Annotated in this window: 50 protein-coding genes and 1 pseudogene (1 of these 51 only partly in view); 18 read left to right on the top strand and 33 right to left on the bottom strand. The window is 57.5% G+C overall.

Annotation, left to right across the window (positions count from 1 at the left end):
- Positions 1 to 205, top strand: the end of a protein-coding gene (locus C1T17_RS20835; RefSeq protein WP_104955396.1) for an O-acetylhomoserine aminocarboxypropyltransferase/cysteine synthase family protein. Its footprint begins 1,106 nt before the window's first position; the window shows 205 of its 1,311 coding nt (coding positions 1,107–1,311); its start codon lies off the left edge, out of view; its stop codon occupies positions 203 to 205.
- A 264-nt stretch (positions 206 to 469) separates the two neighbouring features.
- Positions 470 to 907, top strand: coding sequence for a hypothetical protein (locus C1T17_RS20830; protein WP_145959046.1), 438 nt, complete (start codon positions 470 to 472; stop codon positions 905 to 907).
- Positions 908 to 984: 77 nt separating this feature from the next.
- Here the strand turns inward: C1T17_RS20830 and C1T17_RS20825 are convergent, their stop codons facing one another.
- Genes C1T17_RS20825 through C1T17_RS20780 form a run of 10 tightly spaced genes read right to left on the bottom strand, consistent with a single transcriptional unit; the run spans position 985 to position 9,450 of the window.
- Positions 985 to 1,545 carry a cytochrome b gene (locus C1T17_RS20825; protein ID WP_104955394.1) on the bottom strand — a complete coding sequence of 187 codons (561 nt, stop codon included), beginning with the start codon at positions 1,543 to 1,545 and terminating at the stop codon, positions 985 to 987.
- 27 nt (positions 1,546 to 1,572) lie between these two features.
- Positions 1,573 to 2,226, bottom strand: coding sequence for an adenylate kinase (locus C1T17_RS20820; RefSeq protein WP_104955550.1), 654 nt, complete (start codon positions 2,224 to 2,226; stop codon positions 1,573 to 1,575).
- A 50-nt stretch (positions 2,227 to 2,276) separates the two neighbouring features.
- Entirely contained in the window at positions 2,277 to 3,929 is a 1,653-nt protein-coding gene (locus tag C1T17_RS20815) for a TCP-1/cpn60 chaperonin family protein (RefSeq protein ID WP_104955393.1), read from the bottom strand.
- Between the two features lie 6 nt (positions 3,930 to 3,935).
- Complete coding sequence (locus C1T17_RS20810; RefSeq protein WP_104955392.1) at positions 3,936 to 4,244, bottom strand: hypothetical protein; 309 nt, start codon at positions 4,242 to 4,244, stop codon at positions 3,936 to 3,938.
- Positions 4,245 to 4,262: 18 nt separating this feature from the next.
- Positions 4,263 to 5,306 (bottom strand): FAD-binding oxidoreductase, encoded by a 1,044-nt coding sequence (locus tag C1T17_RS20805; RefSeq protein ID WP_104955391.1) that lies wholly within the window; start codon positions 5,304 to 5,306, stop codon positions 4,263 to 4,265.
- A gap of 22 nt (positions 5,307 to 5,328) precedes the next feature.
- The gene (locus C1T17_RS20800) at positions 5,329 to 5,565 is read right to left on the bottom strand and encodes a hypothetical protein (protein WP_104955390.1); all 237 of its coding nucleotides are present in this window, start codon (positions 5,563 to 5,565) and stop codon (positions 5,329 to 5,331) included.
- 56 nt (positions 5,566 to 5,621) lie between these two features.
- Positions 5,622 to 6,191: a hypothetical protein gene (locus tag C1T17_RS20795; protein ID WP_104955389.1), complete on the bottom strand. Its 570-nt coding sequence runs from the start codon at positions 6,189 to 6,191 to the stop codon at positions 5,622 to 5,624.
- 20 nt (positions 6,192 to 6,211) lie between these two features.
- Positions 6,212 to 6,613, bottom strand: a complete 402-nt coding sequence (locus C1T17_RS20790) for an MmoB/DmpM family protein (RefSeq protein ID WP_104955388.1) — start codon at positions 6,611 to 6,613, stop codon at positions 6,212 to 6,214.
- Positions 6,614 to 6,631: 18 nt separating this feature from the next.
- Positions 6,632 to 7,807: a methane monooxygenase gene (locus tag C1T17_RS20785; protein ID WP_104955387.1), complete on the bottom strand. Its 1,176-nt coding sequence runs from the start codon at positions 7,805 to 7,807 to the stop codon at positions 6,632 to 6,634.
- Positions 7,808 to 7,863: 56 nt separating this feature from the next.
- Positions 7,864 to 9,450, bottom strand: coding sequence for a methane monooxygenase (locus C1T17_RS20780; RefSeq protein ID WP_104955546.1), 1,587 nt, complete (start codon positions 9,448 to 9,450; stop codon positions 7,864 to 7,866).
- A gap of 449 nt (positions 9,451 to 9,899) precedes the next feature.
- Here C1T17_RS20780 and C1T17_RS20775 point away from each other — a divergent pair, with 449 nt between their 5' ends.
- From C1T17_RS20775 to C1T17_RS21105, 5 genes and pseudogenes are all read left to right on the top strand, one after another.
- A complete protein-coding gene (locus C1T17_RS20775; RefSeq protein WP_189338627.1) occupies positions 9,900 to 11,351 on the top strand; it encodes a sensor histidine kinase in 1,452 nt (483 codons plus the stop codon).
- A 56-nt stretch (positions 11,352 to 11,407) separates the two neighbouring features.
- A complete protein-coding gene (locus C1T17_RS20770; RefSeq protein ID WP_262982759.1) occupies positions 11,408 to 12,040 on the top strand; it encodes a response regulator transcription factor in 633 nt (210 codons plus the stop codon).
- Between the two features lie 108 nt (positions 12,041 to 12,148).
- Positions 12,149 to 14,632 (top strand): TonB-dependent receptor, encoded by a 2,484-nt coding sequence (locus C1T17_RS20765; protein ID WP_223262977.1) that lies wholly within the window; start codon positions 12,149 to 12,151, stop codon positions 14,630 to 14,632.
- A 505-nt stretch (positions 14,633 to 15,137) separates the two neighbouring features.
- Positions 15,138 to 17,108 (top strand): annotated as a pseudogene (gene shc, locus C1T17_RS20760) (squalene--hopene cyclase).
- 178 nt (positions 17,109 to 17,286) lie between these two features.
- The gene (locus C1T17_RS21105) at positions 17,287 to 17,577 is read left to right on the top strand and encodes a hypothetical protein (RefSeq protein ID WP_145959059.1); all 291 of its coding nucleotides are present in this window, start codon (positions 17,287 to 17,289) and stop codon (positions 17,575 to 17,577) included.
- Between the two features lie 127 nt (positions 17,578 to 17,704).
- Here C1T17_RS21105 and C1T17_RS21970 read toward each other — a convergent pair whose 3' ends face one another.
- The 4 genes from C1T17_RS21970 to C1T17_RS20740 all read right to left on the bottom strand — a co-directional run bounded on the left by C1T17_RS21970 (position 17,705) and on the right by C1T17_RS20740 (position 23,034).
- Complete coding sequence (locus tag C1T17_RS21970; RefSeq protein ID WP_262982758.1) at positions 17,705 to 17,827, bottom strand: hypothetical protein; 123 nt, start codon at positions 17,825 to 17,827, stop codon at positions 17,705 to 17,707.
- Positions 17,824 to 19,758 carry an acetate--CoA ligase gene (gene acs / locus C1T17_RS20750; protein WP_104955541.1) on the bottom strand — a complete coding sequence of 645 codons (1,935 nt, stop codon included), beginning with the start codon at positions 19,756 to 19,758 and terminating at the stop codon, positions 17,824 to 17,826. The genes C1T17_RS21970 and acs overlap by 4 nt, the downstream gene beginning before the upstream one ends.
- A 16-nt stretch (positions 19,759 to 19,774) precedes the next feature.
- Positions 19,775 to 21,700, bottom strand: coding sequence for a TonB-dependent receptor (locus C1T17_RS20745; protein WP_223262976.1), 1,926 nt, complete (start codon positions 21,698 to 21,700; stop codon positions 19,775 to 19,777).
- A gap of 377 nt (positions 21,701 to 22,077) precedes the next feature.
- Positions 22,078 to 23,034 carry a PQQ-dependent catabolism-associated beta-propeller protein gene (locus tag C1T17_RS20740; protein ID WP_104955539.1) on the bottom strand — a complete coding sequence of 319 codons (957 nt, stop codon included), beginning with the start codon at positions 23,032 to 23,034 and terminating at the stop codon, positions 22,078 to 22,080.
- Between the two features lie 133 nt (positions 23,035 to 23,167).
- Between C1T17_RS20740 and pedF the strand changes: the two genes are divergently transcribed.
- The 4 genes from pedF (at position 23,168) to C1T17_RS20720 (ending at position 27,027) form a co-directional block, all read left to right on the top strand.
- Complete coding sequence (pedF, locus tag C1T17_RS20735; protein ID WP_104955538.1) at positions 23,168 to 23,596, top strand: cytochrome c-550 PedF; 429 nt, start codon at positions 23,168 to 23,170, stop codon at positions 23,594 to 23,596.
- A 10-nt stretch (positions 23,597 to 23,606) separates the two neighbouring features.
- Positions 23,607 to 24,446 (top strand): substrate-binding periplasmic protein, encoded by an 840-nt coding sequence (locus C1T17_RS20730; protein ID WP_411269256.1) that lies wholly within the window; start codon positions 23,607 to 23,609, stop codon positions 24,444 to 24,446.
- An 89-nt stretch (positions 24,447 to 24,535) separates the two neighbouring features.
- Positions 24,536 to 26,278, top strand: a complete 1,743-nt coding sequence (locus C1T17_RS20725; protein ID WP_104955537.1) for a methanol/ethanol family PQQ-dependent dehydrogenase — start codon at positions 24,536 to 24,538, stop codon at positions 26,276 to 26,278.
- A gap of 74 nt (positions 26,279 to 26,352) precedes the next feature.
- Complete coding sequence (locus C1T17_RS20720; RefSeq protein WP_189338626.1) at positions 26,353 to 27,027, top strand: response regulator transcription factor; 675 nt, start codon at positions 26,353 to 26,355, stop codon at positions 27,025 to 27,027.
- Positions 27,028 to 27,165: 138 nt separating this feature from the next.
- On the opposite strand, the gene tnpC (C1T17_RS20715) is transcribed toward C1T17_RS20720, so the two are convergent.
- The 7 genes from tnpC (C1T17_RS20715) to adh form a co-directional block, all read right to left on the bottom strand.
- Entirely contained in the window at positions 27,166 to 28,677 is a 1,512-nt protein-coding gene (tnpC, locus tag C1T17_RS20715) for an IS66 family transposase (protein WP_411269255.1), read from the bottom strand.
- Between the two features lie 102 nt (positions 28,678 to 28,779).
- A complete protein-coding gene (gene tnpB, locus C1T17_RS20710) occupies positions 28,780 to 29,127 on the bottom strand; it encodes an IS66 family insertion sequence element accessory protein TnpB (RefSeq protein ID WP_093021011.1) in 348 nt (115 codons plus the stop codon).
- Positions 29,124 to 29,507: a transposase gene (locus tag C1T17_RS20705; protein WP_104955535.1), complete on the bottom strand. Its 384-nt coding sequence runs from the start codon at positions 29,505 to 29,507 to the stop codon at positions 29,124 to 29,126. Before C1T17_RS20705 ends, tnpB begins: the two co-directional genes overlap by 4 nt.
- A 263-nt stretch (positions 29,508 to 29,770) precedes the next feature.
- On the bottom strand, positions 29,771 to 32,041 hold the full coding sequence (locus C1T17_RS20700) for a NahK/ErcS family hybrid sensor histidine kinase/response regulator (RefSeq protein WP_104955534.1): 2,271 nt from the start codon (positions 32,039 to 32,041) through the stop codon (positions 29,771 to 29,773).
- The gene (locus C1T17_RS20695) at positions 32,038 to 33,243 is read right to left on the bottom strand and encodes an FIST N-terminal domain-containing protein (protein ID WP_223262974.1); all 1,206 of its coding nucleotides are present in this window, start codon (positions 33,241 to 33,243) and stop codon (positions 32,038 to 32,040) included. Before C1T17_RS20695 ends, C1T17_RS20700 begins: the two co-directional genes overlap by 4 nt.
- Positions 33,244 to 33,263: 20 nt before the next feature.
- A complete protein-coding gene (locus C1T17_RS20690) occupies positions 33,264 to 33,674 on the bottom strand; it encodes a DUF779 domain-containing protein (protein WP_104955533.1) in 411 nt (136 codons plus the stop codon).
- 99 nt (positions 33,675 to 33,773) lie between these two features.
- Positions 33,774 to 35,294, bottom strand: coding sequence for an aldehyde dehydrogenase (gene adh / locus C1T17_RS20685; protein WP_104955532.1), 1,521 nt, complete (start codon positions 35,292 to 35,294; stop codon positions 33,774 to 33,776).
- Between the two features lie 188 nt (positions 35,295 to 35,482).
- On the opposite strand from adh, the gene C1T17_RS20680 reads away from it, so the two are divergent.
- On the top strand, positions 35,483 to 35,935 hold the full coding sequence (locus tag C1T17_RS20680; protein ID WP_104955531.1) for a pseudoazurin: 453 nt from the start codon (positions 35,483 to 35,485) through the stop codon (positions 35,933 to 35,935).
- Between the two features lie 137 nt (positions 35,936 to 36,072).
- On the opposite strand, the gene C1T17_RS20675 is transcribed toward C1T17_RS20680, so the two are convergent.
- Positions 36,073 to 37,422 (bottom strand): PepSY-associated TM helix domain-containing protein, encoded by a 1,350-nt coding sequence (locus C1T17_RS20675; RefSeq protein WP_223262973.1) that lies wholly within the window; start codon positions 37,420 to 37,422, stop codon positions 36,073 to 36,075.
- 201 nt (positions 37,423 to 37,623) lie between these two features.
- Entirely contained in the window at positions 37,624 to 39,633 is a 2,010-nt protein-coding gene (locus tag C1T17_RS20670) for a TonB-dependent receptor family protein (RefSeq protein ID WP_104955529.1), read from the bottom strand.
- Between the two features lie 928 nt (positions 39,634 to 40,561).
- Between C1T17_RS20670 and C1T17_RS20665 the strand changes: the two genes are divergently transcribed.
- The 6 genes from C1T17_RS20665 to tnpC (C1T17_RS20645) all read left to right on the top strand — a co-directional run bounded on the left by C1T17_RS20665 (position 40,562) and on the right by tnpC (C1T17_RS20645) (position 46,037).
- Complete coding sequence (locus tag C1T17_RS20665) at positions 40,562 to 41,383, top strand: OmpW/AlkL family protein (RefSeq protein ID WP_104955528.1); 822 nt, start codon at positions 40,562 to 40,564, stop codon at positions 41,381 to 41,383.
- Between the two features lie 39 nt (positions 41,384 to 41,422).
- The gene (locus C1T17_RS20660) at positions 41,423 to 41,746 is read left to right on the top strand and encodes an EthD family reductase (protein WP_104955527.1); all 324 of its coding nucleotides are present in this window, start codon (positions 41,423 to 41,425) and stop codon (positions 41,744 to 41,746) included.
- A 683-nt stretch (positions 41,747 to 42,429) separates the two neighbouring features.
- Complete coding sequence (locus C1T17_RS20655; RefSeq protein ID WP_104955526.1) at positions 42,430 to 43,218, top strand: DUF2189 domain-containing protein; 789 nt, start codon at positions 42,430 to 42,432, stop codon at positions 43,216 to 43,218.
- Positions 43,219 to 43,386: 168 nt separating this feature from the next.
- A complete protein-coding gene (locus C1T17_RS22185; RefSeq protein WP_145959058.1) occupies positions 43,387 to 43,908 on the top strand; it encodes a helix-turn-helix domain-containing protein in 522 nt (173 codons plus the stop codon).
- A 156-nt stretch (positions 43,909 to 44,064) separates the two neighbouring features.
- Entirely contained in the window at positions 44,065 to 44,517 is a 453-nt protein-coding gene (locus C1T17_RS20650) for a YqaA family protein (protein WP_223262972.1), read from the top strand.
- Between the two features lie 164 nt (positions 44,518 to 44,681).
- Positions 44,682 to 46,037 carry an IS66 family transposase gene (gene tnpC, locus C1T17_RS20645; protein WP_104955525.1) on the top strand — a complete coding sequence of 452 codons (1,356 nt, stop codon included), beginning with the start codon at positions 44,682 to 44,684 and terminating at the stop codon, positions 46,035 to 46,037.
- A gap of 371 nt (positions 46,038 to 46,408) precedes the next feature.
- On the opposite strand, the gene C1T17_RS20640 is transcribed toward tnpC (C1T17_RS20645), so the two are convergent.
- The 10 genes from C1T17_RS20640 to C1T17_RS20595 form a co-directional block, all read right to left on the bottom strand.
- The gene (locus C1T17_RS20640) at positions 46,409 to 47,767 is read right to left on the bottom strand and encodes an acetyl-CoA hydrolase/transferase family protein (protein ID WP_104955571.1); all 1,359 of its coding nucleotides are present in this window, start codon (positions 47,765 to 47,767) and stop codon (positions 46,409 to 46,411) included.
- Positions 47,768 to 48,043: 276 nt separating this feature from the next.
- Positions 48,044 to 49,834, bottom strand: coding sequence for an acyl-CoA dehydrogenase (locus C1T17_RS20635; RefSeq protein WP_104955524.1), 1,791 nt, complete (start codon positions 49,832 to 49,834; stop codon positions 48,044 to 48,046).
- 74 nt (positions 49,835 to 49,908) lie between these two features.
- Positions 49,909 to 50,448, bottom strand: coding sequence for a hypothetical protein (locus tag C1T17_RS20630; RefSeq protein ID WP_145959057.1), 540 nt, complete (start codon positions 50,446 to 50,448; stop codon positions 49,909 to 49,911).
- Positions 50,445 to 52,448 carry a CopD family protein gene (locus tag C1T17_RS20625; RefSeq protein ID WP_104955522.1) on the bottom strand — a complete coding sequence of 668 codons (2,004 nt, stop codon included), beginning with the start codon at positions 52,446 to 52,448 and terminating at the stop codon, positions 50,445 to 50,447. The genes C1T17_RS20630 and C1T17_RS20625 overlap by 4 nt, the downstream gene beginning before the upstream one ends.
- Positions 52,449 to 52,450: 2 nt before the next feature.
- A complete protein-coding gene (locus C1T17_RS20620; RefSeq protein ID WP_104955521.1) occupies positions 52,451 to 52,825 on the bottom strand; it encodes a copper resistance protein CopC in 375 nt (124 codons plus the stop codon).
- A 47-nt stretch (positions 52,826 to 52,872) separates the two neighbouring features.
- Positions 52,873 to 53,454, bottom strand: a complete 582-nt coding sequence (locus tag C1T17_RS20615) for a hypothetical protein (protein WP_145959055.1) — start codon at positions 53,452 to 53,454, stop codon at positions 52,873 to 52,875.
- A gap of 99 nt (positions 53,455 to 53,553) precedes the next feature.
- A complete protein-coding gene (gene amoB / locus C1T17_RS20610; protein ID WP_189338625.1) occupies positions 53,554 to 54,798 on the bottom strand; it encodes a bacterial ammonia monooxygenase, subunit AmoB in 1,245 nt (414 codons plus the stop codon).
- A gap of 46 nt (positions 54,799 to 54,844) precedes the next feature.
- Entirely contained in the window at positions 54,845 to 55,699 is an 855-nt protein-coding gene (gene amoA, locus C1T17_RS20605) for a bacterial ammonia monooxygenase, subunit AmoA (protein ID WP_104955518.1), read from the bottom strand.
- Between the two features lie 115 nt (positions 55,700 to 55,814).
- A complete protein-coding gene (gene amoC, locus C1T17_RS20600; RefSeq protein WP_104955517.1) occupies positions 55,815 to 56,606 on the bottom strand; it encodes a bacterial ammonia monooxygenase, subunit AmoC in 792 nt (263 codons plus the stop codon).
- A gap of 473 nt (positions 56,607 to 57,079) precedes the next feature.
- Positions 57,080 to 57,616 (bottom strand): rhodanese-like domain-containing protein, encoded by a 537-nt coding sequence (locus tag C1T17_RS20595; RefSeq protein ID WP_104955516.1) that lies wholly within the window; start codon positions 57,614 to 57,616, stop codon positions 57,080 to 57,082.
- Positions 57,617 to 57,671: the final 55 nt, after the last annotated feature.

Below are 57,671 nucleotides of genomic sequence, written 5' to 3'. Positions count from 1 at the left end.
TCATGTGGCGAATATCGGCGACGCGCGGAGCCTGGCCATTCATCCGGCATCTACTACCCATTCACAATTATCTCTGGAAGATCGCCTCCTGACCGGCGTGTCAGATGGTTATATTCGTCTTTCAGTTGGCCTTGAGCATATCGACGATATCGTCGCCGATCTGACCCAAGCGCTCGACGCGGCAGGTCCCGCACATGCCGATTAGCGAGCAACCGTTGGCCAATTCCTGGCGCGGTTCATCGCAAGACCCCTGCTTCTCCGGTGGCCGGAATGGTGGTTCGAGATCAGCACGACCGATCCCGTTTTATGGCGCGGCAGCCTTTGACTGGAGGGGGGCGTGAATGTTCGGCGTGGGATGGCTGGGCTCATGTGTGCGCTATCTTTGCTGATATCGGGTGCGGCAGATCCGGTCGCCGGTGCGCTTGACGGCGAACAACCGGTTGGGCTGCGATTGAACGATGGGCGGGTAATGCGCATCGGCACTGTAAACTTCCGGACTGCTGACCATCAGACGATGTTCAAAGTGCGGCTCGATCCGACGCTTTTCGACTCCTATTTTCTATCAATGCGGGAATTCAAATGCTTGAACGGACGGGATTTGCAATGTCACGTCCCATATCCCTATCCGATGCCGTCAAGGGTAACGGACGGTGATTTGCGATGGCTCGAGCACAGTCTTTTGTTCTTTGTTAAATCCCCCAAACAATATGGCGCCCGTCTGACTGAAGGTGTCTATTATCAATTGCGCTGGAATGGGCGGGGCTTCGTCGGCAGACCATATTGGGTGGACCTCGACAAGCTCGCGGTGCCGCCCGCTGATAATCTGCCGCCGATATCCGTTGAGCAGGATGGTGTCGAAGCGCGCGACGACCGCTGGATCAGCCAGCTCCTGATTGGTGGCTTTTGAAATGGCGTCGCAAGTCTGCGCGCCAGGTGGCGCCGACCGTGATCTCACATCAAGGCCAACTCACAGCATAGTTCGTTTTACGTCTGCGACCGCGTCCGATTGCTCTTAGAGCGCAGCATGTCGCTTAGGACTTGATCTCTCAATATGAAGTGGTGTCGCAGCGCAGCCGCGATGTGAATGCCGGCGAGGACGGCAAAAACAATTCCGAGGAGCTCGTGCGAGCTTCGAGCCAACAGGACCAGGCCATCGCCCTTTTGAATATGAAGCTTCGGCACAGACACAAGCCAAAACCAACTGAGCGGATATTTCCCCGCCGAAGTAAAAACCCATCCTGTCAGCGGAAGCAGGAACAATAGTCCATAAAACAGCCAATGGGCCGTGCCGCTCGCGACTTTCTCCCACTGTGCGACGATCCCACGCGCCACCCGCGGATGCGCAATCCTCCACCCAATGCGCACAACGGAAAGTGCAAATATCGTTAAACCAGTCGATTTGTGGACCGCGACGATATCCCGAATAATCGGCTTCAGCGCGTCGCTTGCAAAACCAGACACGAGATTGCCAATCACAAGTAGCGCGATGATCCAATGTAACGCTTGCGCCACGCGGTCATATCGAGTTTCAGCCGAAAAGCTCACGGACCATTCTCTCCTCCCAACAGTGGCTCACGGATCATGGTCAAGAATGGCCGCAATTCTGTTACTAACAGCATCTATGTCGATCATGCCATCTACATGCTCGACAATTCTTTCGGGGGCATAGTAAGCTAGAATCGGCGCCGTCTTGCTCCGGTATTCGGACAATCGATTCCGCACCGTCTCTTCATTGTCATCAGAACGCCGAGAAAACGTGGGACCCTTGCATTGGTCACAGACTCCTGGGGTCGTCGTAGGTTTGAAATTATCGTGATATCCCGCCTTACATTGAGTGCATGTGAAACGTCCGGCAACCCGGTCCACAAGAATGTCTTCATCGACATCGAGGACAATCACATGATCGACCTTGCGATCTCTGGAGTGCAGGAGGACATCCAATGCGCAGGCTTGTGCCTGCGTTCGCGGAAATCCGTCAAATACGAATCCACCCGACAGTTGGTCGTTGTCGAGTCTTTCGCCGATTAGCGCAGCCACAATGTCGTCCGAGACGAGTTCTCCACGCTCCATTACCGTTTGAGCCTGAACTCCAACACGGCTGCCGCATTTCACCGCGGCTCTGAGCATGTCACCAGTCGACAGCTGTACCATACCGCGATTGTCGACCAGACGCTGCGCCTGCGTTCCTTTGCCAGCGCCAGGAGGGCCGACGAGGATAATGTTCACTTGTCGCACGCTCTAGCCCCCCGGTTTCAATTCAAGGTTTTTCTGCGAATTTAATTTATCTCACGTGTCGCTGCGGCGATCTCTGGACTGAAATCGCCCATCACCGGGCTGCTTTGAATGATCATGCCCTCGACACTGCAGATGCTCGCGCACAGGCTCACGGCCGTCTGCACAACAAGTTGACACAACTCTGTCGGATCAATGATACCCGCTGCGCGCAAGTCGTCGCAATCGGCACGGGCGACGCTGTCGAAGCCGCTCCAAAGCGATCCATTATGACGGCCACGCTGTTGAATGCCGGCGTTGATCTGAATCGCAGTGACCGGCGCGGTGAGCGCTTGGATAACGGCGCGCTTCCCCGCTCGAACACCGAGCGTTTCGTTCGAGTTGATCTCGGCGCGCACTGCTTCGGTGGCCCGCAACAGAGCATAGCCTCCACCGGGAACGATGCCTGATCGTTGCGCTGACTTAGTAGAACCTATTGCCTTTTCGGCCGCGCGAAGTCGGTATTTGATCTCAAAATCACTGCGACCGCCAATCTGTACGACAGCTCCACACTCCCTTAGCATGGCGAGGCGTTCGTCCAGCTTCTCCTCCAGATCGACCCGGCCGGTGATCGATTTGGTCTCATCCTTCAAGTTTCGCCGCTGCCGGACCAGCACGTCGATCCGTGCCCGTTTGGCGTCTCCAATCCCCGAGCCTTCAATTATGGTCGTTACGCCGCCCTCGACCTTCAAGCGTTTGCAACTTCCCAGATCCTCCAGCCTCAATGTCGCCAAATCCCCGCCCAGTCGCTGGAGAAAGGGCTTTGCGCCGGTGATAATCGCGAGATCTTCAATTGCGTCTGAGCGACTGTCACCCAAGAGTGGCGCATCTATTGCGGCGCAGCGCAACTTGCCACGCACATGGTTCATGACCATTGCAGCGACAACTCCACCATCCACTTGCTCAGCGATGACGACGAGCGGCCGACCGACCATCTGGGCCGCTTCCAGCGCAGGGAGCAGTGTTTCAAACGATTCGATTATTTGATCAGTGAGAAGAAACAGCGGCGCATCCAGGGTGAGAGATCCGAGATCCTTGTTAGTAGCGAAGGCCTGCGAGAGAAGCCCTCTCTCGAAACGGGCCCCATCCACAATCTCCAAACTATCCTCGGTTCCGTCTCCGAATTCGGCCCTGACGTTCCCGCCATCGCCCACACGCCTGAACGCCTCACTCACCATGTCGCCGATCGACGCATCGTAGTTGCTGGCACTCAACGCTATATGACGCAGGTCGTCGGCATTGGCCGGCAATGTCAGATCGATCAGGGCCGCCACGACCGTCTCGGCAGCCTCTCGGAGGCCCTGGCAAATGCCGGTCGCTTCAAGGCCCGCGCCAAGTGCCCGTTCGACCTCCTCGGCCATGGCTTGCGTGACTATAATGGCCGTGCTGCTTCCATCGGCGAGCCTATCATCGACTGCCCGTGATGCCTGAACCAGCAGCTTTAGGCCTACATTGAGTGCTTTGTGCCGATCGCTCAACGCTCGCGCGAGTGTCCTGCCATCCTTCGCCAGCATTGGCGTGAGCTTACCGACATGCTCAAGCAACGCTGGCCGCCCACATGGACCGATCATCGTCCGAGCAACGCGTCCTAGTGTTGCCATCCCCGCAACCAACGCCGGATAGGCTCGCTCTTTGCCAATTACATCACTGTGCATCATAAATCATCACGTATCGTTTGTCCTTTGGGCGTCCGCTGACACAGTGTTGAGCTTCATGAACTCCCGGCCAACCTTTGATCGAAATTCGTGTAACCGCGCGAGGCGGTTCCAGGTCGTGAGCAGTAGGCGTTCGCGATACGTCGAAGATTCCAGGAATGCTGCGGCGATATTGGCATCGAAATCGGCCTCCCAATACTCGATGAGTTCTTCGACCCTTTGCTCCCCAATGCTGGTCTTGAGTCCTTCCTCCACCACGTGCTGCTCGCCCAGTGCCAGGTCGAGCGCTTCAGCGGTATCAAAGAGAAATTCGTCCATTGCGCAGCTCCCCGAACGTCAGCCAGAGGCTAGAAACTTCTCCGTATAAATCTGTCCAGACGGTATACCACGGCCATGGCAAATCTCCTCAATCCGCTGAACCATGGCGGCGGGCCCGCAGATATACACGTCCGGTGACTGCGTGTTGCTTTCTAAGATATTTTCCAACGCGTCCGCGACATTACCGACCCGGCCGGTCCATCCGTCATGCCCTTCTTCTAATGCAAGCTCGAGCTCCACGTGCCAGTTGCGCGCGCTAAGGGCTGCCAATTCCGAAGCATAGAAGAAATATTCCTTATTGCGCATGCCGAAAACCAGCTTGGACGGAACCATGCCAGCATCTCCCTGCATGCCTCGCAGCATTGACACCATCGGAGCAAGCCCGGTGCTTCCCGCGACGAAAAGGCGCGGGCGCGAGCTTGACTCCTGGAGCCCGAAGGTACCGAAGGGTCCCTTCATTTCCAGCATCATACCCACCCGGGCGTGATTTCTAAGATAATTCGAGAAAAGCCCGTCATCCAGCAGTCGGACCATCAATTCAACATGACCTGATCCATCTGGACTGTTCGCCATGGAGAAGCTGCGCCATTCATCGGTCCCTGGCACTCGAATATTGACATACTGTCCGGGGCGAAACTCAAAAGGGATAGGCCGTCCGACAGCGTCGCGCGCCTCCAGCAGCAAACCTGCCACATTTGGGGTCCAATGGTCGAGCTTGATCAACGCAACGTCGTGGATCGTTTCTACCTTCGACGAACCGAAGGTGACCATATCCAGGCCGTAGGGCAGTTCCAATTCGAGGTCGGAGGTAGGATAGGTCTGGCACAATAAAGTGTAACCCTCTTCCTGGTCTTCTGGCGGAAGCGAGTAGACGTTTACGCCGGGACCAAGCTCGAAATCACCCTCGTTGCAAAGCGCTTTGCATGTCGTACAGATACCTTTGTGACACTCTGACATCAGAATAATATTGCCGCGCAATGCTGCGGTCAAAACATCTTCGCCTTCTCGACAGTCGAACGCGAGGTCTTCACCGTCCTCAAGCGTGGCGCGTATAGTATACATCGTCCATTCCTTGGATTAATCATCACGTGTGGGGTTCAGCGTCGCGCTTCTGCTCCTCCATAATCCCGAATACCCGGATCATCGATTCGATCGCTCGCTTGGCGGCGGGCTCACTAAGCGCAGCGCCGTGATGAACGACGTCGCCGTCGCGACGGATCTCCCATCGCCATGCATATTCGAAGTCTTCGCAATAGCCCTGGAAGCCGCCAGCCTCGACGATCGGCGCGCTCTGGCAAAAAGGGGCAACATCTTCATCCATGGTTCGATTCCTCATCGGGTAGTCGCCCACTGAACGATGATGCGGCCCCAGAAAGCTTAACGAAGCACCGCGTCCATTGCGTTGCCATGGCCTGCTACCAGGGCCGTGAACCCGCGCTTCTCCCGCCACTCTTCGATGTCGATTGCGGCGATGTCGACGATTTTTGCTCGGGCGATCATCAAGCGCTCGCTCAAATGGCTCTCGATCTCCAGCCAGTAATTGACGGGAATGATTGGCGGCTTGAACTTGCGCCGCATCTCCGCGCCGATAGCTTCGAGGGCGAACTGATCGGTCCCGGCAGCTTCGATCCGCTCCCGAAGCGCAGACACAACCTGCGACGCCGGCGTCCCACAGGCGCAGGTTTCGAGCAACGCAACGCCGACATATTTTCCGGAACGCAGGGTCGCGACGCGGGACTCTAGTTCCGCCTCGATCCAAAGTGCGTCCCATTCCAGATCGAACGTCTCTCGCTCGGCACCGATGTGCTTTGCGCGGAAGTCGAGCAGTTCCGCTGCCGCGGCGTCGAGGGTGTCGAGGGTCGATATACGGTCACGCCATTCGTCCCGTGTCGCGTTGTCGTAAAGACTGCGATCACCCTCGCCGAGGAATTTGTTCTTGAAGCTCATTGATTGTCTCCTTGCGAGAATCACGCCAACGCGCGGTCGAGGCCAACTAGCTCCGTGGTGACCGTGAACGTGTTGCCGTTGATGAATGAACGGCCAACGGATGACGAGACGTTTACGAGGAAATCATAGACGTTATACTGCCGCCCCATGATTTCCGCGACTTGGTCTACGTCGATTTCGATCTTGCCCATCGCCTTGATCCAGTAATAGCTGGCGTGGTCTTCGACAATAATGCTGGGATTGATCGCCAGCTGCTCGCCGAGGATGATCTCCTCGATGACGACCGTCATTTCCTCGGTCTTCATGAGGACAAGAACGACCTCATGGGACTCCTTGACAGTCATATTCTCTTCGGAAAGAAACTCGTCGACGAACGCTTGACCATTCTTCGAGTTTAGGCCTTCACTAGATCCGCGGCCCATAGCCGTAACTCCTCTAATCTATGCGGGATATCCGACCATTACCTGCGCAGTGAGGTGATCGACATTGGTGTGATAATCGACCACGGAGCCAAAATCCTCGACCCAATCCTCGATCACTCGGTGGACGGACTGCTCAACAGCGTCGCGACCCGTCACCGCTTCGCTCGGCGAGGGAAGCTGGGCGTAGATACCGAGGAAATCCGTCAGTCCTGAAATCGCTAAGGGAAGCCATTTGTCTGTCCAGGCACGGATGACAATCCGGTTGTGCTCGCCAAACTCGGGGTCTTCAGATAGGCAGGGACCGTAAAGCTTGCGGATTCCAAGTTTGGCCGTTTGCGCATAGCTCCCCGCCTGTGCCAAGATCCATGGTGTGACATTGTCACCATAGGTCGGAGCGACACGTTGGAAGAACTCCCGGCGCATGAAGTGTCCGCAAATCGGGTCGATAATGGCATGCGTTGCCCACATGATCTCGGCCCAGTCGAACGTGCGAGCCCACACCTTTTCGACGGCGGCTCTGACGCCGGCGTAGATCGGACTGGCGGTCCAAACTTCCTTTCCTCGTTCCAGACCGGGCTCGAAGCCATCGATCATCTTGGCGAGAAATACCCGCTCCATTTGCACCATTTGCGACGCGTCATTCTTGTCGAAACCTGTGAGGGCTACCCACATCTTGACGAAGTCTGACAGCGAGTCCTTGGTTGCGGAGGCGTGCGCGTTGAAAAGCCCATATTCGAAGAATGTCAGCGTGGCGAAATCGACTTCCAGGAAACCGAGCCAGTTTGGATTGATGCCGCGAACCGAACCCTCGGCCGAGATCGATCGGAAAAACCGGTCGGCCGCGCGCCCATCTTCCGACTTTGCCTTAATGGCCGGAAAGAACCAACGACGATCAGGGTCTCTGAAACGAAACCAATCACGTGTCTTCAACTCGGTTGTTTCGTTCGCATAAGCGCCTCGACCGCCAGCGTGCTTCTGCATATATTCGCCGATCTCGAGGCCGCCGCCGACATAGTCGGCGCTTTGCTGGGTATACCCGATCAGCTGCTCATATTCTGTAAGGCGCTTGCCCTCGGGGACCATGAAATAGTTCATCGTCCGCTCTTTTTCCATCGGTGCCGATGGGATGGCTTCGCGGATCTCTAGGATGCGCTCCGGCTCAAAAATAGCCCGTAGGGCTTGCCCCTGCTTCATTTATTGACTCCTCTCCGGGTAGGGCGCTCCTTTAAAGGAGCGCCCCCCTTTTCAACTCAGTGCAGCTTCAGCGGATTGGGAATAACCATACCGATGCGTTGGATATCATCGATGGTCCACATATTGTCCGATCGCAGATGGGGCTGGGCGACCAGCGTCTTCCCATCACTGCGCAAGCCGCCGCTCGCGCGGATCACCTCCGACAGTTCCCAACCTTCAAACTGGGTCAGGAAATCCTGAGCCTCGTAACGCTCTGGTTCGAGAAGGAACTGTTGCTCGCCCCAGGTGTCCGAGAACGCGTACCGCCGGCCATTACGTTCGAGAATGCGCAGGTCACAGGCGCCCTTCGCAAGCTTGGGACAGAAGGGGACGCCGGAGACGTGGTCAACATAAGGTATGTAACCATTTTCCAGCAGCCAAACCGATGGAAGGAAGCCGCTCTTCGGGTCCTCGTAGCCAAGTTTCCGCCATTCGTCGTAGATCACGCCATAGCGGTCATACCAGCCTGGATAGTTTTCCTCGAACCAAGCCATGTCGCGGTCATCGGGCAGTTCGTGGCGCCAGTGATGGAGAGGCCACAGAGCAAACGCGATGATCGCGACATCGTGGTGAGACCAGACCGCATCCTGCTTGGCATGGCGAAGGCTGGGAGGCGATTCAACGCCATATTTTCCGAGGCGACCGAGCCAGATGCCGGCCCAATCTTCGTAGACCCACCGGTTCCAGGTCTTGTACCAAGGTTCAACCTTGTAGCGGCTGAAATATTCGAACAGATAGCCTAGGACAGGCGTGAAATATTTTGTCTGGGTCCAGAATGCGTTGTTGAGATCAGCGTTAAGATGTTCACGCGCCTTAGGGTCGTTGATCACCGATACGATGGTCTGATAACCATTGGCCATGTGGCGCATTTCGTCAGTTTGGATCGAGGTGAACACAGTCGGCGTGATTTCGTCGCCATTCGTTGCAGCCCATTCCGTCAGGGCCACGATCAGGGGATTGGTATAACATGCCTCCGCCACGAGCTGCAGGTTGATCGAGCACTCGACTGGGTCGCCGGCGTTGAAGCCATCGCCGAATGCCCGCTTGATCCCTCGGAACGCAGGGCCGACGGATCGAACCTGTCGCGCATTATTGTGTCCGGCAGCGTCGTAGCTGTGCTTGGAGTAGTAGTGGTTCACATAGGCTGTCTGGTTGGTGTGACGGATTTCGTCGATCACCTGCGAGAGATAGCCATTCTTCTGCTCAGGCGACTGCGCGGAATCCCAAAGCAACGCCGAACCTGCGATTGCGTTGTACTCGCCGCACTCGAGGAAATTGGCGAATACCTTCATGGCTTCCGCCCAGCGAGGATGTACGCGGTTGGCAGCATCCAGGCGATCGAGCCCATCAAGGAGCGTTCCGAACTGGCGCTCTTCCTTGATCGATTCCATGCGCGCATATTCTTTGGCCGTGAGCTTAAACTGCTCCTTGGTCATATTGGCCATTTCGTATTTCGTGCCGTACTTCGACCGGTTCTCCGCGAACTCCCACTTGAAATCCATCAAGTAGCGATGGACTTCCTGTGGGTCGACAGAGGTTGGAACACGAACCGACTTCTTGGTCTGCTCCAATACCTTGTGACCGCTTTGAGATGCCGTGAGCATGCTTGGTCTCCTCTTCCTAATTACGAACCATAATCTGTCTGCAGCAGCATCTCAGTGACCTGCTGCGCGCGCGACCCTGGCGCTCGATTTTCGAGTCTTCCAGCACCTGCTTCGGGGTAGTTATCGCCCTGAGAGTTGAAAGACGCCATTGTGCTTTGGTACAAGGAGCGCGCGGTGGAAAGCCGCGGCGCCGCTCGACGCTGTCCTCTCATCTCCGGTGGCGACACGCCCTAGCGGAAGCGAGAGTGGCAGGGACGCTTCCAGCGTGTAGGTTGTCGTATGGCCTGAGCGAGCAAAGACCCCAACCCCCAACCGGCGAGGTGAGCGATTACTCCCGTCGCACCTTTGCATGCTCGCAATCTTCGCACCGCCGGTATGCTAGGGGAGAGAGGAAGCGAATGGTAAGATCTGTGACGTTGTCATTCCGAACTGCACTATCGATCGCGGGCTTGGTCGCATTTGCGGCTCTCGCGCTTATGGGCGTGGCTCTCGGCATGGGACTGGCGCGAGCCGACCATCTGCTTGACCGCGTAAGTCGATCCCAGAACCAATTGGCCATGGCAACGCGGCTTGAGGCCGATGTCAATGCGTTCATGCTGCTCCCCCCCGGTGATTCAGATGGCGAATCCCGGCATATTTACCTGCAGCTTTCCAGGCTGAGGCTGTCCATCGCAGAAGAATCGATGACGCTCATCGGCGAAGAGAGGCGCCGGCAGCCTGATGAGGTGGCCGCGCTCGACACCCTTCAAAACCTCTTCGCCAAAATGAAAGGCAGCAATGCCGAAATCCAAACGGCGCTTTTGGCAGCCGAATTCCGCATACGCGTGCAAGGTATCGTCCAGAACGAGCGATCAGAAGCCGACCGCTCCATCCGCGCCATGCGAGATCTTAAACGACGAGGGTCGATCGTTGCGGCTGCAACCCCCGCGATACTGATAGTCTTTGGGGCGATCTTTGCCTGGCTCATGATCAACGGCCTTGTGCGACCGATTCGGGCCTTGCGCCGGGCCGTTCTGGACGTGACTCGCGACGAGGTTTCGGGACCAATCGAACTCACTGGCTATGCTGATTTTAAGGATCTCACGGCCGCGTTTACCGAGATGGCATGTACGATCAAAGCGCAAAAAACCACGCTCGAGCGCGTCAACAAGGACCTCGAAGCGCAGGTGACGCAGCGTACGGCAGAGTTGTCCGATCAACTCGCGCGCCTGGCGGAGATCGATGCGTCGCGACGGTTGTTTTTCGCGCAAGTGAGTCACGAACTTCGCACGCCCTTGACTGTCGTGCTTGGCGAAGCTGAAACCGCGCTTCGTGACCTGGATGCTGCGCCTGTCCGTCTACGTGATGCGTTGCAGCATATTCTGGCAAATGGGCAGTTCGCACATCGTCGGCTAGAGGACTTGCTAGGGCTTGCGCGCGCTCAGGATGGAAAGCTCACTCTGCAACGAGACGATGTGGATTTGAGGAAAATTATGCAGGCGAGCTGCGTGCAAGCCGAGTCTTACGCGCGCTCGAGCGGCCTTACAATCCTTTCAGAATCGCCAGACATGGTCATCGGCGTGAAGGGTGACGCCAGTTGGCTGCAGCAGGCGCTGCTTGCGTTAGTGGACAACGCGATCAAATATGCGTCCGAAGGAGGAGTGATCAGGATGTCGCTTGTTCACGACGCGTCCCTGGCCCGACTGAGCGTATTCGACGACGGTCCCGGCGTTGCTGATCACGAACTGCCGCGATTGTTTGAGACTTACCATCAGGCTTCGGCCAATCGGCGCCGCGGCGGCTCGGGTTTGGGCCTTGCCGTGGCGCGATGGGTCATACAATCGCACCAGGGAACAATCTCAGCAAAAAATTGTGCACAAGGAGGCCTTGCCATTCTGATCGAGTTGCCGCTGGCATCATGAACATTCTGCTAGTCGAGGACGATCCGGGCGTCGGTCGCTTTGTCAGTCGCGGACTTGTGACCGAAGGCTTCAACGTAGAGTGGCACCGATCGGGACGTCAGGTGATCGCAAGTCTTCGGACCCAGGCGTTCGCAGCCGCCGTTCTGGATCTCGGCTTGCCAGACGTCGACGGCGTTGAGCTCTGTCGAGAATTGCGCTCCGCTGCGATCGATACGCCAGTGTTGATGCTCACGGCGCGGGCAACGCTTGAGGACCGACTTGAAGGTTTTGACGGAGGTGCAGACGATTATTTGACAAAACCCTTTGCATTCTCCGAGCTCGTTGCTCGGCTGGGAGCGCTGGTTCGCCGAGGGGAAGTCCATCGCAGCCGCGTTCTTCTAGTCGGCGCGCTCACCGTCGATGTGTTGGCGCGATTGGTCACGGTAGGTACGAGCGCGCTCTTGCTCTCTCGCCGTGAATTCGATCTCCTGTCATTTCTGGCGGCGCGAGCCGGCGTTGCAGTCCGTCGTGACGTCATCATGGATGGAGTCTGGGGAGAAGATACGGACGTTACAGAAAATGCTGTCGATGTTTATATTGGCTATTTGAGGCGCAAACTTGCCGGTCTTCCAGGAGTGCCGACTATTGATACCGTTCGGGGGGTCGGCTTTCGCATGTCGCCGGTTGTACTAAAGGATGAGGCAATGTGAGAAGCGTCTCACGAAACTCCAAAGATTAGATGCGACCTCGGGCGCTATGCCTTCGGGCAATGATCACGGTCCATACTGTAGATCAGTTTTGCCGGGAGGAGCCGCCACTTGCTACGCACGATCAGATCTGCCGCAATGGGCGCTGGAGCGTCGCTCCTCTCCCTGCCAGCCGTCGCACAGATCAATCCGTCGCAAACGCTTCCTGCGGACATCATCGTGACCGCACCAACGCCGCTGTCCGACGTTGGTGAAGATGCGCTGGCGTTTCCAGCCCAAACGTCCAGTGACAAGGAACTGGAAGCAAGCCACGCGAGCAGTATCACTGACTATCTGAAGCGCATGTCCGGTGGTGTTTTCGTCAATGAGATTCAGGGTAATCCACTTCAGCCTGATATCAATTATCGGGGCTTCACCGCCTCCCCGCTGCTCGGCACGGCGCAGGGTCTGTCGCTATATATGGACGGCGTGCGCCTAAATCAGCCATTCGGCGACGTTGTCAGCTGGGACTTGATTCCCAAGTCGGCGATCCGTTCAATGACTCTGGTACCGGGGTCTAATCCACTGTTTGGGAGAAATTCTCTTGGCGGCGCACTGTCGGTGCGGACCAAGGACGGCAAATCTGATCCCGGTTTCGAACTGGAGGGGAGTTACGGCTTGTTCCGCCGACGTACATTGGAGGCGCAGGCGGGCGGCAGTAGCGCGAATGGCCTCGACTGGTTCCTGGCAGGAGACTATTTCAGGGAGCGCGGCTGGCGCGATTTTTCGCCGTCGAAGGCTGGCCAGATGTTCGGCAAGCTCGGCTGGTCCGATGCGGCGACGCGGATCGCGATGTCGGGCAGCTTCGCCGACACCGACCTCAACGGCAACGGCCTGCAGGAAAAGCGGCTGCTGAAGGTCGATCGCAGCAGCGTCTACACCTTTCCCGACAATACGAAGAATCGCGCCTATCTCACCAATCTGACGGCAAAGCACGACTTCTCCGAACATCTCAGCTTTTCCGGCAATCTCTTCTGGCGGCAGATTCGCACGCGCACCTTCAACGGCGACATCAACGACGATGCGCTGGGCGAGAATGTCTATCAGCCGAGCGCCATCGAACGCGAGGCGTTGACGGCGGCGGGGTATAGCGGCTTCCCCTTGAGCGGCGAGACGCAGGCGAATACGCCCTTCCCCAAATGGCGCTGCATCGCCAACGCGATCCTGAACAGCGAACCGAACGAGAAGTGCAACGGCCTCGCCAATCGGTCGGACACCAGCCAGCGCGAATGGGGTGCGACCGGCGAACTGACGTTGCGCAGTCCGCTGGCGGGCGGCGAGAATGCGCTGACGGTGGGTGCCGCCTATGTAGACAGCCGCGCACATTTCATGCAGTCCTCGCAATTCGGCTATCTGACGGCGGATCGCGGGATCGTGCCGGTGGCCGGGCCGGGCGGCTTTGCCGACGGGACGCAGGATTCGGAAAATGCGTTTGACGCGCGGGTCGATCTGGTCGGCCGCACCAGCAGTTTCAGCGCTTATGCGCTCGATGCGCTCGACCTTGGTAAGGTGCATGTCGACCTGTCGGCACGCTACGACCGCACCACGATCCACAATCGCGACGCCATTTCACCGGGCGGCGGCACCGGATCGCTCGACACCGACCAGCGGTTCCAGCAACTCAATCCAGCGCTGGCGCTGCGCTATACCGTTGCGGCCGGCATGACGATCGACGCGGCGATCGCGCAGACCAGCCGCGCGCCGTCGGCGGTCGAACTGGGCTGCGCCGATCCGGCGAGCCCGTGCCGCTTGCCGAATGCGCTGGCGGGCGATCCGCCGCTTGCACAGGTCGTCGCGCATACGATCGAGGGAGGCCTGAATGTGACGCTGAGGGGCGTGACTGCCCGGATTGGGGCGTTCCGGACGGTCAGTCGCAACGACATATTGTTCGTTGCCGATGATGCGTCGGGCTTTGGCTATTTCCGCAATTTTGGTAAAACCCGGCGACAGGGCGTCGACGTCGATATGACCGGCACGCTTGGACCGGTGCACCTTTCCGCGCAGTATACCTTCCTTGATGCTACCTATCGTAGCAAAGAGACGTTCAATGGGTCGGCAAACAGTTCGGCGGAACATGCGGCACCGGGTTTCGAGGGTGTGATCGAGATCGGCAAGGGCGATCGCATCCCGTTGATCCCGCGCCATATCTTCAAGGCGAGCGCAAGCGTCGATCCGATCGACCGCGTGTCACTCAGCATAGACATGATTGCGGTGTCCGGGGTTTACGCCCGCGGCAACGAGAACAACCAGCATGCAGCCGACGGCGTCTATTATCTCGGTGCCGGCAAAACCGACGCTTATGCGGTGTTCAACCTAGGCGCAGAAGTCCGACCGAAGGCGGCGATCACATTGTTCGCGCAGATCAGCAATTTGTTTGACAAACATTATACCAGCGCTGCCCAGCTTGCCGCGACGGGGTTTGACGCGACTGGCAAATTCGTAGCGCGCCCGTTCGGCGCTCCTGTAATCGACGGCGAGCGACCGTTGGTCTCCTCGACTTTCTACGCGCTCGGCGCACCGAGAACGATACAGATCGGCGCCCGCTTTCGCTTTTGAGATGTCGCTGGTGGGGTGGTTCGCTGTTCGCTCATCTCCACGGCGTTATACCAAGGGACAGGTTGTGCGAGGCGGTCGAGGTCTATAGCGCGTTATTTGAACGATGCTTGAGGCTGTCAATGCTTCGCGCAGTATTCGGTTGCCGGCAACCCAAGAGGTCATCTCGCTGTATGCCAGCTCAAGCTATGTAATGCCGACACGACATCACGTTGATCATCTGCGACGCCCGGATACGGTGCAACGATCGGTCCGATTGGTCATGCGTTATAAGAATCTGGACTGTCTTGCAGCGTGCCACACTGGAAAGGCGCGCTCAGATACTGTGGAATGTTTAATATAGTGCGACGCAATATTCTCTGCAGATGTTGCCCCCGCTGGACGGCCGAAAAGGGGAGGCTTCTGCTGACGACAGTTCTCAAGGAACGGCGGCTGGGGAGTTGCAATAACAAACGACGGCCCGCTCCGGGCGCACTAGGTCGGCGGCCGGGCAGAGCGAGGCGAGCACATGCCAGGCGTTGAACCATCAATCGTTTCGAACGCGGTCGATCCGCTGGGGTTGGTGGAAGCCGCTATTCAGCGCGCTGCCGACGCCCTGGGAAAGGAACAACGAGCCGACGGGCACTGGGTCTTTGAGCTCGAGGCTGACGCCACCATTCCCGCCGAATATATCATGTTGAGACATTTCCTCGGAGAGCCGCAGGATTTCGACCTGGAGGCTCGAATAGGCCGCTATTTGCGACGGATACAAGCTGACGACGGAGGATGGGCGCTATTTCACGGCGGCAGCTTCGATATCAGCGCGACGGTCAAGGCCTATTTCGCCCTCCGGATGATCGGGCATGAGATCGACGCGCCGCATATGACGCAGGCGAGAAAAGCGATCCTGGTCGCGGGAGGCGCGGGGGCCGCTAACGTCTTCACCCGCACGCAGCTCGCCTTGTTTGGAGCTGGACCTTGGGCGGCCGTGCCGGAACTACCGGTGGAGATCATCCTGCTACCACGATGGTTTCCGATCCACCTTTCGAAGATGTCATACTGGGCGAGGACCGTGATTGTGCCTTTGCTGGTGCTCAGTGCTCTTCGACCGGTCGCGCGCAATGCGCGTCGTATCAACGTCGATGAGCTCTATGTCACCAAGCGGACATCTGATGCGACGACCCACGGCAGAGACGCCAAATGGATGTGGACCTGGGGTTTCGGCTTGGTTGACGTAGTTTTAAAGATCATCCACCCGTTCTGGCCAAAAAGGCTGCGGAATCGGGCCATAAATCGGTGCGTGGCCTGGGTGACAGAGCGGCTGAACGGCGAAGACGGGCTGGGCGCGATTTATCCCGCGATGGCGAATAGCCTGATGATGTTCGACGCACTCGGCTTTCCTCCCGACCACCCTGATCGGGCCATCGCACGCAAGTCGGTGGAAAATCTGATCGTGCTAGAACCCGAAGGACGTCGCGACGAAGCCTATTGCCAGCCATGCGTTTCGCCCGTCTGGGATACGGAGCTAGCCGCGCACACGATGCTTGAGGTGGGTGGGGCAGAGGCCGAGCACCGAGCTGTGTCCGCATTGGCATGGCTAAGGCCTCTCCAGGTTCTCTCCGTTCGCGGCGACTGGGCAGAGAAACGACCGTGTGTTCGACCAGGTGGGTGGGCGTTTCAATACCACAACCCACATTATCCCGATCTCGATGATACTGCGGTCATCGTGATGGCAATGGATCGGGCGCGGAAGCTCAGCGATTTTCACGAGGCGATCGCGCGCGGTGTGGAATGGACCGTAGGTTTGCAAAGTAGCAACGGCGGGTGGGGCGCTTTCGACGCCGACAACATCTAACATTATCTCAACTATATCCCGTTTGCCGACCACGGCGCCTTGCTCGATCCACCGACTGTCGACGTATCGGCACGATGTGTTTCAATGCTTGGGCAATTGGGCGAGCCCCGCGACAGCGCGCGGATGCGCGCCGCGCTGGACTATCTGGAAAACGAGCAGGAAGTGGACGGTAGCTGGTTTGGGCGATGGGGCGTCAACTACGTGTACGGTACATGGTCAACATTATGTGCACTCAAGGCGGCAGAAGTGGACCCGCGCCAAGACATCGTCAGAAGCGCCGTTACGTGGCTCAAGCGTATCCAGAACGCCGATGGCGGTTGGGGTGAGGACTGTAACAGCTATGCGTTGGATTACCGGGGTTATCAAGCAGCGCCTTCGACCGCCTCGCAGACGGCCTGGGCGTTGATCGGGCTTATGGCGTCAGGAGAAGTTGATTCGCCCACGGTTGAACGCGGGATCACTTGGCTTTTGGCAAATCAAAACGTCCAGGGACTGTGGGAGCAGGATGACCACACGGGCGGCGGATTTCCGCGCGTCTTCTATCTGCGCTATCACGGTTATCCGAAATATTTTCCGCTTTGGGCCATGGCGCGTTACCGTAACCTCAAGCGCAACGATCTTGGCACGGAGACGTTCGGCATGTAACGAGGGTTATTCCCCGTGCAGTCTGGGATTAATCGTACGGAGCCAAGACCGACTTCATAGTCGCTTACTTCCGTGTTCCGTTCCCGTAACCAATTCCGACATTATTCTGAAATTGTCGATCGACGACTAACGTTCAGTTCAAAGGAATGAGCAAACGACAGCCTGGTAGGCCCTAGATTTGACCAGAAGCATCATCCTCGATCAGCCATTTATGCGCTTCATCCATGCAGAGGAAAATGCGGAACTGGTGATGGGGCGCTGCTATCCTCTGCATCTACAGTTTCAGAAGGGTGCTGGAAACCACCAAAGCGACTCTCTGCGCCCTTTTTGCAATCTGATTCGAGATCTCCAGAAACTGATTGATGACAGCCGCAGACTGCACAGAGCTCTCTCTGCAGTCGATCAGGTAGAAAAGTTGCGAGCCACACCCAACCTGCACTACGGACCGCTCGAGCTCGGCCGCAAATGAGGCGGGCGTGGCGTCATACCAGTAGCCGACAATCGCGACACGGACGAGATGCTCTGCGGGCGCTATGTCAATCGTAAAGAGCTGCCCCAAGCTTACCATCCAAACACGCCCCGCTCTAAATTGTACGTCAGAACGGCCAAGATCGGTGGTTTCGGCCGCCGGCACCAACCTTGCGGTTGCCGTTCATTCGCTCGAAAATCAGGAATGGCGAGCCGCAACCCATCCGGATGGGTTGCGGCAGATTGATCATCCGCGTCTGTTGTCGATAAGGTCGGAGACGACTGACGGGTCAGCAAGCGTCGATGTATCTCCCAGCGAGGAAAAGTCCCCTTCCGCGATTTTGCGCAGGATTCTCCGCATGATCTTTCCCGATCGAGTCTTGGGCAGGCCCGGCGCAAATTGAACCACATCGGGCGAAGCGATCGGGCCGATCTCGGTCCTCACCCATTTTACGAGTTCAAGGCGCAGTTCTACGGAAGCCTGAACATTAGCATTTAGCGTCACGAATGCGTAGATGCCCTGACCCTTGATGTCGTGCGGAAAGCCGACCACCGCAGCTTCCGCTACCGAAGCGTGCAATACGAGGGCGCTTTCGACCTCTGCGGTTCCCATGCGATGGCCAGACACGTTGATCACGTCGTCGACGCGGCCGGTGATCCAGAAATAGTCGTCGTCGTCCCTCCGCGCCCCGTCGCCCGTAAAATACTTGCCGGGATAGGTAGAAAAATATGTTTGAAAGAACCGCTCGTGATCATTCCAGAGCGTGCGAGCTTGGCCTGGCCAGCTGCGCGCAATAACCAGATTGCCATCAGCCGAACCTTCCAAGAGCGTTCCTTGAGCATCGACAAGCTGAGGTTCGATTCCAAAAAGAGGTCGCGTCGCAGAGCCCGGCTTGAGCGGCGTGGCGCCGGGGAGGGGGGCGATCATTCCAGCACCCGTTTCGGTCTGCCACCACATATCGATGATTGGACACCGCCCCTCGCCGACCAGTGCGTGGTACCAGCGCCAAGCCTCGGGGTTAATGGGTTCTCCGACAGATCCAAGTAGAATCAGGCTCTGCCTGTTCGTTCGCGTCACCCAGTCGTCGGATTCCCGCATCAACGATCGAAGCACCGTCGGAGCCGTGAAAAGCTTCGCAACTTTGTGGCGATCGACAATTTCCCAGATCCTTGAGGGAGTCGGCCAGTTTGGCACCCCCTCGAACATAACCGTCGTCGCGCCGTTGGCGAGGGGTCCATACACAATATAACTGTGACCTGTCACCCAGCCGACGTCGGCTGCGCACCAAAAGACTTCGTCTGACTGGTGGTCAAAGCATAGGTCGTAGGTCATTGCCGCCCACAGTAAATAGCCGCCGGTGCTATGGACTACGCCTTTGGGTTTGCCGGTGGATCCCGATGTATAGAGTATGAAAAGAGGATCTTCGGCGTTCATCGCTTCGGCCGGACAGTCTGCCGACACTACAGCTGCTGCCTGGTCATACCAGATGTCTCTGCCCTCGAGCATGTCTACAGGACCGCCAGTTGCCGCGATGACCAGTACCTTCTGCAAGGAAGGGCAACTGGCCGCAGCCTTGTCGACATTCGCCTTCAGCGGCACCCGCTTGCCACCGCGCCTTCCCTCATCCGCCGTAACGACAAGCTTAGAGTCGCAGTCCTGGATGCGGCCCGCGAGCGCATCTGGAGAGAAGCCACCAAAGACCACAGAATGGATTGCGCCGATGCGTGTGCACGCCAGCATGGCGAATGCAGCCTCGGGAATCATGGGAAGATACAGGGTGATCCGATCTCCCTTGCTAACACCGTTTGCCTTAAGAACGTTGGCAAAGCGGCACACTTCGGCGTATAGTTGCCCGTAAGTGAATTGCTTGTGTGGCTCGCTGGGATCGTCAGGCTCCCAAATGATTGCAATTTGGTCGTGCCGGGCTGCAAGATGGCGGTCGACGCAATTTTCCGAAACATTGAGTTCGCCGTCAACAAACCAGCTAATCCCGAAGTCTGCTTCGGCAAAGCTGCTTTCATCGAACCGCGTCGGCCGCCTGTGCCAATTGAGGCGAGCGCACTCGGCATTCCAGAAGGCCTGGGGATTGAACAGTGAAGAGGCGTAACGCGAGGTGTAGTCATGCTCGCCAACTTTGGCGCGCTTCTCCCAGTTCAGCGGCACGGGGATGATGCTATCCATATTTAACCTTCCCAAATTATCGGGCGACCCTGAAGCCGACCCAGATGGTTCTTGGCGTCCCGAGATCCTCGACCCCCGTCGCTGAGACGCCGGACACGACCTTGACCCCGAATAGATTCTCCCCTCGCAGGACCAGATGGACACCGCGCGCCAGAGGTAGTGAAGCGACAGCATCAACGGTCAGCGCGTCAGGCAGCTTGCGCGTCTCGAGATCATCCTCAAACTGGCTCGACGTATAACGGAGGGTTGCCGAGATCAGCGGATCGACATGCGGGATCCAGGCAAGCGTTGCGGACGCCTGGTGTCTGGGGCTTTGCGCGGGTCGCTTATGGTCTAGGGCTGCCGTAAGTCCGCTTGCACGGACAACGGCATCGGAGAATGCATACGAAGCGTTCAATCTCAACGGCCCGGCCGTGGTTGATGCACCAACCTCAACTCCTCTCACCACGATGGCGTCTACGTTCATGCGCTGCCGAAACGTACCTCCAGCGCCGACGAAACCAACTTGCGGGAACTGGCCTGGCCCAACCCCCAGCGTTGCGTTGGACACTGCATTTTCAAGCCGATTCCAGAATATTGTGACATCCAAACGAGCGACAGGGTCAAGCTTGAGAGTGGCGCCGCCCTCCAGACCCTTGAGCCTTTCGAGCTTCAGATCGGCATTCGCGGCTGTCGCATCCGCGCCAACCCGGAACGGCCGATACAGCTCATTGAGGGTGGGGATACGAAATCCGATATAGCCGGCCGTTCTCACTGACAAGTTCGGGGACAGGGCAAGAAGTGCGGCGGCTCTAGCCGTCGGCCGAGTGCCGGACCGATTGGCGAAGTCGACGACCTGGGTGGTGTTGCCGCCCGGAATTGCCCGTTCGACAAGCGATCCGTTGTGGATCTGCCAACGATCGACGCGCGCGCCACCCGTCAGGGTCAGGGCACCTAGCTTCCAGTGGTCCTCAGCATAAACGCCATAATTTTGCACTAAGCCGCCTGCACGCCGCAACGCGGTCGGCGTTCCGGCCTGAAAGCGAAAAAACTCGTGCGTCGCGCCGCTTGCACTGTGCACATCAGCACCGATACGTAGCAGATGATTGGCATCCAACGTCGGCCGAATCTCTATTTTGCCGCCGAGACCGGTTGATGGCGTTGCATATTGATCGAGCGTTTTGATCGCGACCGATCGGTCGGCGTTGATCGAAACGAAACCTGACGCGAAGTCCCGCTCCTGGATATATGCGAGTATTTCAAAGGGCCACCGTCCATTGCCCACGAGCCGAACGCTTGCATCGGTTCCTCGGCTTTTTGAGTTCGTCCCGGCCAGTCCACGTAAACGATGATCGCCAAACGTGCTCCCGCTCGTCTGCAGCTCGAGGCCAGGAGCTACGCTAGCGACCGCTCTGAGACCAAAGCGCCAACTGTCATAATGTGCCGAAACGTCCGCCGGACCACGCTGCGCCGCGGGAATTAGCGTATAGCCGTCGCCCCGGTCCCAACCGCCGGTCAACACCAAAAAACCCTGCCCGAGGTGCACCAGCGAGCCGGCAGCCAAGCTCGATGAGTCCCGACTGCCGATCGAGCTACTTGCGCGTATGGCGGGAAGAGAGACCGGTCCCCCACTTTCCAGTTCGATCGTCCCGGCAACGGCGCCAGCGCCAAACGGTCCCGCGCCTCCGCCGCGCGTTACCCGAACGCTAGCAAGACCTGAAGGGTCGATAGAGGAAAAGGGAATATAACCTGTGAACGGATCGGCGAGCGGTACGCCGTCCAAGAGCACAAGGGCACGGCTGGATGCGTTTCCCCCGAGCGCGCGCAACGTGGCACCTTGGCTCGTGGGATTGGCAGCTCGGCTATCGGTCCGCCTGAATTGCTGAAATCCTGCTACGTCTTTCAGAATGTCCTCCAGGCGTCCGGACGCATCGCTCGTCAGCCGACTGCGCTCGACGTTCACACCGCCGTACGCTGGTTCCCCAAAGGGTGAACCGAGTCCCTGACCGGTGACGATAATCGCAGGCGACGAATCGACCTCCTGCGCGGCAAGCGGGGATATGTTTCCGCATAGCCAAAGGCTTGCTAGCCCGTGTATGCGCCACGCAAAGGGCCTAGGAACAGGTGAGTTTGCAACGGAATGCGTCATGGATGGACTACAGTTTTGGCTGTCGGGCAAGAGTTCCCAACTTCCGAACGAACGCCGTCCCACGCAGAAACGCTTCGGCACCAAAATTGCGACGGCATCTGCCCCTCCAAATCAGCCAGTTCGATCTTTGCCGACTGCTGCTGAAACTGGCGGGGTTTGTCGCGTTTGCAAACAGGACTTAGGTATTAGCGTCAGGGGCCGACTGCAACGCCCCAAGGCGCACTTCCCGTTGGAATTGTGCCCACGACCTCGCCCGTAGCGATCTCAACGACGGAAACTGTATCTGAAAGGCCGTTGGCGGTGTAGGCGAAACTGCCATCAAGGCTTATCCCGACATGCCAAACACGCTTGCCCACCGCGACATAACGAACGACCTTTTGGGACGCGGTATCCACAATCGCAATATGGTTGGCGCGTCCCAATGCAACGACGGCAGACTTGCCGTCTGGCGTGAATCTTACGCCCACCGGCATAAGCTTGTCGTTCGAAATGCCCGGAATCGTGAATGTGACTGCAGAAGCGATCTGCTGGGTAGATGTGTCGATAATCTGTAAGATTCCGCCAATTTCCGACGTAACCCAAAGATACTTGCCATCTGCTGTATACTGAGCATGGCGGGGTCGTTGCGCTACAGATGTCTTAGCGACTTCTGCCCGCGCAGCGATGTCGATCCAATGCACGTCATTGTCGGTTTCCGATGTCGAGACCACGAATTTCCCGTCGGGGCTTACAGCCATTCCTTCTGGTTCGACGCCGGTTGGTACCTGGAAAACCACCAATCGCTTGTCTATGTCGATCGCCGTCACAATATCCTGGCGCTCATTCGCCACGAACAGCATTTTCCCATCGAGAGAGACGGCAAACTGTTCCGGATCGTCGCCCGACGGCAGCTCCGCCAAAATCTTACCTGTCGCGACATCCAGGACCTGGACAGCATTATCGTCGCTTGCGCAAAGGAATAGTCTCTTTCCATCCGGCGAGAGCGCAATGCCGCGCGGCCTTTTGCCCACCGGCCATGTGTCGCGTACGACCCTCGTTTTCCCGTCGATGACGGAGACAGTACCGCCACGTTCATTTGAAACGTAGATCGTTTCCGCCGATGCGCCGGTGGGAAGCGCCAGAATCAAGGCTGCACATAATAACCGCATAATGCCCTTCCTAACGGCGTTGCTCGTCGACGTGACCCTGTACCAAAGTCCTATTAGGATCTAAGCAGGGGGACCGTAAGCTGGCACGACAGATGTCCAGCAACGCGCCTGGCTCGGAGAGGAGTCGATTTCAATGAAGTTCAACGGTTCATTAGCGTTGGGTGTCGCCGCGGCGCTTTGTGCTGGGACGGTCAGCTATCGCGTTTTGGCGCACGGGAACGTGACTCCACAGGCGGTGGATACATCCGCCCTGCCTGACATTGGAGAAACCTGGCTCCAGCATAACCCGTACCGCGGCAACGCGACCGCCACCAAGATCGGCGAGTCCGCTTATGGCCAGAACTGCGCACGCTGTCATGGGCTGGAGGCCATCTCAGGTGGAGTGGCACCGGATCTGCGCTATCTCGAAGTCGGCGATACCGGCGACGAGTGGTACATACAGCGATATCAACACGGGTCCGTTCGCGATGGCAAGGTCTATATGCCGCCGATGGGCGACGTGCTTGGTCAAAAAGCCGGGTGGGCGATCCGGACCTGGCTCGAAACGAAGCACGAGGAATAAGGTGTATCGTCTGAACCGCAGACATCTGCTCGGTAGCATATTGGCCGTGCTGGCAACCGAGAGGGCGGCTGCGTTGCCGCTGAGCAAGATCAGAGAGAAGGGATCCCTGAGGGTCGCTGTGTACCAGGACTTTGAGCCCTGGGCGTGGAAACGAAATGGAACCCTGGTTGGTATCGACGTTGATTTGGCGCGCGCTTGTGCCGCCGAGTTGGGTGTGCCAGTCGAGTTCATGGAGTTGCTTGCCGGCGAAGACGTGGACGAAGATCTTCGAAATGCGGTGTGGCGCGGTCCGCTTATCGGGGGACAGCCAGCTGACGTCATGATGCACGTGCCCTATGATCGCGCATTCGCGTTACGGAATGATCGCGTCGTGATAGTGTCGCCTTATTACCGCGAGCGCTTCACGTTGATTTGCGACCGAACCGCTGTAGATTGTGAGATTCCACCGCCGCAGTTCAAAGGACAGCGGCTGGCTGCCGAACTCGACAGTATCCCCGATTTTTATCTTTCAGGGTCTTTTGGCGGCGTTTTGCGAAATGACGTTGCGCATTTGCCAAGCGGCGCTGCTGCGATTGAAGCAGTGCGCAGCCGCCAGGCTGTCGCAGCAATGGCAACCCGGGCGCAAGTGGAACATGCCCTCTCGCTGGGAGGAGATATGATGGTCGAGCGGGCCGCTCCTCTCCCGGCGCTTACCACGCCCGGTTGGGATGTGGGCTTGGCCGTCAAAGATGACAGTCGGGATCTTGCCGATCGTCTTGAGGCAATCATGGCGAGCCTCCAGACCAGCGGCGTGTTGGGAACGATATTCGCTCGATACGGCGTGAAGCCGGAGGCGCCGCTCGCAGGATAGTTCCAAGGTTTAATTGTGGGAGTGTCGAAGCGAGCTTAGCCTCGTTCATCGTCCGAGACGCCACCTGAGCAAAGTAGGAGGGGATAAGTATGAAAAAGTTTTTCCATAGTTCGACGATTTTGGTGGGACTCAGCGCTTTCATCGCAAGTCCGTTGCTGGCCGCGCCCGAAGGGCCAACCGATGCCGATATCGCGAACGACGCAAAATCGACCGGTGATGTCCTTACCAACGGCATGGGCCTGCAAGCGCAACGTTTCAGCCCGCTCACGACCATCAATGCAACAAATGTTGAAAAGCTCGTGCCGGCCTTTGCCTCGTCCCTGGGCGGTGAAAAGCAGCGCGGCCAAGAGTCCCAGCCGCTGGTGTATGACGGCACGATCTATGTCACTGGAAGTTACTCAAGGCTGTTCGCATTTGACGCTCGAACCGGTGAAGAAAAATGGGAATACACGGCACGACTGCCAGACGGGATTATGCCTTGTTGTGACGTCGTCAATCGCGGGGCAGCCATCTATGGCGATAAGATTATCTTCGGTACGCTGGACGCGCGCCTCGTTGCCCTGAATCGCATCACGGGTAAGGTAATCTGGAACAAGAAAATTGCTGACTATGCAGCAGGATTTAGCTTCACCGCAGCGCCGATGATCGTTAACGGCAAGGTTATCACGGGTAATTCGGGCGGTGAATTTGGAATTGTAGGGGCCGTCGAGGCCCGCGATGTCAATACCGGAGAATTGATCTGGTCCCGGCCCACCATCGAAGGAAACATGGGCACCCTTAATGGAAAAGACAATGGTGTAACCGGTAAGGTCAATAGCTCCTGGCCAGGCGATACCTGGAAGACTGGCGGCGGCGCGACGTGGCTCGGCGGCACCTATGATCCAGAGACCAACCTCATTTACATGGGCACCGGCAATCCCGCGCCGTGGAACAGCCATTTGCGGCCGGGCGACAATCTTTATACTTCGTCGACGTTGGCGCTCGATCCCGACACTGGCGTCATCAAATGGCATTATCAAACAACGCCGCACGACGGCTGGGATTTTGACGGTGTCAACGAGCTCATTCCCTTCAATGCGAAGTGGAAGGGCAAGGAGATGAAGCTGGGCGCCAAGGCGGATCGCAATGGCTTCTTCTTCGTGCTCGACCGAACAAACGGCAAATTCCTTTCGGCAACGCCCTTCGTGTCCAAGATAACCTGGGCCACCGGTTATAATTCCAAAGGCCGGCCGATCTATGTCGATGCCAATCGTCCAGGCCCGCCGACGACCGAAAAGGGCACGTCGGTCTTTTCGGCTCCGGCATTCCTGGGCGCGAAGAATTGGATGCCTATGGCGTATAGCCAGCAAACCGGACTTTTCTATGTGCCGGCCAATGAATGGGGCATGGATATCTGGAACGAGCCGGTGGCCTATAAAAAGGGTGCCGCATACATGGGTGCCGGCTTCACCATCAAGCCGCTCTATCCCGATTACATCGGCGCGCTGCGCGCGGTGGATCCCGCCACAGGCAAGATCGTGTGGGAGTATAAAAACAAAGCACCCCTGTGGGGCGGCGTGCTCACCACCGCGGGCAATCTCGTTTTCACCGGGACACCAGAGGGCTATCTCAAGGCGTTTGACGCGAAAACCGGCAAGGAACTTTGGAAGTTTAACACTGGCTCTGGCGTGGTAGGATCCCCGATCACATGGGACCAGGATGGCGAGCAGTATATAGCGGTAATGTCTGGCTGGGGCGGCGCGGTCCCGCTTTGGGGTGGCGAGGTCGCAAAGGCAGTTCAACATATTAACCAAGGTGGAGCATTGTGGGTGTTCAAACTTCCCAAAAACTAGTGGGATCGGTCAAAGTACCGCATCTCCTCGGACACTCCGGTCGAGGTGCTCACGGCACTTCGGCTGGAGAGGAAATGGCATTGGAACGTATCTTGATCGCGGACGATCACTCGCTTGTTCGTGACGGACTGCGGACCGTCATATCTGCGGCATTCGACCGATTTGAGTTGTTCGAAGCGGCCAGCCTTGACGAGGCGATTGCGGTCATAGAACGTGAAGGCAGCCTTGATCTGGTGTTGCTCGATCTTCATATGCCCGGGTCAAATGGAATGTCGGGTCTCGAACGGTTGCGCGCGAGCTATCCTGCAATACCGGTGGCGATTGTTTCAGCGTCGCAGGAATTTGGCGTCGCAAGAGATGCGCTCGCGGCTGGAGCATCGGGTTTCATCCCCAAATCCCTCCGGCGCAGTGCAATTGTTGATGCTATTCGACGTATTGCGGCAGGAGAGATTTTCTTTCCTGAAGACTGGAGCGACGCGGGTACGCCAGCAGGCCCTGCTGAAGTCGATATTTTGCGTCGCATCGATACACTTACGCCCCAACAGAAGGTTGTTCTTGGATTTGTAGTTGCGGGCATGCTCAACAAGCAAATTGCATTCGAGCTGGATGTGTCGATAACAACCGTTAAGGCGCACGTGTCGGCGATACTGAACAAGCTAAATGTGTTTAGTCGCACCCAAGCGGTTTTGCTGGCAACGCGTGTCAATTTTCACGCTACCTCGACTGAGACGCCCGAGGGACACCATTAGATACTGATATCGTCGCAACCGATCAGAGGCCTGGCCTAGCGCGCTTTGGTGGCTAGACCCACGCTATGAGAAAACCGACCCGACTGAAATCCTTTGGCAACTCCAAAAGGGATGTAAGCGTGGGCTGGAGGCCGCAGATCAGGCGGCTTCGGCGATCGGTTGCTGATCTGGCTGCCAGTTCCAGGGCATGAGTTCATCCCAGCGCGCGGCAGGCCAGTCGCCAGCGATCTTGGCGATGACATCGGCGATGTAGGCCTGCGGTTCGAGGCCATTGAGCTTGGCAGTCTCGATGATGGAGTAGATGGCGGCGGCCCGATCACCGCCCGCCTTTGATCCTGCAAACAGCCAGTTTTTGCGGCCCAGGGCCACGCAGCGCATGGCGCGCTCGGCAATGTTGTTATCAATCTCCAGTCGGCCATCGTCGAGGAAGCGTGTCAGCGCGTCCCAACGCTTGCGGCCATAGGCAATGGCCTTGGCCATCTCGGACTTGGGCGAGAGACGGCGCAGGGCATCGTCGAGTGCCTGATGCAACTCGTTGATCAGCGGCTTGGTGCGGTCCTGTCGGCTTCGTCGTCGGATATCGGGCTGATGGCCGCGAACCTCTGCCTCGATCTCATAGAACTGACCGATACGCTCCAGCAGATCGGTGGTGAGCGGGGTCGGCTTGGTCGCATGAATGTCGAATATCTTGCGCCGGAAATGCGCCCAGCAGGCGACTTCGGTGACGCGGTTGGTATCGTAGAGCTTGTCATAGCCAGCATAGCCATCGGCCTGCAGATAGCCGGTGAAGTTGGCTAGCTGCCGCTGGGGATGTGCACCGGTCCGATCGGTGGTGAACTCGTACCAGACCAGCGGCGGGGTCGTGGCGCCGCAGCCGCGATCGTCGACGGCGTAAGCCCAGAGCCTGCCAGTCGCCGTCTTACCCCGACCCGGATCAAGCATGGGGACCGGCGTATCGTCGGTATGGATCTTCGAGGCGGTCAGGCCGATCTCGCGGACACGACTGATGATCGGGTCGAGCAGCACGGATGCCTGGCCGACCCAGCCTGCCAGCGTCGAGCGATCGATCTCGATGCCCTGCGCCGCCATTATCTCAGCCTGACGGTAGAGCGGCAGATGATGGTCGAACTTGGAGACAACGACGTGGGCCAGCGTGCCGAAGGTCGCCTTGCCCCGCGCTATCGCCTTTACCGGTGTGGGTGCCTGCACGACCTTCTCGCAGGACCGGCAGCTATACTTGGGGCGGATGGTCCGTACGACGCGCCACTGGACCGGCACGGCATCGAGCATCTCATCGCTATCCTGCCCCAGCGGCCGCAGCGCGCCGCCGCAGTCCGGACAGGTGCAGTTGCCCTGCTCGGGCTCGATCCGCTGCTCCTCACGCGGCAGATGGGCGGGCAGCGCCCGAACCGGTGATGGCCGATCTGCCTGAACTGGATCGGCCCGCCGCGCGGCGGCGACGATGGCCTCGCTTTCGAGCTCTTCCAGCGCCAGCTCAAGCTGCGCGATCTGGGTGTCCAGCTTCTCCGACGACTTGCCGAACTGCATCCGCTTGAGGCGTGCAATCTGCACGCGCAGCGTATCAATCAGGATGTCACGGGCGGAAATATCGGCGCGGGCAGCCGCCAATGCGGCTTCAAGCTCGGCGATCCGAGCATCTTTATCAGGGGTGGAAAAGCCTGCATCCGACACCGCGATCGTATAGCCGATCGGCCGCCTTCATGCCAGAAAAAGCGCCATAATCCGGGCATTTTATCCTGCCAGTGACGGGGTAAATGTACGCTCCGGGCGCCGCCAGTCGATGCCTTCCAACAGCATCGAAAGCTGCGCCGCCGTCATCACCACCGACCCCGTCTTGGTCGAGGGCCACACGAACCGGCCACGGTCCATCCGCTTGGAAAACAGGCACATGCCCTGGCCATCATACCAGAGCAGCTTGACCAGATCGCCCCGCTTGCCCCGGAAGGCGAACAGCGCACCGGAATGCGGGCTCTCCTCCAGAACCTGCTGCGTCATCACCGCCAGGCCGTCGAAGCCCTTGCGCATGTCCGTCGCGCCGCAGGCCAGGAATATCCGCGTCGATGGCGGCAGCGGGATCATCGCGCCAGAACGCCGATCACCCGCGACAGCGCATCGGCATCGACCGTGGCGTCCACACTCACTTTGATGCCCGATGGCAGCTCGATCCCGATCACGCCGTTGCTACGCGCCGCAACCGTTGGGGCGGGCAAGGCCAGCTGCTCGCCGATCTGCACCTCTGCAAATGCAGGCTCGATCGGCTTGCGCACCCCGGTCAGCTCGCCGGACATTGCCTGTCGCCGCCATGTGTAGATCGAGCCGCTGCCAACCTCATGGCGTTCACAGGCCGTGCGCACGCAACCTTCTGGACCAAATGCATCCCGCAGCGCGGCCAGCTTCTGCTCCACCGTCCAACGGCGACGGCCCGACACTCGGCGAACGACCTCTATCCGACTACTCATACGACCACTCATATGAGTAGTCGCTGCACCGCTTGCTGAATCCTCGATCTCGTCCGACACCGGCCACCCCGCTCAAAGAGCGGCAATCAACCCGTCGGATGCCCGGCATGCAAGGCGGCCGTCAGACCCCGCTTACAAAGGGATTGCAAGTCGGGAACATGCGCATGCGCGCCAAACGGTCCGTTAAAAATCGGGGCGCGGCAGTAAAACGACCCGCCTCCAGCCTTCTCGCAGCCTTGTCTCACCGCAGTGGCACTCATGTTCTATGGAAGATGCAGGTCTTCGACGGTCCTGCTTAGCATCGCCCGAAGTTGAGCCGGTTTAAGTGGTTTCGTGAGAACGTGGAAGCCATTCCGCATGAGGTGCTGCCGCAGGTCAGGTGAGCGGTCAGCAGTAATGATGATTGCGGCAATTTGCGCGTTCGCCTCGCTGCGGAAGAGCCGAACGGCATCATCTCCCAAGGCATCACAGTCCAGATGATAATCGGCAAGAATCAGATGCGGAAGAATGGCATCGTGCGATCGAAGATAGGACACGGCTTCGTCGGCCGCGCGTGCGGTCAGCACCTCGCAACCCCAGCCGGAAAGTAACGCAGTCATCGCGCTTAATATACTGATGTCATTGTCTATCACGAGAATCCGGAGTGCCGACAGGTCCCGCCGCTTGGCCAAGGCCGGGATGGCTATGCTTGTGGCCTGGGCTGTCGTGGTGGGTACATCAATTGAGAATGTCGATCCAACGCCCTGTTTGGACTCCAGATGAACGGGATGGTCAAGCATCCGGCTCGCCCTTTGGACAATTGCTAGTCCGAGCCCCATTCCCCTGTTTGGCGCTCCGCCATCCAGCCGAAAAAATTCCTGGAAAACCTCCACGTGATGCTCGGCAGGAATACCCGGCCCGGTGTCAGTTACAGACAGACGGACCACGTCACCGCGGATGGTCCATTCGACGCTAACTGTCCCTGTTTTGGTGTATTTTATAGCATTTGATATAAAATTCTGGAGGACGCGCCTGAGCAGGCGTGCATCCGATCGAACCCAAGTTCCACAATCAGAGATTCGCAGCTCAAGACCACCGGCGCGGGCAAGGGGGAGAAATTCCGCCTTCATGTTTCGCAAGAGGTCTCCGATCGGAAATTCTCTCAGTTCGGGAACCACGGCACCTGCATCTAGCTTCGATATCTCCATCAAAGCCTCAAGGAGATATTCCACTGATTCGAGCGCTGAACTGGTTTGATTTATCAGCGCCCGCGACGCCAACGCCATTCTTCGATCTTCCAGAGCCGAGACGAACAGCCGTGCTGCGTTGAGAGGTTGCAATAGGTCGTGGCTGGCAGCTGCCAGAAACCGTGTCTTGGAGAGGTTGGCTTGTTCAGCCAGTCCTTTCGCTTCGCGCAGGGCAGCTTCCACGCCGAGGCGTTCGGCTATTTCGCGTTGAAGTTTCGAGTTCACAGCCGCCATTTCGGACGTACGCTCGGCCACTCGCCTTTCCAAGGAATCATTTGCTTCAAGCAACACAGTCGCCGCTCGCCGGCTCTCGCTTATATCGCTGAAGGTTATCATGAGGCCTCCATCGGGCATTCGCGCGCGACGGATTTCCAGACTTCGGCCATCTGATAGCGAACGTTGAACGATCCGCTCTTTTTCCTCGCTACCTAACCATTCGACGCAGTCATTTTCGCCGATATCGGCCCTTCTGACGTTCCAGAGCGATAAAAAACGGCCGTGTGTGGCAATGGCGTCTGCGACGTCGGCCGGAAGATCAAGCAATGCGCGAAGCGATCCATTCCACGCGACCAATTCACCGGTGGGACCAAACACGCATACCCCTTGCGGAATATTGTCCAACGTCGCCTGGAGCAGCGTCGATTTCTCCGCGAGTTCCTGGGCGCGCTGGCGGGCGTCCTCAGCCTTTGCTTCGGTGATATCCGTATAAAGGCACACGATGCCCCCATCGCTCGTCCTGCGCTCGTTGATCTGGATCCAGCGCCCATCGGCCAGAGCATGAACATGGCCGCCCGCAGCAACGGCATGTTGACGTGATCGCTCGGAGACCCAGCGGTCCGGCGCGACCATTGCCCCCAATGTCGTGCCATCAGTAACGATCATCTGAGCGATCTCGGAGAATGCCATTCCAGCGTGAATTCGATCGGCAATTCGGGGCCAGAGGCCTAGATAAGTCTGATTGCACAGGACCAGCCGATCGTTCTGATCAAAGAGGGCAAAGCCTTCATTGATTGTATCGATAGCGTCACGCAGTCGACGCTGAGCGTCTTCGGCGATCGACCTGGCTTGGAGCGACGAGGCACTTGCAGCTGCGAGTTCACTCAACGTCCGCTCAAGTTCAACCGTCCGATCGCGGACTCTACTCTCCAGCGTGATAGCCGTTTCGAACAACGAAAATGCGTTACCCTGTAAGTCGGTTGCACGCTCGACACGGTTGATAAGCGCAGTGTTAATGCGTCGCAACTTTTGGAGTTCATACTCGGCTGAGCCGTTGGCATGTCTGCCCAAGCTCTCAAAAGTCTTTGTCATTTTCCGATCGCTAAACCAGTCAACGTCTGGTTGACATGCAGCGAGCCGAATTGCTCGCCATAAGAGCTAAATCCTACAACCCCTTGCTGCGCAAAAAGATTGGACACGGCGGATGTCAACTGCCGGTGCGCCACCTCAATCGAGTTCAAGACGCAATCGAATCCAATGATTTTGTCCACCCCCGACACCTCGTCCGCCAATCCGGCAAATAACTGCTCGAGTTCCCGGACAATATCCGTGCTTTCACCCAACGTCATGACGATGCCTTCGTCTATTGCGCAATAGAAAGTGAGGCTATTGTCGGGATTAACGCATTGGATGGATCGCGCATAATATTCGCCGCCAGCCCGCACCATCGGAGGATGGGCTGCGAACACCTCGGGCCCAAGATCCGCAACCGAGACACCGGTCAACCGCGCATATTCAAGAGCAGCCGGCTCTGCGTTGAGTTCCAAAGCGATGCGGTTGGCGACATTCGCGCTCGTGATGACCATCTTCTCGTCTCGCGGCACATAATATTGTGCTCGGAAAACCTTCATGGGTCGCAACGTCGAGAGAATGCCGACGACGGCGCAGTTACTTCTAAACGCGCCATCGTGAAAAACGAAAGCGTCGCGAAAAGCGATCCTGTCCCCCGACGAGCCACCCACCATGGGAATGCCGCCAAGCGCGTCCTGGACTGTCACAGTGACGAGTTCGTCGCGGTGCGAAAGACCGTCCATCAGGAATATCGCAGCGCGATTTAGCTTATCACCTAAGCGCCGCGAACTTTCGATCGATTTTGCCGCGGCTGTCCGGATTGCCTTCTGCGCGGCAATTCCGTCGAAGGTTTCGAGATTGTCTATGAAAGCCGTGGTGAACGAGAAATCGGTGTCCGGAAAACCGATTGCTGTTATCGTGCCGCTATCCATTCCAGATGGCGTAAGTTCGCCAGCCGAGGTGCAGCCAATTACGCGTACATTCTGCACGCATTCGCTCAAAACATTGGATACGACCGAGAGGTCATAGCGGTTCGAGCAGAAAATCATCGCACCGGCAAGATCCGGCCATTCGAGTTGACGCAGAACCGAGCGCACCGCCTGCTCCGTGTCGTCTAGGCACGAGGTGCCGACTCGAACAGCGCCATCCAAGATGGAGGCTTCGTTTTTCATTTTCTGCACAGGGGCACCCTGCCATGCTCCGACCAGTTCGTCATCCCGCATGATACATTAAAAAATCGGGTTCAGGCCATCACCGAATGCCCGGTTGCGCCGGTGGAGAGTGATGGAGCGCCATCGAGGATCGTCGCCTCTTCATCGGTAAACACGCGGCTGCGAACTATGAAGCGAAACCCCTCTGGACTCTCAAGCGAGAATCCAGCGCCGCGGCCTGGCACGACATCGATCGTCAGTTGCGTGTGTCTCCAAAATTCAAACTGTGCCGCGCCCATCCACACCGGTACCGCGTCTGAAATATATCCTAACAGAACATCTTGACCACCGACTCGAAATTCTCCGGCAGGGTAGCACATCGGCGCAGAGCCGTCACAACAGCCACCCGATTGATGGAACATGAGTGGGCCATGCTTTTGCTTAAGCCGGTTCAGAAGTGCATCGGCAACGTCGGTAATCGTCACGCGTGCTGGAATTTGCATGGCGGCCTCCTAAAAACGGGGCGGGCGGCGGACCACCGATCCGCCGCCCTGGGGGGGTAAATTATCATCACAGAACTTGCGTTCCGTAAGAGGCTCCGCTCAGAAAAATCCCAAAGCTTTGGGGCTGTAGCTCACAAGCAGATTCTTGGTCTGCTGATAATGATCGAGCATCATCTTGTGCGTTTCGCGGCCGATGCCCGATTGCTTGTACCCACCAAAAGCCGCATGGGCCGGATAGGCGTGATAGCAGTTCGTCCAAACGCGACCGGCCTTGATGCCGCGGCCCATGCGATAGGCACGTGTTCCGTCCCGCGTCCAGACACCGGAGCCGAGGCCGTAAAGTGTGTCATTCGCGATCGCGAGCGCATCGGCATCGTCCTTAAACGTCGTGACCGCCACGACGGGGCCGAAAATCTCCTCCTGGAAAACGCGCATCTTGTTATGCCCTTCCAGGATCGTTGGCTGAACATAGAAGCCTTCGGCAAGTTCGCCATCGAGCGCACTGCGCGCGCCGCCAGTCAGCACTTTGGCGCCTTCGCCGCGACCGATGTCGATATATGACAGAATCTTCTCGAGCTGATCGTTTGAAGCCTGCGCGCCGATCATCGTCGCTGCGTCGAGAGGGCTACCCTGACGGATGGCTTGTACCCGAGCGATCGCCTTCTCCATGAAACGGTCATAAATTGACTCATGGACGAGCGCGCGGCTGGGGCATGTGCAAACCTCGCCTTGGTTGAGCGCGAACATGGTGAACCCTTCGATCGCCTTATCAAGAAAATCGTCGTCCTCTGCCATGACATCTGCGAAGAAAATATTCGGGCTCTTGCCGCCGAGTTCAAGCGTTACGGGAATAAGATTCTCGGTAGCATATTGCATGATAAGGCGACCGGTCGTTGTCTCGCCGGTGAATGCGATCTTTGCGATGCGCTTGTTTTGGGCCAATGGCTTGCCGGCCTCGATACCAAAGCCGTTTACGACATTAATTACGCCAGCCGGAAGCAGGTCACTGATCACGTCCATGAGAACCATGATCGACATGGGGGTTTGCTCGGCCGGCTTGAGCACGACGCAGTTGCCCGCGGCAATCGCCGGCGCTAACTTCCAGATGGCCATTAGTATCGGGAAGTTCCAAGGTATGATCTGACCGACCACGCCAAGTGGTTCGTGGAAGTGATAGGCAACTGTGTCATCGTCAATTTCCGATAGCGAGCCCTCTTGCGCGCGAATGCAGCCAGCATAATAGCGCAGATGGTCGATCGCCAGCGGGAGATCCGCAGCTGTGGTTTCACGGATCGGCTTACCGTTGTCTATCGTCTCGACCAGCGCCAGTAGATCGAGCTTTGACTCCATCCGGTCTGCAATCCGGTTCATGATCAGCGCCCGTTCTGCTACAGACGTACGTCCCCATTTGTCCTTTGCAGCGTGCGCGGCATCCAGGGCCAGTTCAATATCTTCCGCCTTCGATCGGGCTATGGAGCAAATTTTCTGCCCGGTGATCGGCGAGGGATTGTCGAAATATTCGCCTCCCATAGGGGCCACCCACTGACCGCCGATAAAATTATCATATTTCGAACGAATAGCGACGTTAGCGTTCAACTTTTCGATGGCTTGGTGTAGCATAAGGCCCTCCTGGCATGTCCACGTCTCGAACGGCGTGTATCTCTGAGATTGCCTAATTGTTGTCCCACTTAGTGTCGCCACGCGCCATTGTACCAAAGGCCAATTGCCGAGCAGGCCTCCGATCCGGTCTTATCAGGCGACAGGGGAACTGCGTGTCTGACTGAATGACAGCGGGAGAGGATAGCTAAATGGTTGATTTGCGTATGAAACTCTACACTTATCTGGTTGCCGGAGCACTCGGAATCGCGGCGAGCGCGCCCGCTATGGCCAAGGAAGTGGTGATCCAGATGAAGAACCAGGGCGCGGCCGGTATGATGGTGTTTGAGCCGGCGTTCGTGAAAGTTGGTGTCGGTGACAGCATAAGATTTGTCCCAACTGACAAGAGCCACAACGTTGAGTCGATGCCGGAGATTCTCCCAACGGGTGCGACGCCTGTCGCGGGTAAGATGAACCAGGAACTTGTTGTCAAGTTCGAAAAGGGCGGAGTCTATGGATTTAAATGCAAGCCGCACTACTCGATGGGAATGGTGGCACTGGTGCAGGTCGGGTCGAAGCCGAGCAATCTTGCCGCGGCGAAAGCCGCAAAGCTTCCTGGCCTGGCGCAAAAGCGTATGAGCGGGCTTTGGCCAAGCGTGAAGTAAGTGCCGGGCTACTCCAGTCCGAACGGCAAGTTATTAATGTCTTGCTGACCGTCAGCCGCTAGATAAAAGCTGCGGCCCTTTGAAGGGGCCGCAGCTTCGTTATTTTGCTTTAAAAACGGACTTTCAGCGGGCCGCCGCTAGCTGGCGGCGGCCCGCAGCTTCTTGCCGGCAAACTCTATAGCAAGTATCGCCACCATGGAGAGACCGGTGAGCGGTAGGAGTATGCCGATGGCGATCATCACGATGGCTACGGTGCGGGCTTCGTCCGACGTCCTGGCCCGAGGGGGAGGACGCAACCTGCCCCCTAGGCGACGCTTCCACCATAGAATAGGAGCCGTGAGGCAGAGGATCGCCGTCGCTAAACAGCCCAGCAGCATGACCACCCGATTGGGCTCGCCGTATTCGATCCCCTGGTGTGTCGCGATCCCCCACTCGATAATACGCGCACCAGAGCCGAAATCATCATATCGGACCTCTTGAAGAACCTGTCCCTTAGTGCCGTCGATAAACAATATGTGCGCGTCCTCCGCTTTGCGCGCGACAAATGAAACGACATAGGGCTCGCCCGATTTGGGAAGGCTCAATACCCATGGTGCGGCCAATCCGCGCGCAGCTGCAATATGGACAATATGATCGGGTCCCATGTGATCGTCACCGGCGACATGGGGAGGCGGCGCCATTTGCAACGACCAAGGCAGCGATGCCCGGCTCAGCGCATTTCCGTGTCCCTCGTGTTCGGCCTCTTTCCCGCCGCTTACCGGGCGGGGAGGTCGACCGAAACCATGAGCGGCGACATAGTTTTGCAGCGCGTTTCCAGCGACGCCCGTCCATGGCATGCCCGTCAGTGCGAGAAACAATATGACCGAGGAAGACAGCAGCCCAACCGAGGCGTGGACGTCCCGCCAGACGCGGCGTCCTGCCAAGGGCCGTCGTAAACCCACGATCAAGCTACCCTTTCTTGGCCACCATAAATATAAGCCACTCAGTATCAAGATGACCGCCCAACCCGCACACAATTCAACGACCATATTGCCGATCTTTCCAGTGATGATCAGGCTGTGCAACTCTCGAACGGTCTGCATTGCCCCACCGTCGCTCGTTACACCAAGGATCGTGCCGTCATACGGGTTCACAAACGCAAGGTGTGATCCGCCGTGCGCATCGGCGAGTTTGAACCGCCAGCTTTCACTGGCCGACACCGGCCGAGCGATCTGCACGGTGTGAAGCCCTGACTGTCGGTCGACCTTCTCGACTAGTGCGCCAAGCGCCATCGCGGCGCCGGCCGGAGGGACTTCGGACCAGTCCCGATAAATCCAAGCTTCCAACTCCGGCTTGTAGAGGTACAGACTTCCGGTAACCGCTAGCCATAGCAAGATCGGCAGAACGGCTAGGCCGGCGTAGAAATGCCAGCGCCAAACGGCGCCGTAAAACGCGGTGTGCCCATCACTCCCTGTCCGTTGGGTTCCCATTTTTCTTAATACGGTCATGGCAGAGGCCTCGCTGAGAGACAGAAACCTGGCGAGTCCCGAGCCTCACGGCGTACCTCGAGGACCGCAAAGCTCCAACCGGAGCCAGCCGTTCGGATCCGAACCCGTGATAGCTGCCCCAGACAGGCTTCCGAAGTTGAGGTTAGGCGTGCCATGGCCGTTGCCCGCGCACACGCGGGCAGAACGCCCGGTCCTCCACGGTCAAAAAGTGGCACGAACGCCCCCATAGACGGACCTGCGCTCCAGCGGATAATAGATGACGGAATTTGGCGTCGCATTGATCGTCGCTGAGATGTCGCCAATCCCCTTTTTGTCGGTCAAATTCCGCGCGTCGACGAAAAGTGTCAGCCCTTTGGAAAGTGCAATCTGGGTTCCAAGCCCCAATGTCACGTATCCGGGCGTCCGACTGCTGTTGGTATAATCAGCCCAAGCGCCCCTCGGCGTCCACTCTACACTTGGCGAGAGACCGACTGTGTCAGTCCCCAGCCGTAGTTCGGCCCGATACTGATCCTTCGGCACGACCGGCAGGGCGTTGTTGCCGTACTTTGTGTCCGCCCGAAACTGAAAATCATTATGCTGATATACCTGCCTGAGCCGCATCCAAGAGAAAGGTCTTAGAGTGAGAGACGCTTCGATCCCCTGGTGACGTGTTCGACCCGAGTTGAACGTCGATGCAGGAATGTTGGGATCAACGGTAAATTGCAGGAGTTCGCCCCGCAAGTCGGCGCGATACAAACTAACATCCCAGGACGCGATCCCGATATGTCCGCGCGTGCCTAGCTCGGCAGTCCACGCGCGCTGGGCCTTGAGTGCAACAAAGCCAACTACCGGTTGTTGGATCAGTTCTCCAAATCCCGGCAACTCTACAGACCGGCTGTAATTGGCGAAAACCTGAACATTTCCCAAAGGGGACCAGAGCAAACCGAACTTTGGCGCCAGCCGGGTATAGGCGACGGCGTCGCTGTTAATTGGCAGAAGGCGATTGTCCACGGCGCGTCGTCCGTTCGTCAGGACGGTTCCCAGCACAACAGTTAGCTTGGACAGCGGATTCACGCGAAGCTCGGCAAACGTGTTGATTGTCCGTGCGGTCTGCGTCGCATCGGCTACAAGCAGGTCGCGCGATCCGGACACACTGGTATATTGTCGCGCTCGCACCTTGCCAAATCGTGCCTGGCTGCCGAAGGTGAGCGCCCAAGGGATTCCTGCAACGTGACCTCCCAAATCCAGGCTTGCAAATAATCCGCGATCCACAGATTTTTGGTCGATCACTTGAAAAATCGGATGGAATAGCTCCTTTGCGTTGAAGAAACCGCCAAATGTAAGGGTTTGGTCGGGACCAATTGTGATCGTCGTGTGGTTTTGAACCCGGACGGAATCGATGTCGCGTTCCTGATCCATGGCTATATTGTTGGGGAGCGAGATACCGGGTGTATGAATTGCCTGTTCGCGGGTCAGCGATCCAGGCAAATCCTGATTGATGTGACTGAGCGTTGCATAGAAGCGGGTCTCGACATCGTCGCTTATCTTCAGGCCGACATTGCTGTTGAAGCGCAACGCATCGCGCTTGGCATGTTGGCGATCGCCATCTCCCTTGTCAGCTGTCAGCGCCAGGTAGGCGTCGCCTCTCTCAGTGTTGAAGCCAGCGCCCAATTTTCCGCGAACCGTCGCGAAACTGCCGCCATCCAATCTCAGTTCAACCCCGGATGCAGAGCGCCCAGTTGGAGTTATAGCGTTGATCGCCCCGCCTAGTGTCGAGCCTCCGAAGCGGAGCGCATTTCCACCGCGATAGATTTCGATCCGCTCGAACACCTGCGGATCAAGTTCCTGAAAATCGCCATTGTCGTCTGCTTGGTTTATCGTCACGCCGTCCTGCAGCAGGGTTAGCCCGCGCATGTGGAAACCCCTGCTGATCCCGGAGCCCCGAATTGAAAGCCGAACCTCCTGTCCGAAGCGTGGTTGGGTATAGACGCCGGCAGAGAAGGCCAGCGCGTCCTTAAGCGATATCGCAACCTTATTCCTGAACACGTCGGCTTCAACGATGGAGGCCCCACCTGGTCGCTTGTCGATTTCCTCCTGAGCTTCTGCAATACGCTGCGCAGTAACGATAATGTCCGTCCGCTCGGACGACGCCTGCGCTAGAGCGGCGGAGCCATTCCCTAACGCACCAACGACTATGCTAGCGCCCGCGAGCGCAAGATTTTTCTTCTTCATGATTCTCTCCCCGGACCATCGCGCTCACGCGTGCGTCCGCACTCCTCAATTCTGTGCCAAACAAAGCCAGCGCTTCACTACTCAGACGGACGCTGGGGGACCGGTGGATGGGGGAGGGGGGGCCGCGAGGCGAGAATAAGTTCCACGGTAGGAGGGTGGAACAATCGTGATGGATGCAATGACGAGACCATCAGCTGCCGGACCCACGGATTCCGCGATAGCAACTGGCGCATGGAGGCTGGCAAAACCGCACAGACTATCGGTTTTGGAGGGCAAGGGCGAATGATGGTCATGTCCAATTGCGCCCATTATATGGTGCATCGGCGGTTGGTCGGCCGTACGATGTTCAGGCGCGTGTACCGCCATTCCGAAACACGGAACCAGCGTTAGTCGTTCGTTGGGACTCGGCATCCAGCCGGCGGGGACAAGCACGCGTACGAAAAGTGCACAGATCAGCAGTGCGAACGCGCATGCGTTCCCCATCTCTCGAAAGGCGGCTGATGGTGTCCCCATTACTGAGGAGAAACAGCATTCGTCAACGCTGGCAATGATACTAAAGTGCCAAGTATTTTGGCTCTGGCGCCTTGGTCGGATCGACTTTGCGATCGATGCCAATGTGCCGCCCACGATCTACTCGCGTTCGGCAGCAGACAGCAGACAGCAGCTTTCGTGGCATAACCACATTTACGGCGCACTCACTATTCTCATTCCAAAGCCTAACTTGACATCATCTCCATATAGTGCAGCCAGGCGGCACTTGGCCCACAACCCGCCAAAATGGGTGTTTTTCGCGTTTCGGCGGACCCGCCTGTCTCAACGCCATGCGACCTTAGTGCCATCGACAGGCGCACGCACTGCCGCCACCATGCATCTCAATGTTCATAAGGACGTCGCTCGGATCGGGCGAGAACGAAGAGGGGAGTGAGCCATGAACCGCACAAACGCCGTAAGTCGTATTGCAATCGCTGCACTGATGGCAGGAAGTTTCGCGGGCGTAGCCCGAGCTGAGGAGGCGCCAGCACAGCAACCCGAACACGCTGCAAGTCAGGCCTCGCACAGCAGTGGTTGGAAGGGCTCGTGGCTGGTGCGTTTGCGGGCCACAGCCATTATTACGAGCAGTGGCGTGAAGTCCGCGCGGGTCGATAACGTGCCTGCAGCGACCGCTGGTGCGCTGGGTCTTTCGGGAACCACGTTGCCGCTTCCAAATGATAGCCTCAGCATCTCCAACCGGGTGCTGCCGGAAATCGATCTTTCCTACTTCGTAACGGATCACATTGCGCTCGAGACGATCTGCTGCTTGACCAAGCACACGATCAAGGCCGTTGGGCCTCTCGGCGATGTACTCACCGGTGTTGGGCAGAACGGCCCCGTTATTGCCAAGTCGTATGCCTTACCATTCACAGTCCTTCTTCAGTATCATCTTGAGCCTATCCCAGGGTTTAAGCCGTATGTTGGTGCAGGACCCACATATGCTGTATTTTTCGGCGACAAGACCGGACCAGGTCTTGCCCCTTTTGCGCGTAATCTTCACATAAAAGACACTTTGGGTTTTACCGTGCAGGCAGGCATGGATGTCGCACTCGGCACCTCGGGGCGCTGGTACGCGAATGTGGACGCGAAATATATGAAGGTGGAGCCCGATATCAAATATGATCTGTTCGATCGCGGCTTTGCCGGTGCATCTTTGCTCGGCAAAAACGTCAAGCTCAGCCCCTGGCTTTTGAGCGTGGGCATCGGCTACCGGTTCTAACACGACCCAAAGACCAAGTACGAATAACGGAGATCTATTATGAGCGGCGTGAAGCTGATTGTCATCTATCCGACCCCGACCGACGTCGAGACGTTCGAAGCTGCCTATGTGAACGAGCATGTTCCAATGGCGGTTCAGCGATTGGCGGGGAAAACGAAAATCGTTGCCACCAAGGTGCTCGGAGCTCCCGCCGGAGAGGCGCCCTATTACAGAATTGCAGAAGTGCACTTCCCCTCGATGGAGGCCCTCGAAGCTTGCGCCGAGTCCGAAGGGGGCAAGCAGACGCTAGCGCACGCGGCCGCGATTTCTAGCGGGGGCCCGCCAATAATATTGATAGCCGAAGAAGAGTCGTTCACCTTCTGAACCTGCGCGGTCACTACGGCAGGAGCGCGAATGACATTCCGCAATTTCCTGTGGCAGTCCAGGAATTGCAAGGTGCTGCCGGTGCTTGCGCCAAGCGGATAAATAGACTGACTGCTTTCACTCTTCGCAATGCGCGCGACGCTTCAAGGCGGAGCCTCGACCAGAACATACAATTGCCTTCAACCAAGCGGGGCTCCACGCCGTTCGATCGGAACGTCCAGCGCGTTTCCACAGCCTTCCGACTGTCACGTCGATGGCCCTGAGGCGAAGCGGCGAATTTTAGACACTCGCAGGGCGGGCACAATTTCCGCCATAGCGGATGGTCGAGACAGGGGTTTCGAATTGTGCGCTGTCCGTTGCGTCAGCGTGCCGCGGCGGTCTGCAAGCCAAGAGGACGGAGCTCTCATTTGTCGCGCCGTGGATGAGAGGACTGAGGCCATCGATGCGTCCCACAAGCGCAACTGGTCGGCTCGCATGGTGGCGCTCGCGGTGCGTTCGGCGAGCGTGTCAGCCGCGCTCTCTTTGATGGGGTTCCAAAACACTCTTCTCTCGCCATGACCCGATGAACATTGCACCTTGGTCTCATAGACGTTGCTGTGAATGTGACGCAGAATTCTCGGCGTGGGTTTTGCCAGAGTCGGCAGTAATGCGCGACCGGGACCGGACAGCTTATGGAGGATGCCATGGCGCTAGCAGCAATAGCACCGGTTATTATTGACGAGTTGCCAACGACGCGTCTCTTATCGACAAAGGACTTGATGGCGTCTCTTAGAGATGGGTGGCACGACTTCACCGAAAACCGCGGCGAGCTGGTCTTCGTAGGCTTATTCTATCCTGTTGTAATCCTCCTGGTTGCGACGGTCGCGATTCGTGGAGACCTATTTCAGGTACTCTTCCCGCTGGTGGCCGGAATGTCGCTCCTTGGGCCAGCGATCGCGACTGGTTTCTATGAGATGGCAAAGCGTCGCGAGTCGGGAGATGAGCCTGGTTGGGGGCATTTCTTTGATATCGTTCATCTTCCAACAAGAAGCAGCATTGCGACTTTGACGATGATGCTGGCGTGCTTGTTCCTCGCTTGGCTTGGAGCAGCAGCGGCACTTTACACCAATACCATGGGGTACGCTTTGCCGGACACGTTCGGCGCATTTCTGACATCCATCGTGACGACGCCCGAGGGATGGACACTGATCGTCCTAGGTAATTTCCTCGGATTCTGCTTCGCCGGGATCGTTCTGTCGATCAGCGTCATCTCATTTCCGATGCTGGTTGACCGGGACGTGAGCGCGACCACCGCGCTTCGGACATCGCTTAAGGTCGTGCGAGCGAATCCGCGCACCATCGCTATTTGGGGCGGTATCGTGGCGTGCCTTCTGGCAGTTGGAGCGCTCACATTCTTTGTGGGCCTGGCCGTCGTTCTTCCCGTGTTAGGTTACTCAACCTGGCACCTTTATCGCCGCGCCGTCGGCGATTAACCGGAGCCAAGCATATTTGAGGAGGCAGGTGCGGCGGAGATCCCGTCGCACCTGCGTTTATCTGGGCGTGCCAACTTTACGTTTACGCGTCCCTAACCTCTTGCTTCACCAGCGTCCCACCTCCTGCAAGTCTCGAACAGAAGCATCATCGTCGGTTTGGAGAATGAAATGCCCGCAGCCGTGCCGTTGAGGAAAGATTATTCAGCGGAGCGTCTGCGGATATTGGCAGGAAAGAGCGTCGATCCCACGCAAGTGCGTCGGCTCATAACCTTGGCGCGAATCTATGATGGAATGTCGAGATCCCGTGCTGCTAAGGAAGGCGGCGTTATCGTTCAGACGATTCGCGAGTGGGTCATGCGATTCAATCGTGAGGGGCCAGACGGGCTTGCCGGGACCAAGAAGCCAGGCCCTGGACCACTGCTCTCACACCCTCACCGCAGAGCGCTCGAGCATATTCTGGAAGGCAGATACCCACGCTCTCAGCGTGGTAGAGTGCGGCTCGCCGACATCCGGCTTTGGTTGATTGAGGAATTTGGCATCGCTGTCAGCCGCCAGACCTTGAGTCGTGAGTGCCGCGCCTTGGGCTATGGGAAACCACCAAAATCGCAAACGAGGACCGTAGAATCTATGCCGCAAGGCACCTTCAGGGGAAGTTCGGCGACACGCCATGTGTCGCACGATCGTCCCTGACGCACCTCCGAGCTGAAAATCGAACTTGACCAAATCGATGCCCCGATATTGGCTCCCGCGCGAGCAGCGGGCCCACCGTCCGGCGTTGTACTTGAAGCCAGGGCGGTGCGGTCAAGTCATGACATATAGGCAAACCATGCCGAGTAAAGGCTCGAGATGAACGAGGTCCTTGGCCTGATGGCAGTCTATGGAGGAATTTTTGCGGTTTCCTTCGTCGCGGCGACAATCCTGCCGGCCCAATCGGAGATGACGCTTGGCGCCGCCATTGTTGGAACGAATTATGCGCTCTGGTCGCTCGTTGTCGTTGCAACCGCCGGCAACACGGCCGGCGCCCTTCTGAACTATTATCTTGGGAAGGGAATTTCCGGGCTGCTGGCGCCGGCGCGTGTGGGCGCTAAGCTGCAGCGGCCACAGCAGTGGTTTGCAAAATTTGGCGTTTGGTCGCTATTGTTTTCCTGGCTTCCGATCATCGGTGATGCACTCACGATCGTTGCCGGCATAGCGCAGACGCGGCTTCGTCTATTCCTTCCCATTGTTGCGGCTGGAAAAGGGACGCGCTATGCTGTCTTGGCGAGCCTCATCTGCGCTGCCGCCGATGTCTGCAGGTGATTTAATTCACGGATACCAAGTTCGGCGACCGTTTCGAAACAACGGACTGTTACGCCCCGGTGACTGGGGAAGGGGTTCAAATCAGCCGATCCCGGAATTGTAATTGCTCACGGGGTTGGCAGAAAAGTGTTGCGCGGAGGTCGATTGGCTGATTCACCCTACGGATGTCACCGCCGCCGCTTCATGTGCTGACCGAAGCCGAGAAGAACGAGTTGCTGCTCGCGCAGCACGAGATGATCGAGCGACTGGTAGCGCGGATTTCCGAGTTGGAATTCCTGGTCGGCACGCCGCGCAAGACATCCAGGAATTCGCATATTCCGCCATCGAAGGACGACTATGGCAAGCGCGGTGGCAAAGGCGGTAAGCCCAAGACTGGCAAGCGCCCGCCGCGCGAAGGCAAGCACCGCCCATTGGCCGAGGCGCCCGACAAAACCGAACGCATCATGGCGGCAAACTGCTGCCATTGCGGGACCGATATATCCTCGCAGGCCCAGCATTGCCGCCACCGCTACGATCATACCGACCTGCCGCCGATCCGCCCGATTGTGACCCGCATCGAATTGCTTGGTGCGCGCTGCGGGGGATGTGGCCGTCGCTACCGTGCCGCGGCACCGGCGGGCATGGAGCCGGGCACGCCGTTTGGCCCCGGCATCCGCTCGCTGCTGGCCTATCTGCATCACAGCCACCATGTCAGCTTCGAGCGACTTTCGCGGATTGCCGCGGAACTGTTTGGCCTCACGATCTCCCAAGGGGCGATCGCCAACGCGTTCAGGCGTATCGAGGCCGGAATGACAGCAGCCACGAAGGCGATCACCGACAAGTTGCTCACGGCAAAGATTATCGCGTCCGATGAGACGTCCACGCGCACCAACGGCATTGCCCATTGGCAATGGGTCTTCCTCTCGAAAGACGCGGTCCTGCACAAGATCGCCCCGCGCCGGGCGCGCAGTGTTGCTGAGGAGGTGCTGGGCGGCCACCAACCTGATGTGTGGGTCTCCGATCGCTACGCTGGACAGCAGGAACTGGGCAAGGAGCATCAGGTCTGCCTCGCGCATGTCCTGCGCGATGTTCAGTATGCCATCGACTGCGGGGATACCGCCTTGGCCCCCAAAGTCCGCGACCACCTGCGCTGGGCGATCCGGATCGGCAAGCGACGAAGCAGCCTGAAGGACACAACGCTGGCCGCCTACGCCGCGAAGGCCGACAACCTGCTGACCCGCCTGGTACAGATGCCTGTCGCGCACCCGGCGGGACGCGTTCTGCTCAAACAAATCAAGGCCTGGCGGGGCAAGTTCTTCGTCTTCCTCACCAACCGCGACGTCCCTGCGACCAACAACATATCAGAGCGCGAGATCCGCCCCTCGGTCGTGTTCCGCAAGGTCACCAATGGCTTCCGCTCCGACTGGGGCGCCCAGATCCACGCTGGATATCGATCCGTCACCGGAACCGCTCGTCTCAGCGGCAAATCGGCCCTCGTAGCCATCCGCGAACTCGTCGACGGCAGATTCGTGGTCGCATGATCAGCGCACCAATTGCCGACCCCGTGAGCAATTACCCGGAATTGGCATGCGATCCGGGAAAAGCTTCCGTACACGCGCCTTTTCTATCGCCCGCTACCTTCCTCAAGAAGGCCTTTGTGACGTTGAGCCGTGATTTTCCAAGCGGGCAACGGTTGCCGACTCGGCCGCGAGCAATTGTGCAACAAGAGATCGTTCTGAACACCGGATCCAGCTTGGGCAGAATAGAATAGGAGCGATAGACGGCGTTGTGGGCCGGCCCGTCGCAAGTGGCGCGGCGCCTTCGTCGCAGCAGGCCATAACTGTGGAAATCAGCTGACCTAGCCTGCCAAGTCACTGGCACGGAGGCGAGATGTGATTGATCACGTCGGTTGTCAAATTAAGGCAATTGAGCGCGCGGCCTCGGCCAACTCCCCGCGAAATTTGGGGTGCGCCAAACCGATGAGTGCCAGCGCCCGCTCGCGACACGTCTTGCCCTTGAGATTCGTCCAGCCATATTCGGTTACGACAATATGGGTTTCATTCCGAGGAGTCGTAACAGGACCTGACAATACCGGTGCGATGCGCGACACCGTTCCACCCGCAGCCGTGGAATGACATGCAATTATGGAGCGGCCGCCCTTAGACGCATAGGCGCCTCGGACAAAGTCAAGTTGTCCTCCCGAGCCACTGAATTGCCGACCATGCATGAATTCCGAGTTGCACGCGCCGTTCAAGTCAATCTGTAGAGTTGCATTGACCGAGAGTACATTCTCGTTCTGGGCAATCACGAACGGATTATTTACGTAGCTGACCGGGTATGCTTCCAGGTCCGGGTGATCGTTCATGAACTCGTAAAGCTGCTTGTCTCCCATGGCGAAGGTAAACACCGTCTTTCCAGAGTGAATTTGTTTGCGGCTGTTGTCAACGACGCCCATCCGCATGAGATTCGCTAACCCAGGCGTGAGAAGCTCAGTGTGAATACCTAAATGTTGATGGTGGAGAAGCGCGCGGCATACCGCGTCAGGAAGTGCGCCGATGCCCATTTGCAGGCAGTCGCCATCTTTCACCATTCCTGCAATGATCGAACCAATAAGATTGTCTTCGGGACTGGGCGCGGCGCGTGGGTATTCGAGCAACGGGCTATCGTGCTCCACGATGGCAGTAACGTCCATGATATTGACTGTGCAATCGCCTGAGACGCGTGGCATTCGAGGGTTGACCTCGAGAATCACGCGCTTCGCGATTGTCGATACCGGTTGCGCATAGTCCGTATTTGTTCCGAAACTAAAATTTCCTGACGAATCCATGGGCGAGACCGTCGCAATCAGGGTGTCAACGGCAACTTCCTCGCACAACAGCTTTGGCACCTGACTAAACGCCGCAGGCATGATCGCGCACAGGCTACGCCCTTGGGCAACCGCGCTTTTGTCCAATGAGCGCTCGACACCGGAATGAAACAGGCTGATCGGCTCGATGCTGTCTCCCAAGTCGGCCGCGCAAACGGTCTCTCCGGCGACGGCCGAAGACAGCAGATAATAGAGCTTGATTCCCTTCAGCGTTCCCGATCGCGCTTTGCGCGTCATCGCATGCAGCAGGGATGGGGGCTGTGAGACGCCGATGCCCAACGCAATCCGGGCGCCGTTCGGGATGAGATCAATAGCGTCCTCGGCCGTCACACGCTTTCGACAATAGGCCGAGTCAAACGATTTCTCGTCTGTTTCGTCCAATGCGGACGCCCCATCAGCCTCCATGCCCAGGACTTCGACTGTCCCTTGCCCCGCAGAACGCCGCTCCGCTTCTTCTCGTGCCCCGATTCTGCCCATTATTTCCTACTGCTCCTGTAACGATAGGCGCTGTTCGCCATGCGGCCCTCATTTCGTCGCTCGGGAAAGAGGCGGTGAACCCGATCCGCTCCGCCGCAACAATCATGCCTTTTCACCAATGCATGCGCCCGAGCCCTTCTGTCGATGACACTAAGGTCTAATATGTGCAGGGCGCGGAATCCGTTGCTCGCCCGCCCGATTGATTCACCGGGAGAGCATCTGATCTCCACTCAGCTGATAGTCACCGCTACCGGCGAGCAAAAGACCACTCGAGATGGCGGATTGGGGTGCGACGATCTGCTCTGCGAAGAATTTCGCCGTCGCTACCTTGGCATCAAGAAACGCGCGATCATATTCCTGCGAATATAGATCGCCGAGTGTCGCCTCAGCCTCGATTAGTAAAAGCCATCCCCCGACGAGATTTCCAAAGATTCTTAGATAGGCTGAAGCGGCCGCCAACCGCTGATCGGGCAGATTTGAAGCGCTGCTCGTCAGCCAAAGCGTAGATCGAGACACAGCTTCCAGGCCCGAGCGCAAAGCGGATGCCATCGATTCAAGCGTGGGGATAAGTGAAGCGCGCGTCAGCGAGTTTTCAATTTCTGCAAACAGTTCGCGCCAATGCCTACCATCGTCGATGCCCAGTTTCCGGGCAACGAGGTCGATGGCCTGAATGCCATTCGTTCCTTCATAAATGGGAGCGATCCGCGCGTCGCGAAAATCCTGCGCCGCCCCACTGTCCTCAATATACCCCAAGCCGCCCAAAACCTGGATTCCCAGCGACGTCGTTTCGACGCCCAGATCCGTTGCCCAGCTTTTTGCCACGGGTGTCAGGAGATCGGCCCGACACTGGAATTGCCTGCGATCGACGGGCTCGGCCGCCGCTGCGGCCAAATCGACCTGGGACGCCGTATAATAGACCAAAGCCCGTGCTGCCTGCGTGTTCGCACGCATCGTCATTAGCATGCGGCGCACATCGGGGAACGTCGCAATCAGCCGTCCATGCTGTTGCCGTTCGTAAGCATATTTAACGCTGCGTTGATAAGCGCGCTCTGCAATAGCGACGCCTTGGAGACCGACGTTGATTCTGGCGTGGTTCATCATCGTAAACATCGCCGCCATGCCCTGGTTTTCCTCCCCTACGAGCCAGCCAAAGCAAATACTCTCGTCGCCAAATTGCATGGTGCAGGTCGGCGACGCGTGGATTCCGAGCTTTCTTTCCAGCGAACGGCACGACACTCCATTCCTGTTCCCGAGGGTGCCGTCGTCGTTCACGAGGAACTTAGGAACAAGAAAGAGTGAAATGCCTTTGGTCCCGACCGGAGCTCCGGGCAGACGGGCGAGCACCAGATGGACGATGTTCTCAGCAACGTCATGGTCGCCCCATGTTATGAAAATCTTCTCGCCGGATATCCTGTAACGGCCGTCAACATCGGGCGTCGCCTGCGTCCTTAGAGCGCCCACGTCCGAACCGGCTTGCGGCTCTGTAAGGTTCATCGTGCCAGTCCATTCGCCGCTCACAAGGCGACTGAGAAAGCGACGCTGCAATTCCTCGGAGGCATGGTGCGAAAGGGCATGAATTGCGCCCTGGCTAAGCATCATGCACAGGGCAAAAGCCATATTGGCCGAGGTCAACTGTTCCTGAACGGCACACGATAGCGCAAACGGCAATCCTTGTCCACCGGTGTCAGGATCGGCGTGCAGGGAGGCCCAGCCGCCCTCGCGATATAGATTGTAAGCATCGCGAAATCCGTTGGGCAGAACGACATTTCCGTCTTCCCATCGCGCACCCTCGATGTCACCGGAGCGACACAGCGGCCCAAATACCTCGCCGGCCAATTTGCCCGCCTGCTGCAAAATAGCGTCGACCAGTTCGTCATTTGCCAGAGAGAATCTAGCGTGACCTGCGATTTCCCTCAAACTCGCTATCGTTTTGAGGACAAATGATTGCTCCAGTATCGGCGCGTTGTACAAGACTTGACCTTTCCTTTTTGGCATGCAGAAATAACGCTGGCGAAATCTCCGTCTAAGGGAAATCCCGAACCGCTACGAACAACGGACGTTCCAAGGTATTACTTGGAACCGGTCACTTCTACAGATATAGTCTGGACACCATTTTCAATCTTCTTGTGAAGCCGATCGGCCCAATAGAGACTTATCGTGTGACGTCCCGGTTTTGTTGGTAAATCGAATATGAAAACATATTGCTTGGCGCCCAAGCTGATCAACTGCTCGCCCATCGGCATAAGCTCAGTATCGTCGAGCGCAATGTGCAGGTGAGCTGCCGCCTCAGGATTATCCATCGTATATTTGGAAAGCTGAGCGGGTCCCTCAAAAACAACGGCCACGCGCTGCCCAATCGTCGCGCCATCAATGGGGCCGACAATTTTTAGTGGGGGTGTATCGGTTGAAGCCACCGGCTTTGCGTCGTCCATCGAAGACATATCGTGTCCTGGATCGCTCATGTTTCCCATGCCCGGCATCGCTGCCATGTTGTGCTCGGAGTGCGCTTCCTTTGGGGCATCTGGAGTCTTTTGGGCTCCTCCCGAGCAACTTGCGATCATGAGAGGCAAAACAAGTACAGTTGATTTCCACATAGCTTCCTCGCTCAATGAATATGGGCATCCGGCGATCCGCGTATCTCCGGTTCGTCGAAAAGCGTCTTTGATATTTGCTTCAGTTTCACAAGATTCTGCCAACCGTCGCGATCTTCTTCGGGTATCCAGCGTCCGCGGACGAAGCCGAAACGATCGATGAGGAACTCGACATAGCTGCGGCTCATGTTGAGTTCATTGCTGCGGCCTTTGTTGGCTAGAGTGCGCGACAGGAATGCGTAGCTCTCGATCACCTGCGCGGCGTCATCGTTAACTTGAACAATCGTGTTAGGGAGATTCGGCAATTTGTGCGGCGTAACGAGGATCAGTTGAATCCCTGACGCCGCCAATGTGCGCTGGGCCATTACAAGCTGCTTCACGCGCGCCGAGGTCGACCCGGAGGCAGCCGGAAATACGGCGATCAGCACGTTTGCGGCGTGTCGAAAGTCTTTCAGCTCGCCTGGCGAGCCATCGGATCGCTCAAAATAGAAGTCCGGTGCGCCGAGCCAGGGGCCGTTTGGCGCGATCAGCGGCGAGAGCACCCTGGCTTCAAACCCTTGGGAAAAAACCCGAAGGAAATTTGCAGTGTCCCAAATGCTCTGCTCATCAAACATATCACCGAATGGCGGCATACCGCTTTCCGGAATGCCATTTTTGATCCACCAATAGAGGTCGCCGCCCGTGTGTAGCGCTGTGTGGGGTTGGGAGAGATTCGCCGGTGGCTTGGGCAGCGATTTGGCAAGCGGCCCGTCGCCTTGTCCACCGGGTCCGTGACAAGCGGTGCAATTTTCTCGGTAATTCTTGGCGCCCTGCGCGATGGAGACTGTGAGATATGGCGACGTCGATCGCCGATAGGTCTCTGGGTAAGCCGGCACGCTAGCGGCCCAGGCGGCAACTCCGGCTGCTAACAGTCCCGCAGCCGCCAGGAGCGCGCGCCGGGCTCGGGAGAGTGACGCCCAGCGCGCGAAACCGGTCAGAAGCGAAAGACAGGCGACCCCGGTCGCGATCGGAAAGACCCACATTGTCGGCCATACGGGCCATGTTGCTGAAAGCGCGATCCTGAAAGGAAGGATCCAGACCGGCTGATCATGCACCGCGGGAGTCGTCTGCGCGAGTGTTCCTGCCAATCCTAAAATCACGCCGCCAAGCGCGAGTTCCGCGACCACCCAGCGCGCGACGGGAACGCCCAGCCCGAGTTTGTGGCCCTGGCGATTGTGGCCAGATAGCAGTCGCTTGCGAACCCGGTTCGCCAACAGCAAAACAGCCATCAAAATGCATATTTTGGCGCATAGAAGCCAGCCGTACGTCGTCCCGATCAAGTCCCCCTGTGACTTGATCCAGGCGCTGGCCAGCGCCACGCCTGACGTAATAATAATAGCCATGCAAGCTGTAGCCAGCTTGGAGAAGCTGCGTAATGCTGCAAGCACATCTCTTTGCAATGGCGATGATGGGGTTTGGCTCGTGCAGATGACCAGGCCTACCCAGCCAGGCAGCCCCCCGAGCCATGTGGCCATTGCAAGGATATGGGCAATATGGATCGGCACCAACCATCGGGTAGCCTCATCGCCGGCGACATGGCCCCCGAGCGGTCCGATGACGCCAGAGATAACGCCGACGGCAAGCGCAATGATATGGGTCAGGCGCCACGGCGCAGATCGGTCCCAAAACCAAGCACCTCCGAGGCAAACCGCTCCGAAACACGCCATAAGCAAGCGAATGTAGACCACCTGACCGGACGAGCTTCCAGCGGCGAATTCCAGCACCAGCTTGGGATCCGTCATGATGGCCCAAAGATGGACATCATTAGCGGAAGCCGACCGCGCTGCCAGGTTGAGAACCAGAGCAACCGGTAAAATGAGCGCCGCGACCATTGTCCCCAAACGCATCTTCTTTCGCCAGTTCCAGAGAACCGCGTTTGAAAGATGCGCCGTCGACAGACTGAAAAGCGAGGCTCCGATCAACCAGGCCAAAGTAGCGTTGATAATTGCCGTCGTGGACGCTGACAGCAACTCATTCACTGTTATTTGGAATCCGCACGAATGGTGAATTGCAGTCCATACTTAACAATATGACCATCCTTCGAGAGTACATGATAGTTAAGCTGATAGGTGCCTTTGGCGAGAGCTCCGCTCTTGGCAGATAGGCACCGCGCGTCGCGACCGAGTTTTATAGGTCCAAGCGGCGCATGTTTGCCCGCCGTGTCGCTAATCGAAAATGTCGAAAATTTGAGGTCGACTTCCTCATTGAAGCACAGTTCCACCTGTGGCGGCATCTTGTCGATCACGGCGCGACTGCCCGGCACTGACTTAACCAACGCGGCATGCGCAAAAAGCGGAGATGGAATGCAGGCGATGCACACCAGCGAAAGGGTCGATATTCGCATTTTCTTGATCACTTTCTCGTGGGAAAATCATCCGGCGCGCTGATGTTACCGCCAGTGTCCTATACACGGCGTTGCGCGCTGCTTCGTTTGGCCGGTCTTTTGAGCGTAGAGTATCCGAACAGTCCGCCGACCGCGAGGAGCATGATCGCCAGGAGTCCGAGAGGTTTTCTCCAGTGCAGCCACATGCTGCCGACAGCGAACGGGAATCGTGCCACATGCGCGGTGTCACCACCTGCGGAAACCAGCCCGATAAAATTCCCCCCCTCCTTGAAATCATACGAAAATGAAAGTGATCCTGTCGGATAGACCCGCGGCTCGACATGAAAGACTGTGGCCTTCGCAAGATCCGCCTCCGAACCAGACGCTTTGACCACCCTCACATCGATCGGAAGCTTGCGCAGATTATCGTCAATGAAATCGAGAACGATTACGGTTCTGCCGGTACTCGGAATATCTTCGCAGAACTGCTCGGCACCCTGGCTGTCGGGCTGATACCCGTTGAAATGCATTTGATACTGGCCGACCTGAAGCTTGCAGACGTCTTTCTCCATCGTCAGGCCGCCGTGAGCATGAGCAGATGTCGGCGCGCAAAAAATGATTAAACAATATGCGGCGACTCCTCGACGACCAGTCAGCCTCATGATCAACTCTCCAAATCCTACGATTACAATGTCATCGTCCTTTGCTCAGAGTCCCGCCGCGCACTAGCGTGGCGCAACCCTGAGCAAAGTCGCGGGAATTCAGCCTTTCACCGTTTCTGCCGTAAAGACTGGTACCATAGGCCCAGACACGTTGCTGATTGATCGATTCCCGGCCGCATCGAAGAAGAACAAGAGTCCCCCCACCAGGTTGTCAGGATCGTTCAACAAGCTCGTCAGTCTTTCTTTTTCCCAAGCTACGTCTGTCGCCGCAACAGCAATTTTGCGCGTTTCGCCCGGGGCGATAGGCCGGTTGTCACTAACTTTTAGACCATTTACCGGCACGACATCGCGCGGATAGTTTGGATCCAGACCCTTTACTGCTGCTGGAACGCTCGCGTTGATAAACCGGAGATTCGACGTGAGGAATTCACCCAGTTGGACTGGCGCTGGCCCCTCATTGGTGAGATTCATCTCAATTTTTAGGGAGCGGCCAGGCACATCATAAGTCGACTTGGTAACATACACCTTCACTGCACCGGGGGTGAACGGCAAAGGTTCGACGCTCGCTCGACCGCCTTGCAAAGGAATTGTGCGCGGGAAGGCGTTGTCAGTGACGACATATCCAACGAAGACGATCACGATGGTCGATGCTAGCAGGATTGCTCCGACAACGCGGTCCTTGTTCGAGATCAGAGCCTCTTCCTTGCCTTCGGTCACCGCCAAGTAGCGGGTGATGAGGAGTGGGCGCCGCAGCCAGAAGAGTAGCCATCCAATAGCAATGGCGAACCACAGGCCGTTCCACAAGTAAACGCGATCAAGTCCCCACGTCTCCAAATTGGGAATGAAGGTTCCGTTGATCGTCCGAACAGGCAATTTGAAGTCGGCATGGGAACCTGTCACTGTCACCCATTCCCCCGGGCCGAGTAGCGGCCCCGCTTCTTGGGCGTTGATCATAGGGTGGACGTGGTGACGGCCAGGAATTCGTGCCTTTAGCACAAATTTGAAAGCATAATCTCGGTCGAGCTCCAGCGGCGCAGATTGGATTGCCGGAACCCCGTTGATATAGCTTTCCGTCCTCACGAAGACTGGTCCTGGCGTACCATTGCCCAAAAATGCAACGTCTGGCTTGGGAAGGTTGGCTGGCCATTCTTTAAAGAGTCTAAACCGGCCAGTTATGATTATACTACCGTTCACTGGGACCGATTTGGAACTCCATTTTACATCGTAGAAGTGAGCGGTACGGAGCCTTAAAAAGGGTTCCTGATTGCGCTCACCATGGGCAAAAGCCGGCGATGACAAACCAGCTCCGGCAAGGCTGACGATCAGCAGCAAAGCTGCCGTCAAGCGCCGGAAGATGTTGCGTGTTTTCCCTATTATTAGCTGCATGTTCTCAAACCCCCCCCACGGTGCTTGTTGTAAGCTTAGTATCCTTGCCCCCTTGCTGCGTCGACGTTCCGGCTGCCTTTGGAACCAGGCCAAGGAGCTTCTTGAACGTATTCGGGACGGTGATCACGCGCGAGAAAAGGACGCCAAAGCCCCACCAGACCATATATGTTAATATGCATACAAAGCCGCTAAAAAAGGCCGACACCGTCGCGGAGTGTCCACCGAATGTCCTTAACGTGCCGCGTTCGATCATCCGAAGATATTCTGGAGTTGCCGTTCGCGTGAACGAGTAACCCATCACGTCACCCACAGATGCAAGATAATCCATGATCTGCACGGGCAATCTGTATGGGGCCAACATGAACCAGTTCGAAGGGTAGAACAGCAGAGAAAACGCCATTCCGCCGAATATCGCAGTCAACAGGAAATTGCCGGTGAGCAAGAGAATGGCATCCAGAGCTAGTGCGCTCGGCAGTAGCATTGCGGGCCACACCATGCTCATTGGGAAATAGGACCACAGATGGAAGCCGTAATAGCGGTTGAGCCACTCGCCGATCATCAGGCCCACAATTGCCAGCGTTGCGGCAATCGGGAGACGAAAATATTTCCAGAACATATACTGCAAGGCCGCTGGAAACATGATCGCCACAATCGGCGTCAACGTCACCCAGAATTCCCGGTCTTTCCAATCGACCCAAAAGTCCCAATCGCCCGCAAGTAGCATGAAGTGAAGATGAGTCGCGCCGGCGACCGCCAGCAACAGGATCACCGCGACGATGATGTCGAAGGTCCGCGATAGCTTTGCCCCTTCCTTCGACCACTTTATTCCATAAATTGTTTGTCCTGGATTGTCTCTCATCTTACTCTCCATGCTTCCGGCGACGAAATGCCAAGCGCATGCGCGCCCCCTGTAACCGTTGTTTTTCGTTTTGCGCGAAACCGACACCGAGCCGATCTCGCGCAATAATCCTGAACTAGCCCGCGATGACCTCACCCTCGCTTTCGGCAAGTTCGCCCATCTGCCTGAGAAGGGTGATCATATGCTGCGCGATCTGCAGCAGCAGACCACCTAGAGCCAAGACTGTCCAGCCCATGACAACGAAGCCCCAGTGCAGCGGCGCCGTGAACACCTCTTCCATCATCCAGAAGGCGTGGCCCCATTCATTGAAGCCCAGGTTCGGGAGAATCATGAATGGACCAGCCACCGCTAGAACCAGCGGAATCGAAATATTGTCTGCATATTTTGGCAGACGGGTCGTTGCGTAAAGCAAAGAGCCGACGCCGAACGTCACGTACAAAGGCATGGTGCCGTAGAAGAGCACCACATGGCTCGGTGTGAAGCTGGTGTCGCGAACGACAGTCTGGTGCCAAGATGCATCTTGCTCCGCGAAAAAGCTCGCTGCAAACCAGACAGCAACTGCGTAAACGAAAATGAACAAAACCAGATTAAAGTACCTGCGAAGTTCCTCTCGAGGCGTAATTGAATACAGGTTTTTGTCTCGCGTGAACCAAATGTAAGACCACACGCCAACCCAGAGCAATGGAATTAATACCAGTTCAGCTTTGAGTAGACCCATCCAGTAAGTGTCGAAAACCGGATCCGTGGAATCGAGCCCCGCAGTCCAGGCGAACATCCTTTGAAAGGTTCTGTAGAAAACCATGATCGCCAAAAGGCCTACCGTGGCTATTGCGGGGATCTTAAAATTCACAATCTTCCGATCATCGCTTGGTCTCCCAAGCGGAGTCGCATTTGCAACTGTTGCCATCACTCTACTCCTTCCATCTTTTTACGGTCGGCTGCTTAGACCTAATTACCCGATGCAGTCCGGTTGACTGCCGTGAGACATCACGGCCCAAGCTCGTCGCGCGAGTTTTGGATTTTAGAACAATGGCTTAGCTGGTCGTAACGTCCCAAAATCCGCCCACCGGAGATGAGTAAAAACACGTCCGCAACATTGGGTGGTGACTGGAACTGACTGAAGGCCATCGAGCCCCTCTCCCTGTTTCCGTCAGCTACGCTGGCGGCTTAAAATACTGCGCGAGGATATTGGATGGCGTCTTACCAATCGACTGTCGATGGCACTTTAGTCTAATGTGCCAAGGCTGCGCACCGCTTCAGTACGTCTGGCTAGGGGTTTAGGGGGACGAGATCGGGTGTGGCTTCTATGAGACCACCCGAAGCTGGAGATAAATTGTTTGGCGGTTGCGGCCTTGCAGACTGTGGAGTCGACCAGAGGAATTAATTTTCCGGATATCTATTTACGAGCATCAGGCCCTTTTCTCGCCAACCGTCCACCCCGTCGGCGAACCAGCGCACATCTCGGTATCCGGCCCGTCGCAGTCGCATTGAGGCGTTCCAACTCATCCAGCAATCGGCAAGGCAAAACACAACAATCGGCCGAACGGAGCCTCGTAACAGGCGAGCCATGCCGCCGAGAAACCATGCTTCGGCAACTGGCTCCAACTGTCCCCGCCCGGCGTCCGGAAACCAGCGGGCTCCTGGAATCGTTTCATGTGTCTCAGCCAGGGCCCAATGGCCTGTCAGCGCGTCACGACGGCCTCCCTGCGCCGGCGTTACATCTACGAACAACGCGCCTTGCCGACGAAGCAGTTCGAGCGCCTCCTGGACCTCGATCTTTCGTACCCCTTCGGGCGGGAAAGGGACCACTGACCGATAATGCGCGATCCGATAACCGGAAACAGCATCGAAGTCTCGACCGTCCGTGAGGGGCATCCCTGCCACTGCAACGGCCGCGCCCAAGACAAGAGTTAGCATCAATTACCTTTCCGCCGCATCAGCCTAAAGTACCATTGGAATGCCGGCTGGACCA

Origin of the sequence: Sphingobium sp. SCG-1 (genome assembly GCF_002953135.1) — a bacterium.
Classification (GTDB): domain Bacteria; phylum Pseudomonadota; class Alphaproteobacteria; order Sphingomonadales; family Sphingomonadaceae; genus Sphingobium.
This window is presented reverse-complemented; position numbering and strand designations above follow the sequence as displayed.

Bases quoted from the DNA above. Each gene is read 5' to 3' on its own strand.
- C1T17_RS20830 (WP_145959046.1), top strand. From the start codon at position 470: ATGCGCATCGGCACTGTAAACTTCCGGACTGCTGACCATCAGACGATG.
- C1T17_RS20815 (WP_104955393.1), bottom strand. From the start codon at position 3,929: ATGATGCACAGTGATGTAATTGGCAAAGAGCGAGCCTATCCGGCGTTG.
- C1T17_RS20810 (WP_104955392.1), bottom strand. From the start codon at position 4,244: ATGGACGAATTTCTCTTTGATACCGCTGAAGCGCTCGACCTGGCACTG.
- C1T17_RS20805 (WP_104955391.1), bottom strand. From the start codon at position 5,306: ATGTATACTATACGCGCCACGCTTGAGGACGGTGAAGACCTCGCGTTC.
- C1T17_RS20800 (WP_104955390.1), bottom strand. From the start codon at position 5,565: ATGGATGAAGATGTTGCCCCTTTTTGCCAGAGCGCGCCGATCGTCGAG.
- C1T17_RS20795 (WP_104955389.1), bottom strand. From the start codon at position 6,191: ATGAGCTTCAAGAACAAATTCCTCGGCGAGGGTGATCGCAGTCTTTAC.
- C1T17_RS20790 (WP_104955388.1), bottom strand. From the start codon at position 6,613: ATGGGCCGCGGATCTAGTGAAGGCCTAAACTCGAAGAATGGTCAAGCG.
- C1T17_RS20785 (WP_104955387.1), bottom strand. From the start codon at position 7,807: ATGAAGCAGGGGCAAGCCCTACGGGCTATTTTTGAGCCGGAGCGCATC.
- C1T17_RS20780 (WP_104955546.1), bottom strand. From the start codon at position 9,450: ATGCTCACGGCATCTCAAAGCGGTCACAAGGTATTGGAGCAGACCAAG.
- C1T17_RS21970 (WP_262982758.1), bottom strand. From the start codon at position 17,827: ATGATCAATCTGCCGCAACCCATCCGGATGGGTTGCGGCTCGCCATTC.
- acs (WP_104955541.1), bottom strand. From the start codon at position 19,758: ATGGATAGCATCATCCCCGTGCCGCTGAACTGGGAGAAGCGCGCCAAA.
- C1T17_RS20740 (WP_104955539.1), bottom strand. From the start codon at position 23,034: ATGCGGTTATTATGTGCAGCCTTGATTCTGGCGCTTCCCACCGGCGCA.
- pedF (WP_104955538.1), top strand. From the start codon at position 23,168: ATGAAGTTCAACGGTTCATTAGCGTTGGGTGTCGCCGCGGCGCTTTGT.
- C1T17_RS20725 (WP_104955537.1), top strand. From the start codon at position 24,536: ATGAAAAAGTTTTTCCATAGTTCGACGATTTTGGTGGGACTCAGCGCT.
- C1T17_RS20720 (WP_189338626.1), top strand. From the start codon at position 26,353: ATGGCATTGGAACGTATCTTGATCGCGGACGATCACTCGCTTGTTCGT.
- tnpB (WP_093021011.1), bottom strand. From the start codon at position 29,127: ATGATCCCGCTGCCGCCATCGACGCGGATATTCCTGGCCTGCGGCGCG.
- C1T17_RS20705 (WP_104955535.1), bottom strand. From the start codon at position 29,507: ATGAGTAGTCGGATAGAGGTCGTTCGCCGAGTGTCGGGCCGTCGCCGT.
- C1T17_RS20700 (WP_104955534.1), bottom strand. From the start codon at position 32,041: ATGACAAAGACTTTTGAGAGCTTGGGCAGACATGCCAACGGCTCAGCC.
- C1T17_RS20695 (WP_223262974.1), bottom strand. From the start codon at position 33,243: ATGCGGGATGACGAACTGGTCGGAGCATGGCAGGGTGCCCCTGTGCAG.
- C1T17_RS20690 (WP_104955533.1), bottom strand. From the start codon at position 33,674: ATGCAAATTCCAGCACGCGTGACGATTACCGACGTTGCCGATGCACTT.
- adh (WP_104955532.1), bottom strand. From the start codon at position 35,294: ATGCTACACCAAGCCATCGAAAAGTTGAACGCTAACGTCGCTATTCGT.
- C1T17_RS20680 (WP_104955531.1), top strand. From the start codon at position 35,483: ATGGTTGATTTGCGTATGAAACTCTACACTTATCTGGTTGCCGGAGCA.
- C1T17_RS20675 (WP_223262973.1), bottom strand. From the start codon at position 37,422: ATGACCGTATTAAGAAAAATGGGAACCCAACGGACAGGGAGTGATGGG.
- C1T17_RS20670 (WP_104955529.1), bottom strand. From the start codon at position 39,633: ATGAAGAAGAAAAATCTTGCGCTCGCGGGCGCTAGCATAGTCGTTGGT.
- C1T17_RS20665 (WP_104955528.1), top strand. From the start codon at position 40,562: ATGAACCGCACAAACGCCGTAAGTCGTATTGCAATCGCTGCACTGATG.
- C1T17_RS20660 (WP_104955527.1), top strand. From the start codon at position 41,423: ATGAGCGGCGTGAAGCTGATTGTCATCTATCCGACCCCGACCGACGTC.
- C1T17_RS20655 (WP_104955526.1), top strand. From the start codon at position 42,430: ATGGCGCTAGCAGCAATAGCACCGGTTATTATTGACGAGTTGCCAACG.
- C1T17_RS22185 (WP_145959058.1), top strand. From the start codon at position 43,387: ATGCCCGCAGCCGTGCCGTTGAGGAAAGATTATTCAGCGGAGCGTCTG.
- C1T17_RS20650 (WP_223262972.1), top strand. From the start codon at position 44,065: ATGAACGAGGTCCTTGGCCTGATGGCAGTCTATGGAGGAATTTTTGCG.
- tnpC (WP_104955525.1), top strand. From the start codon at position 44,682: ATGTCACCGCCGCCGCTTCATGTGCTGACCGAAGCCGAGAAGAACGAG.
- C1T17_RS20640 (WP_104955571.1), bottom strand. From the start codon at position 47,767: ATGGAGGCTGATGGGGCGTCCGCATTGGACGAAACAGACGAGAAATCG.
- C1T17_RS20635 (WP_104955524.1), bottom strand. From the start codon at position 49,834: ATGCCAAAAAGGAAAGGTCAAGTCTTGTACAACGCGCCGATACTGGAG.
- C1T17_RS20615 (WP_145959055.1), bottom strand. From the start codon at position 53,454: ATGAGGCTGACTGGTCGTCGAGGAGTCGCCGCATATTGTTTAATCATT.
- amoA (WP_104955518.1), bottom strand. From the start codon at position 55,699: ATGAGAGACAATCCAGGACAAACAATTTATGGAATAAAGTGGTCGAAG.
- amoC (WP_104955517.1), bottom strand. From the start codon at position 56,606: ATGGCAACAGTTGCAAATGCGACTCCGCTTGGGAGACCAAGCGATGAT.
- C1T17_RS20595 (WP_104955516.1), bottom strand. From the start codon at position 57,616: ATGCTAACTCTTGTCTTGGGCGCGGCCGTTGCAGTGGCAGGGATGCCC.